General features: G+C 58.8%; 57 protein-coding genes, 5 tRNA genes, 1 pseudogene and 1 other annotated feature (2 of these 64 only partly in view). Of the genes and pseudogenes, 19 read left to right on the top strand and 44 right to left on the bottom strand.

Translation table 11 applies throughout. From position 1 onward, the window contains the following. From clpB to rluD, 3 genes are all read right to left on the bottom strand, one after another. Positions 1–578, bottom strand: the beginning of a protein-coding gene (clpB, locus tag WFM45_RS20785) for an ATP-dependent chaperone ClpB (protein WP_004932446.1). The gene continues 1,996 nt to the left of window position 1, outside the view; 578 of the gene's 2,574 nt are visible here — the first part of the coding sequence; it begins with the start codon at positions 576–578; its stop codon lies off the left edge, out of view. A 130-nt stretch (positions 579–708) separates the two neighbouring features. Then, positions 709–1,440, bottom strand: coding sequence for a purine nucleoside phosphorylase YfiH (gene yfiH, locus WFM45_RS20780; RefSeq protein ID WP_336957107.1), 732 nt, complete (start codon positions 1,438–1,440; stop codon positions 709–711). Then, positions 1,440–2,417 (bottom strand): 23S rRNA pseudouridine(1911/1915/1917) synthase RluD, encoded by a 978-nt coding sequence (gene rluD / locus WFM45_RS20775; protein ID WP_004932452.1) that lies wholly within the window; start codon positions 2,415–2,417, stop codon positions 1,440–1,442. The genes yfiH and rluD overlap by 1 nt, the downstream gene beginning before the upstream one ends. A gap of 131 nt (positions 2,418–2,548) precedes the next feature. Between rluD and bamD the strand changes: the two genes are divergently transcribed. The 4 genes from bamD to pheA all read left to right on the top strand — a co-directional run bounded on the left by bamD (position 2,549) and on the right by pheA (position 5,383). Continuing rightward, positions 2,549–3,280, top strand: coding sequence for an outer membrane protein assembly factor BamD (bamD, locus tag WFM45_RS20770; protein ID WP_004932456.1), 732 nt, complete (start codon positions 2,549–2,551; stop codon positions 3,278–3,280). A 312-nt stretch (positions 3,281–3,592) separates the two neighbouring features. After that, complete coding sequence (gene raiA / locus WFM45_RS20765; RefSeq protein WP_004932457.1) at positions 3,593–3,934, top strand: ribosome-associated translation inhibitor RaiA; 342 nt, start codon at positions 3,593–3,595, stop codon at positions 3,932–3,934. Between the two features lie 122 nt (positions 3,935–4,056). Further along, positions 4,057–4,183, top strand: a sequence feature (Phe leader region). After that, positions 4,058–4,105: a hypothetical protein gene (locus WFM45_RS20760; protein ID WP_101428074.1), complete on the top strand. Its 48-nt coding sequence runs from the start codon at positions 4,058–4,060 to the stop codon at positions 4,103–4,105. It overlaps the preceding feature by 48 nt. A gap of 42 nt (positions 4,184–4,225) precedes the next feature. Further along, positions 4,226–5,383 carry a bifunctional chorismate mutase/prephenate dehydratase gene (gene pheA, locus WFM45_RS20755; protein ID WP_048326247.1) on the top strand — a complete coding sequence of 386 codons (1,158 nt, stop codon included), beginning with the start codon at positions 4,226–4,228 and terminating at the stop codon, positions 5,381–5,383. Positions 5,384–5,437: 54 nt separating this feature from the next. Here pheA and tyrA read toward each other — a convergent pair whose 3' ends face one another. Continuing rightward, positions 5,438–6,559 carry a bifunctional chorismate mutase/prephenate dehydrogenase gene (gene tyrA, locus WFM45_RS20750; protein ID WP_048326245.1) on the bottom strand — a complete coding sequence of 374 codons (1,122 nt, stop codon included), beginning with the start codon at positions 6,557–6,559 and terminating at the stop codon, positions 5,438–5,440. A gap of 3 nt (positions 6,560–6,562) precedes the next feature. Beyond that, positions 6,563–7,639, bottom strand: coding sequence for a 3-deoxy-7-phosphoheptulonate synthase (locus tag WFM45_RS20745; RefSeq protein WP_016929016.1), 1,077 nt, complete (start codon positions 7,637–7,639; stop codon positions 6,563–6,565). Positions 7,640–8,134: 495 nt separating this feature from the next. Between WFM45_RS20745 and WFM45_RS20740 the strand changes: the two genes are divergently transcribed. From WFM45_RS20740 to WFM45_RS20725, 4 genes are all read left to right on the top strand, one after another. Continuing rightward, complete coding sequence (locus tag WFM45_RS20740) at positions 8,135–8,899, top strand: DUF481 domain-containing protein (protein ID WP_004932469.1); 765 nt, start codon at positions 8,135–8,137, stop codon at positions 8,897–8,899. A 246-nt stretch (positions 8,900–9,145) separates the two neighbouring features. Beyond that, complete coding sequence (locus WFM45_RS20735) at positions 9,146–9,367, top strand: HP1 family phage holin (RefSeq protein WP_004932472.1); 222 nt, start codon at positions 9,146–9,148, stop codon at positions 9,365–9,367. Then, positions 9,351–9,863 carry a lysozyme gene (locus WFM45_RS20730; protein WP_336957105.1) on the top strand — a complete coding sequence of 171 codons (513 nt, stop codon included), beginning with the start codon at positions 9,351–9,353 and terminating at the stop codon, positions 9,861–9,863. Before WFM45_RS20735 ends, WFM45_RS20730 begins: the two co-directional genes overlap by 17 nt. A 66-nt stretch (positions 9,864–9,929) precedes the next feature. Further along, positions 9,930–10,157: an ogr/Delta-like zinc finger family protein gene (locus WFM45_RS20725; protein WP_021505301.1), complete on the top strand. Its 228-nt coding sequence runs from the start codon at positions 9,930–9,932 to the stop codon at positions 10,155–10,157. Between the two features lie 144 nt (positions 10,158–10,301). Here WFM45_RS20725 and rplS read toward each other — a convergent pair whose 3' ends face one another. From rplS to ffh, 5 genes are all read right to left on the bottom strand, one after another. Further along, positions 10,302–10,658 (bottom strand): 50S ribosomal protein L19, encoded by a 357-nt coding sequence (gene rplS, locus WFM45_RS20720; protein ID WP_004932484.1) that lies wholly within the window; start codon positions 10,656–10,658, stop codon positions 10,302–10,304. Positions 10,659–10,706: 48 nt separating this feature from the next. After that, positions 10,707–11,474: a tRNA (guanosine(37)-N1)-methyltransferase TrmD gene (trmD, locus tag WFM45_RS20715; protein WP_004932485.1), complete on the bottom strand. Its 768-nt coding sequence runs from the start codon at positions 11,472–11,474 to the stop codon at positions 10,707–10,709. Between the two features lie 52 nt (positions 11,475–11,526). Continuing rightward, positions 11,527–12,075 carry a ribosome maturation factor RimM gene (rimM, locus tag WFM45_RS20710; RefSeq protein WP_336957104.1) on the bottom strand — a complete coding sequence of 183 codons (549 nt, stop codon included), beginning with the start codon at positions 12,073–12,075 and terminating at the stop codon, positions 11,527–11,529. Between the two features lie 18 nt (positions 12,076–12,093). Then, a complete protein-coding gene (gene rpsP, locus WFM45_RS20705; protein WP_004932501.1) occupies positions 12,094–12,342 on the bottom strand; it encodes a 30S ribosomal protein S16 in 249 nt (82 codons plus the stop codon). A 214-nt stretch (positions 12,343–12,556) separates the two neighbouring features. Next, positions 12,557–13,918, bottom strand: a complete 1,362-nt coding sequence (gene ffh / locus WFM45_RS20700) for a signal recognition particle protein (RefSeq protein ID WP_004932504.1) — start codon at positions 13,916–13,918, stop codon at positions 12,557–12,559. A gap of 169 nt (positions 13,919–14,087) precedes the next feature. Between ffh and WFM45_RS20695 the strand changes: the two genes are divergently transcribed. Further along, positions 14,088–14,879 (top strand): cytochrome C assembly family protein, encoded by a 792-nt coding sequence (locus WFM45_RS20695; RefSeq protein WP_004932506.1) that lies wholly within the window; start codon positions 14,088–14,090, stop codon positions 14,877–14,879. 42 nt (positions 14,880–14,921) lie between these two features. Next, the gene (locus WFM45_RS20690) at positions 14,922–16,211 is read left to right on the top strand and encodes an HlyC/CorC family transporter (RefSeq protein ID WP_015376704.1); all 1,290 of its coding nucleotides are present in this window, start codon (positions 14,922–14,924) and stop codon (positions 16,209–16,211) included. 65 nt (positions 16,212–16,276) lie between these two features. Here the strand turns inward: WFM45_RS20690 and luxS are convergent, their stop codons facing one another. The 14 genes and pseudogenes from luxS to pncC all read right to left on the bottom strand — a co-directional run bounded on the left by luxS (position 16,277) and on the right by pncC (position 26,241). After that, positions 16,277–16,792 carry an S-ribosylhomocysteine lyase gene (gene luxS, locus WFM45_RS20685; protein ID WP_004932513.1) on the bottom strand — a complete coding sequence of 172 codons (516 nt, stop codon included), beginning with the start codon at positions 16,790–16,792 and terminating at the stop codon, positions 16,277–16,279. Positions 16,793–16,958: 166 nt separating this feature from the next. Next, positions 16,959–18,521, bottom strand: a complete 1,563-nt coding sequence (gene gshA, locus WFM45_RS20680) for a glutamate--cysteine ligase (protein ID WP_015376703.1) — start codon at positions 18,519–18,521, stop codon at positions 16,959–16,961. A gap of 82 nt (positions 18,522–18,603) precedes the next feature. Then, the gene (locus WFM45_RS20675; RefSeq protein ID WP_025159656.1) at positions 18,604–19,032 is read right to left on the bottom strand and encodes a YqaA family protein; all 429 of its coding nucleotides are present in this window, start codon (positions 19,030–19,032) and stop codon (positions 18,604–18,606) included. After that, positions 19,029–19,596 (bottom strand): annotated as a pseudogene (yqaB, locus tag WFM45_RS20670) (fructose-1-phosphate/6-phosphogluconate phosphatase). Before yqaB ends, WFM45_RS20675 begins: the two are co-directional and overlap by 4 nt. A gap of 315 nt (positions 19,597–19,911) precedes the next feature. Then, positions 19,912–19,988: transfer RNA gene (locus WFM45_RS20665), tRNA-Arg, on the bottom strand. Between the two features lie 75 nt (positions 19,989–20,063). Then, positions 20,064–20,140: transfer RNA gene (locus tag WFM45_RS20660), tRNA-Arg, on the bottom strand. Between the two features lie 52 nt (positions 20,141–20,192). Further along, positions 20,193–20,269 (bottom strand) — tRNA-Arg (locus WFM45_RS20655). A 61-nt stretch (positions 20,270–20,330) separates the two neighbouring features. After that, positions 20,331–20,407: transfer RNA gene (locus WFM45_RS20650), tRNA-Arg, on the bottom strand. Between the two features lie 3 nt (positions 20,408–20,410). Continuing rightward, positions 20,411–20,503: transfer RNA gene (locus WFM45_RS20645), tRNA-Ser, on the bottom strand. Positions 20,504–20,813: 310 nt separating this feature from the next. Continuing rightward, positions 20,814–20,999 (bottom strand): carbon storage regulator CsrA, encoded by a 186-nt coding sequence (gene csrA, locus WFM45_RS20640; protein ID WP_004091602.1) that lies wholly within the window; start codon positions 20,997–20,999, stop codon positions 20,814–20,816. Between the two features lie 252 nt (positions 21,000–21,251). Beyond that, positions 21,252–23,879, bottom strand: a complete 2,628-nt coding sequence (gene alaS, locus WFM45_RS20635) for an alanine--tRNA ligase (RefSeq protein WP_261438469.1) — start codon at positions 23,877–23,879, stop codon at positions 21,252–21,254. Between the two features lie 133 nt (positions 23,880–24,012). After that, positions 24,013–24,516: a recombination regulator RecX gene (gene recX, locus WFM45_RS20630; protein WP_033631822.1), complete on the bottom strand. Its 504-nt coding sequence runs from the start codon at positions 24,514–24,516 to the stop codon at positions 24,013–24,015. A gap of 60 nt (positions 24,517–24,576) precedes the next feature. Beyond that, positions 24,577–25,641, bottom strand: a complete 1,065-nt coding sequence (gene recA / locus WFM45_RS20625; protein ID WP_004932541.1) for a recombinase RecA — start codon at positions 25,639–25,641, stop codon at positions 24,577–24,579. A gap of 111 nt (positions 25,642–25,752) precedes the next feature. Beyond that, on the bottom strand, positions 25,753–26,241 hold the full coding sequence (gene pncC, locus WFM45_RS20620) for a nicotinamide-nucleotide amidase (protein ID WP_004932543.1): 489 nt from the start codon (positions 26,239–26,241) through the stop codon (positions 25,753–25,755). A gap of 243 nt (positions 26,242–26,484) precedes the next feature. On the opposite strand from pncC, the gene WFM45_RS20615 reads away from it, so the two are divergent. After that, positions 26,485–27,864: an MFS transporter gene (locus tag WFM45_RS20615; protein ID WP_336957097.1), complete on the top strand. Its 1,380-nt coding sequence runs from the start codon at positions 26,485–26,487 to the stop codon at positions 27,862–27,864. A gap of 9 nt (positions 27,865–27,873) precedes the next feature. On the opposite strand, the gene chbG is transcribed toward WFM45_RS20615, so the two are convergent. The 6 genes from chbG to WFM45_RS20585 all read right to left on the bottom strand — a co-directional run bounded on the left by chbG (position 27,874) and on the right by WFM45_RS20585 (position 34,078). Beyond that, the gene (chbG, locus tag WFM45_RS20610) at positions 27,874–28,635 is read right to left on the bottom strand and encodes a chitin disaccharide deacetylase (RefSeq protein WP_085337434.1); all 762 of its coding nucleotides are present in this window, start codon (positions 28,633–28,635) and stop codon (positions 27,874–27,876) included. A 147-nt stretch (positions 28,636–28,782) separates the two neighbouring features. Then, positions 28,783–29,631, bottom strand: coding sequence for a transcriptional regulator ChbR (chbR, locus tag WFM45_RS20605; RefSeq protein ID WP_015376697.1), 849 nt, complete (start codon positions 29,629–29,631; stop codon positions 28,783–28,785). 15 nt (positions 29,632–29,646) lie between these two features. Next, a complete protein-coding gene (locus WFM45_RS20600; RefSeq protein ID WP_103085957.1) occupies positions 29,647–31,032 on the bottom strand; it encodes a glycoside hydrolase family 1 protein in 1,386 nt (461 codons plus the stop codon). 43 nt (positions 31,033–31,075) lie between these two features. After that, positions 31,076–32,437, bottom strand: coding sequence for a PTS N,N'-diacetylchitobiose transporter subunit IIC (gene chbC, locus WFM45_RS20595; protein WP_004932557.1), 1,362 nt, complete (start codon positions 32,435–32,437; stop codon positions 31,076–31,078). Positions 32,438–32,449: 12 nt separating this feature from the next. After that, a complete protein-coding gene (locus tag WFM45_RS20590) occupies positions 32,450–32,767 on the bottom strand; it encodes a PTS sugar transporter subunit IIB (RefSeq protein WP_004932561.1) in 318 nt (105 codons plus the stop codon). A gap of 417 nt (positions 32,768–33,184) precedes the next feature. Further along, positions 33,185–34,078, bottom strand: a complete 894-nt coding sequence (locus WFM45_RS20585; protein ID WP_082997266.1) for a LysR family transcriptional regulator — start codon at positions 34,076–34,078, stop codon at positions 33,185–33,187. 106 nt (positions 34,079–34,184) lie between these two features. On the opposite strand from WFM45_RS20585, the gene WFM45_RS20580 reads away from it, so the two are divergent. From WFM45_RS20580 to mutS, 4 genes are all read left to right on the top strand, one after another. After that, on the top strand, positions 34,185–34,985 hold the full coding sequence (locus tag WFM45_RS20580; protein WP_049277320.1) for an SDR family NAD(P)-dependent oxidoreductase: 801 nt from the start codon (positions 34,185–34,187) through the stop codon (positions 34,983–34,985). 12 nt (positions 34,986–34,997) lie between these two features. Continuing rightward, positions 34,998–35,969 (top strand): aldo/keto reductase, encoded by a 972-nt coding sequence (locus WFM45_RS20575; protein WP_336957090.1) that lies wholly within the window; start codon positions 34,998–35,000, stop codon positions 35,967–35,969. 28 nt (positions 35,970–35,997) lie between these two features. Next, complete coding sequence (locus WFM45_RS20570; RefSeq protein WP_250602079.1) at positions 35,998–36,990, top strand: hypothetical protein; 993 nt, start codon at positions 35,998–36,000, stop codon at positions 36,988–36,990. Positions 36,991–37,301: 311 nt separating this feature from the next. Then, positions 37,302–39,857 (top strand): DNA mismatch repair protein MutS, encoded by a 2,556-nt coding sequence (gene mutS / locus WFM45_RS20565; RefSeq protein ID WP_004932577.1) that lies wholly within the window; start codon positions 37,302–37,304, stop codon positions 39,855–39,857. Positions 39,858–39,936: 79 nt separating this feature from the next. Here the strand turns inward: mutS and rpoS are convergent, their stop codons facing one another. The 8 genes from rpoS to ftsB form a co-directional block, all read right to left on the bottom strand. After that, positions 39,937–40,935, bottom strand: a complete 999-nt coding sequence (gene rpoS, locus WFM45_RS20560; protein ID WP_004932578.1) for an RNA polymerase sigma factor RpoS — start codon at positions 40,933–40,935, stop codon at positions 39,937–39,939. 54 nt (positions 40,936–40,989) lie between these two features. Then, positions 40,990–41,988, bottom strand: coding sequence for a murein hydrolase activator NlpD (nlpD, locus tag WFM45_RS20555; RefSeq protein ID WP_015376692.1), 999 nt, complete (start codon positions 41,986–41,988; stop codon positions 40,990–40,992). A gap of 325 nt (positions 41,989–42,313) precedes the next feature. Then, positions 42,314–42,940 carry a protein-L-isoaspartate(D-aspartate) O-methyltransferase gene (locus WFM45_RS20550; protein ID WP_004932585.1) on the bottom strand — a complete coding sequence of 209 codons (627 nt, stop codon included), beginning with the start codon at positions 42,938–42,940 and terminating at the stop codon, positions 42,314–42,316. Continuing rightward, positions 42,934–43,695: a 5'/3'-nucleotidase SurE gene (gene surE, locus WFM45_RS20545; protein WP_336957087.1), complete on the bottom strand. Its 762-nt coding sequence runs from the start codon at positions 43,693–43,695 to the stop codon at positions 42,934–42,936. Before surE ends, WFM45_RS20550 begins: the two co-directional genes overlap by 7 nt. Beyond that, positions 43,676–44,722, bottom strand: a complete 1,047-nt coding sequence (gene truD / locus WFM45_RS20540; protein ID WP_004932592.1) for a tRNA pseudouridine(13) synthase TruD — start codon at positions 44,720–44,722, stop codon at positions 43,676–43,678. Before truD ends, surE begins: the two co-directional genes overlap by 20 nt. A 4-nt stretch (positions 44,723–44,726) precedes the next feature. Further along, positions 44,727–45,200, bottom strand: a complete 474-nt coding sequence (ispF, locus tag WFM45_RS20535; protein ID WP_004932594.1) for a 2-C-methyl-D-erythritol 2,4-cyclodiphosphate synthase — start codon at positions 45,198–45,200, stop codon at positions 44,727–44,729. Between the two features lie 10 nt (positions 45,201–45,210). Next, positions 45,211–45,918: a 2-C-methyl-D-erythritol 4-phosphate cytidylyltransferase gene (ispD, locus tag WFM45_RS20530; RefSeq protein WP_015376689.1), complete on the bottom strand. Its 708-nt coding sequence runs from the start codon at positions 45,916–45,918 to the stop codon at positions 45,211–45,213. A gap of 3 nt (positions 45,919–45,921) precedes the next feature. Beyond that, the gene (ftsB, locus tag WFM45_RS20525) at positions 45,922–46,242 is read right to left on the bottom strand and encodes a cell division protein FtsB (protein ID WP_016929043.1); all 321 of its coding nucleotides are present in this window, start codon (positions 46,240–46,242) and stop codon (positions 45,922–45,924) included. A gap of 403 nt (positions 46,243–46,645) precedes the next feature. Between ftsB and WFM45_RS20520 the strand changes: the two genes are divergently transcribed. The 3 genes from WFM45_RS20520 to WFM45_RS20510 all read left to right on the top strand — a co-directional run bounded on the left by WFM45_RS20520 (position 46,646) and on the right by WFM45_RS20510 (position 48,956). Then, positions 46,646–47,416: a basic amino acid ABC transporter substrate-binding protein gene (locus tag WFM45_RS20520; protein WP_033631812.1), complete on the top strand. Its 771-nt coding sequence runs from the start codon at positions 46,646–46,648 to the stop codon at positions 47,414–47,416. Positions 47,417–47,530: 114 nt separating this feature from the next. Further along, positions 47,531–48,250, top strand: coding sequence for an amino acid ABC transporter permease (locus WFM45_RS20515; protein WP_049188078.1), 720 nt, complete (start codon positions 47,531–47,533; stop codon positions 48,248–48,250). Then, positions 48,234–48,956: an amino acid ABC transporter ATP-binding protein gene (locus tag WFM45_RS20510; protein ID WP_336957082.1), complete on the top strand. Its 723-nt coding sequence runs from the start codon at positions 48,234–48,236 to the stop codon at positions 48,954–48,956. Before WFM45_RS20515 ends, WFM45_RS20510 begins: the two co-directional genes overlap by 17 nt. A gap of 52 nt (positions 48,957–49,008) precedes the next feature. Here WFM45_RS20510 and WFM45_RS20505 read toward each other — a convergent pair whose 3' ends face one another. From WFM45_RS20505 to cysG, 5 genes are all read right to left on the bottom strand, one after another. Continuing rightward, positions 49,009–49,335, bottom strand: a complete 327-nt coding sequence (locus WFM45_RS20505; RefSeq protein ID WP_004932611.1) for a DUF3561 family protein — start codon at positions 49,333–49,335, stop codon at positions 49,009–49,011. A gap of 85 nt (positions 49,336–49,420) precedes the next feature. Next, positions 49,421–50,110 (bottom strand): adenylyl-sulfate kinase, encoded by a 690-nt coding sequence (gene cysC, locus WFM45_RS20500; RefSeq protein ID WP_443005945.1) that lies wholly within the window; start codon positions 50,108–50,110, stop codon positions 49,421–49,423. Further along, entirely contained in the window at positions 50,049–51,476 is a 1,428-nt protein-coding gene (gene cysN, locus WFM45_RS20495; protein ID WP_033631809.1) for a sulfate adenylyltransferase subunit CysN, read from the bottom strand. The genes cysC and cysN overlap by 62 nt, the downstream gene beginning before the upstream one ends. Before the next feature lie 11 nt (positions 51,477–51,487). Beyond that, positions 51,488–52,396 carry a sulfate adenylyltransferase subunit CysD gene (gene cysD / locus WFM45_RS20490; protein ID WP_004932620.1) on the bottom strand — a complete coding sequence of 303 codons (909 nt, stop codon included), beginning with the start codon at positions 52,394–52,396 and terminating at the stop codon, positions 51,488–51,490. 22 nt (positions 52,397–52,418) lie between these two features. Continuing rightward, positions 52,419–53,849 carry a siroheme synthase CysG gene (gene cysG, locus WFM45_RS20485; RefSeq protein WP_166730589.1) on the bottom strand — a complete coding sequence of 477 codons (1,431 nt, stop codon included), beginning with the start codon at positions 53,847–53,849 and terminating at the stop codon, positions 52,419–52,421. 261 nt (positions 53,850–54,110) lie between these two features. Between cysG and WFM45_RS20480 the strand changes: the two genes are divergently transcribed. After that, on the top strand, positions 54,111–55,181 hold the full coding sequence (locus WFM45_RS20480) for an aminopeptidase (RefSeq protein ID WP_033633554.1): 1,071 nt from the start codon (positions 54,111–54,113) through the stop codon (positions 55,179–55,181). A 55-nt stretch (positions 55,182–55,236) separates the two neighbouring features. Here WFM45_RS20480 and WFM45_RS20475 read toward each other — a convergent pair whose 3' ends face one another. Beyond that, positions 55,237–55,830, bottom strand: partial view of a phosphoadenylyl-sulfate reductase gene (locus WFM45_RS20475; protein WP_016929052.1) — the 3' portion only. It continues 141 nt past the right edge of the window; only the last 594 of its 735 coding nucleotides appear in the window; its start codon lies beyond the right edge, outside the window; the stop codon is at positions 55,237–55,239.

Below are 55,830 nucleotides of genomic sequence, written 5' to 3'. Positions count from 1 at the left end.
ACCTGAATGGTGCGGCGGATCTCTTCGTCACGGCCAATCACCGGGTCAAGTTTGCCCTGCTCGGCACGTTCGGTCAGATCGATGGTGTATTTCTTCAATGCTTGCCGTTGGTCTTCGGCGCCTTGGTCTTCCACGCTGTCACCGCCTCTCATTTGTTCAATGGCTTTGCTGATTTTGTCGGCCGTTGCGCCGGCCGCTTTCAACAAGTCGGTCAACGAGCCGCGGTCTTCCAGCACCGCAAGCACAAACAGCTCGGAAGAAATGAATTTGTCCGCGCGCTTCTGCGCCAGCTTGTCGCACAGGTTCAGGACGCGCACCAGCTCGTGGGACGGTTGAACGTCGCCACCGGTGCCTTCTACCTGCGGTAAACGGGACAGCGCCTGTTCGATTTCGGTGCGCACGCGCCCGGCATCGATACCTGCGGAAGTTAATAGTGGACGAACCGTGCCCCCTTCCTGATTGAGCAGGGCGCTCATCAGATGTAGCGGTTCAATAAACTGGTTGTCGTGCCCAAGGGCTAGTGACTGGGCATCGGCGAGGGCAAGCTGGAATTTGTTGGTAAGACGATCCAGACGCATAACACCTCCAAGATGGGTCGAAATTGCTACTGGAGATTAAATGAGGTCATCCCTCAAATTTTCAAGGTTATCTCGACGCTAAATTTTCGGTACAACGCCATGCGTCGTTGGATCGTCCTAATTCAATAGGTTATATCAGCCAGATTAAACTTGCCATACGTCCGGTTATTCCATCGCGCCGATAGGAGAAAAAATGACTCGTTTCGTTAACCGTACAGCGGTCGCCGCCATAGATGGCCTGCACGCCCGCACGCAACAAGCGTTGGCGAGCCAGCAAATAGATATTAGCCAAAAACTTATCGCCGTGCGGCGTAAATGCCGCCGCGGCTTCGGCGTCTTCCGCCATGAAAGCGGCGCGCACTTCCGACCCGACCTCAAACTGCTGTGGGCCGATCGCCGGCCCCAACCAGGCGCTGATCTGACCCGGCGCGGCGCTGAACGCCGCCACGGTTTGCTCCAGCACGCCGTGGCATAACCCGCGCCAGCCGGCGTGGGCGGCAGCCACTTCGTCACCGTGCTGCGAGCAGAATAGCACCGGCAGACAATCCGCCGTCATCACGGCGCACACCTGCCCCGGCACATTGCTGTACACCGCATCCGCCCGCAGATCGGCGGGCGCTTTCCCCGTCAACGTCACCACGCGAGTGCCGTGCACCTGCTCGAGCCACACCGGCATCTGCGGCAAACCGGCGGCGGTAACCAAACGTTCCCGATTGCGTGTCACCGCTTGCGCCTCATCACCGACGTGGGTGCCGAGGTTCAGCGAGTCATAAGGCGGCAGGCTAACGCCGCCGCCACGCGTGGTGCTGCAGGCCTTAACCCCGGTAGGCAACGGCCAGTCAGGCAGAATGAGCGAGCTCATTACCAGTCCATCTGATCTTTGAATTCTTCGGTGTCCGCCTTCAGCGCGTTGATCAGATCGACCATGTCCTGCGGCAGCGGCGCATGCCACTCCATCTGGATGCCGCTGATCGGATGATACAAACGCAGCATGGTGGCGTGCAGCGCCTGGCGGTCAAAGCCGCGCAGCGTGTTGATGAAGGCTTCCGAAGCGCCCTTTGGTGGACGCGGACGGCCGCCGTACAGCGGATCGCCCACCAGCGGATGGCTGATGTAAGCCATGTGCACGCGGATCTGGTGAGTACGGCCGGTTTCCAGGCGCAGGCGCAGGCGGGTGTGCGCGCGGAAGTGTTCCATGATGCGGTAGTGCGTTACCGCCGGTTTACCCATCGGGTGCACCGCCATATGGGTACGCTTGGTGGAATGACGCGCGATAGGCTCTTCTACCGTGCCGCCGGCGGTCATGGTGCCGATCGCCACCGCTTCATATTCACGGGTGATCTCACGCGCCTGCAGCGCTTCCACCAGCCGGGTTTGCGCCGGCACGGTTTTCGCCACCACCATCAGGCCGGTGGTGTCTTTGTCCAGACGGTGCACGATGCCGGCACGCGGCACGTCGGCGATTTCCGGGTAGTGATGCAGCAGCGCATTGAGCACCGTGCCGTCCGGGTTACCGGCGCCAGGGTGCACCACCAAATCGCGCGGTTTGTTGATCACCAGGATGTCGCTGTCTTCATAGACGATATCCAGCGCGATATCCTGTGGCTCCCAACGCGCCTCTTCTTCAATCTGTGCATCGATGGCGACGGTCTCTCCGCCCAGCACCTTCTCTTTCGGTTTGTTTGACGTTTTGCCATTGACCTTCACCCGATCGCCCAGGATCCACTCTTTTATGCGAGATCGTGAATAATCAGGGAACAATTCGGCCAAAGCCTGATCTAAACGTTGTCCGAGTTGAGATTCGGCCACCGTTGCGGTGAGTTGTACTTGTTGTGCCATATGCAGCTTCTTCGTTAACGTTGGGTTTTCACGGCGATGCCGTTTAATATAATGTGCTATTGTACCTGGTCTTTGTCGGGAGCTTAACGGACAGTCTCCCGGAATAACACCCTGAGGATAATCAAAACGTCATGACGCGTATGAAATATCTGGTGGCGGCAGCCACGTTGAGCCTGGCGCTGGCAGGTTGCTCCACATCCAAGGATGCGGTTCCCGACAACCCACCTTCGGAAATCTATGCTACCGCGCAGCAAAAACTGCAGGACGGTAACTTCAAGGGCGCGATTACGCAACTCGAAGCGTTAGATAACCGCTATCCTTTCGGGCCGTATTCCCAGCAGGTCCAGCTGGATTTGATTTACGCCTACTATAAGGCCGCCGACTTGCCGATGGCTCAGGCATCCATCGATCGCTTCATGCGTCTGAACCCGACGCACCCGAACATCGATTACGTGATGTACATGCGCGGCCTGACCGACATGGCGCTCGATGACAGCGCGCTGCAGGGCTTCTTCGGGGTTGACCGTTCGGACCGCGATCCTCAGCACGCTCGCGCTGCGTTCCGCGACTTCAGCCAGTTGATTCAGCAATACCCGAACAGCCAATACGCGACCGACGCCAACAAGCGTTTGGTGTATCTGAAAGACCGTTTGGCCAAGTATGAGCTTTCGGTGGCGGAATACTACACTAAACGCGGTGCTTACGTCGCGGTCGTTAATCGCGCCGAGCAGATGTTGCGAGAATTCCCGGATACCAAAGCGACGCACGACGTGTTGCCGCTGATGGAAAATGCCTACAAGCAGCTGCAGCTGAACGGCCAGGCTGACAAAGTGGCCAAAGTGATCGCCGCAAACCCGCAATAAGCGCGCGTCGGCAACGGCAGAAAAACCAAACGGCAGCCAAGGCTGCCGTTTTCATTGGCGTCGACCTGGTTTTTACTGGAAAAATACACAAGTAAAAACACGGTGTTAGCTAGTACTCCTCACCGGTCAACTCATCGATAATGCGCCATCTGGCGGCAACTCTCAAGCATTAGATAACCAATTCAAATGCTGAATCACAGATTGAACTAACTTTGCAAAAAGTGACAAAAAATCGTGATTTACATCACGCATTTAAACAAAAAGCGGGGTATGCTGGATTCACCAAGACGGAAAGACAGAGAGGTAAGTTATATGACATTGAACATTACCAGCAAACAAATGGATATCACTCCCGCAATCCGCAATCACGTCGAAGACCGTCTCACCAAACTGGAAAAATGGCAGACCCAGCTGATTAACCCGCATATCGTCTTATCCAAAGAACCGCAAGGGTTTGTCGCCGATGCTACCATTACCACGCCTAACGGCCCGCTGGTCGCCAGCGCCAAACATGATGACATGTATACCGCCGTTAATGAGCTTATCGCCAAGCTGGAGCGCCAGCTGAACAAGGTGCAGCACAAAGGCGAAGCGCGCCGCTGCAACGCCAGCGTGAAAGACATCGTGCCGGAAGTCACGCAAGAGCAGGAATAACCGTCCGACTGCGGTTGCCGCATCAAACGCGCCCGAGGGCGCGTTTTTTGTCGGGTATTTTTGTTGACGGGGTAAAAACCAACGGTTACTTTAAAACCTGTTCGCATTAACCTTAGGTAGACCATGCCACGCACACCGTTTTTCTTCGCATTCTTTTTTACCTTCCCCTGACTGGGAGGCGTTTCGTCGTGTGAGAAAGAATGCGAAGACGAACAATAAGGCCTCCTGGAGACAGGGGGCTTTTTTTATGGCTGTTTTACAACGAATAAGAACTGAAGGCGGAAGCTGATTATGACTGACAACCCGTTATTGGTGCTGCGCGAGCGCATCAGCGCACTGGACTTGAAACTGTTGGCCCTGCTGGCGGAACGCCGTGAGCTGGCGATCGAAGTCGGCAAGACCAAACTGCACTCTCATCGTCCGATCCGCGACAAAGAGCGCGAACGCGATCTGCTGGATGCGCTGATCGCCGCCGCCAAACCTTACGACCTGGACGGCTTCTACGTCACCCGCCTGTTCCAACTGATTATCGAAGATTCCGTCCTGACCCAGCAGGCGCTGCTGCAGCACCAGCTCAACCCCGTCAGCCAACACTCCGCCCGCATCGCCTTTCTCGGCCCGAAAGGTTCTTACTCACATCTGGCGGCACGCCAATACGCCGCCCGCCATTTCGATCGGCTGATCGAATGCGGTTGCCAAAAGTTTCAGGATATCTTCACCCAGGTGGAAACCGGCCAGGCGGACTACGCAATTTTGCCGATCGAGAATACCAGTTCCGGTTCGATTAACGAGGTGTACGATCTGCTGCAACACACCAGCCTGTCGATCGTCGGCGAACTGACCAACCCGATCGACCACTGTGTTCTGGTGGCCGGCGACAGCGATCTTAGCCAGATTGAAACCGTCTACAGCCACCCGCAGCCGTTCCAACAGTGCAGCCAGTTCCTTAACCGCTTCCCGCACTGGAAAATCGAGTACACCGAAAGCACCGCCGCGGCGATGGAGAAAGTCGCCAAGCTGAATTCGCCGAAGGTGGCGGCGCTGGGCAGTGAGGCCGGCGGCGCGTTGTACGGGCTGCAGGTGCTGGAACACAACCTCGCCAACCAGCAGCAGAACATCACTCGCTTCATCGTCCTGGCGCGCAAAGCGATCGACGTATCTGAACAGGTGCCGGCCAAAACCACGCTGATCATGGCGACCGGCCAACAATCCGGTGCGTTGGTCGAAGCGCTGCTGGTTCTGCGCGACAACGGCATCATCATGACCAAACTGGAATCACGCCCGATCAACGGCAATCCGTGGGAAGAGATGTTTTATATCGATGTGCAGGCCAACCTGCGTGCCGACGCGATGCAAAAAGCGCTGCGCGATCTGGCGCCAATCACCCGCTCGCTGAAGGTCCTGGGCTGCTACCCGAGCGACACCGTGGTGCCGGTCAACCCATCCTGAAACCATAAAAAAAGGTTCGGCCAAGCCGAACCTTTTACGTTTACCGCCCGCGTTTTACTGTCGGCTGTCGTTAGCCTGTCGCAACAGCGTGCGGCTCTCCACCAGGAAGCGTTGGGCGTAATCGCCAAACCAGTGCTCCACCTTGCGGAAACTGTCGATAAACGCCTGTTTGTCGCCATGCTCCAACAGCGTTATCGCCTCGCCGAAGCGCTGGTAGTAACGCTTAATCAGCGCCACGTTTTCTTCCGACGACATAATGATATCGGCGTACAGCTGCGGATCCTGCGCAAACAGGCGGCCAACCATCGCCAGCTCCAGCCGGTAGATCGGCGAGGAGAGCGCCAGCAACTGCTCCAGTTGCACGTTCTCTTCCGCCAGATGCAACCCGTAGGCGAAGGTGGCGAAGTGCCGCAGCGCCTGAATAAACGCCATGTTCTGATCGTGTTCAACCGCGCTGATGCGATGCAGCCGCGCGCCCCACACCTGCAGCTGTTCAAGCAGCCATTGGTAAGCCTCCGGCTGGCGGCCGTCGCAGTAAACCACCACCTGCTTCGCCACGCTGCCCACGTCCGGGCCGAACATCGGGTGCAGCCCGACCACTGGGCCGCTGTGCGCCGCCAACATCGCGTGCAGCGGGCGGTTCTTCACCGACGCCAAATCCACCAGAATACAGTCGGCAGGCAGCGTCGGCAGGCGGCTTATCACCTGCTCGGTCACGTGGATCGGCACGCTGACGATCACCATGCCGGCGTCTGCCAGCAGCTGTTCCGCCTGCGGCCAATCTTCCTGATCCAGTACCCTGACCTGATAACCCGACAGCGTCAGCAAACGGTTGAACAGCCGTCCCATCTGGCCGTTGCCGCCGATGATGACGATCGGCCGCAGCTGCGGACACAAAGTTTTAAAGCCTTTATCGTTCTCGCTGACGTAGGATTCGCGCATCACGCGGCGCAAAACGTCCTCGATCAAATCCGGCGGCACCCCGAGGTTTTCCGCCTCCTGGCGACGCGAGGCCAGCATCGCGGCTTCGCGCTCCGGTACGTAAACCGGCAGGCCATGACGGCTTTTCACTTCGCCCACTTCCGCTACCAGATGCAGGCGTTTCGCCAGCAGATCCAGCAGCGCTTTATCCACCTCATCGATTTGATCGCGCAGCGCGGTCAGTTCTGCCACCATAACTTACTTTTCTCCCGTACGGGCCGTCAGCGCAGCGCCGAGTTCCTGATGCATATGGCGCAACAGGGTTTCCGTGCTCTCCCAGTTGATGCAGGCGTCGGTGACGGACACACCGTAACGCATGTCTGCACGCGGCTGTTCGGAAGACTGATTGCCCTCATGCAGATGGCTCTCCAGCATAATGCCGGTGATTGAGCGGTTACCCGCCTTGATCTGCTCCACCACGGACTCGGCCACCGCCGGCTGACGGCGATAGTCTTTATTCGAGTTGCCATGGCTGCAATCTATCATCAAGGACGGGTGGAGTCCCGCCTCAAGCATCTGTTTTTCACAGGCCGCAACGTGCTCAGCGCTGTAGTTCGGAGTTTTGCCGCCGCGCAGGATCACGTGCCCATCCGGGTTGCCCTGCGTCTGCAGCAGGCAAACCTGGCCTGCCTGGTTGATGCCGACGAAGCGGTGCGGCATAGCAGCGGCGCGCATGGCGTTGATGGCGGTACCCAAACTGCCGTCGGTGCCGTTTTTGAACCCGACCGGCATCGACAGGCCGGAGGCCATTTCGCGGTGGGTCTGCGATTCTGTGGTGCGCGCACCGATCGCCGACCAGCTGAACAAATCCCCCAGGTACTGCGGGCTGTTCGGATCCAACGCTTCGGTAGCCAACGGCAAGCCCATGCCCACCAGATCCAGCAACAGGCGACGCGCGATATGCAAGCCTGCTTCAACGTCAAACGAACCGTCCATGTATGGATCGTTGATCAAACCTTTCCAGCCGACAGTGGTTCTGGGTTTTTCAAAGTAGACGCGCATAACGATATACAGCTGATCGCTCAAGTCAGCCGCCAGGGTTTTCAAACGACGGGCATAGTCCAGCGCCGCGTCCGGATCGTGGATCGAACAAGGCCCGCACACCACCAACAGGCGATGATCGCGCCCCTGCAAAATGTTGGCGATAGTGTTGCGCGCAGTGGCGATCTCATTTTCGTCGTCGGCGCTGAGCGGGAACTGGTTCTTCAGCTCCTCCGGCGTGATGAGAACCTGTTCTGCACTGATGTGTACGTTATTGAGCGCGTCTTTTTGCATGATGCTATTCCTGTCGTTTGGCGTTATGCGTTGAAATGGAACATTGAGCGTTTCAGGGCTCTACCCTATCACGATATGTAAAGTTTTCAATCCATTTTCCGTAAATAAAAAATTACCATAATCATCCTGATTAAATCACCGTTGAAAAAGGCTTGTAAAAACCAGTTAAAACACAATAAATACATGGGACTAACGAATAACAAAGCCAGTCACCCCACATTAGCCACCCGGTCTAAGAAAAATGAGCATTCGTAAATAAATGTGTACACTTAGTTTTACAGCGAAAATACGCCGCCGATCTCGGCACCGACGCCTGTGCAAAGCAGGATCAGCACGAAATGCCGCCAAAAGCGATGATTTTAAGTAGAAGAAAAGCGAATAAATGAGGGATAAAAATTAAAAACTTAAGCTAATGGCGGCTATTTTTGTCGCCGAAATGAACCGATATAATGTGACCGTCATCAACAATAACTCCCCTTAACAACTGGATCCAAGATGCTCTCTTCTCGCGCTCGTCGCGCTTTTCCGCTGTATATTTGCTGCTTAACGACTTTCACCAGTGTTTCAGCCCTTGCCGACAATACGCTTTTCACCGCGATGGACGATCCGGCCACCGCCAAGAAACCGTTCGAAGGCAACGTGCAGGCGGGCTACAACGCCCAGTCAGGCAACTCGCAGAGCTCCACCCTGTTGGCCAACACCAACATGACCTGGTTCAACAGCGACGCGGCGTACAGCCTGTGGGGGGCGGCCAACAACACCACCTCCTCCAACGTGCGCTCGTCCGAAAAATACCAGGCCGGTGGCCGTACGCGCTATAACCTGACAGATCGCAACTACCTGTTCGGTCAGGCCAGCTGGCTGAGTGACCGTTTCAACGGTTACGACTCACGCTCCACGCTGACCGGCGGCTACGGCCGTCAACTCCTTAACGGGCCGCTCAGTGACCTGCGGGTGGAATTCGGTCCCGGCGTGCGCCATGATGAATACCATGGCGGCGGCCGCTCGACCAAGGGGCTGGCCTATGGTGCGGCCAACTATTCCTATCAGTTGACCGACAACACCAAGTTCATTCAGGGCGTTTCCGCGCTGGCGAACGAAGAAACCACGCTGAACTCGGAAAGCGCGTTGAACGTGGCGATCAACGATCGCTTCTCATTGCGCGTGGCTTACACCGTGACCTACAACAGCAAACCGCCGGCCTCAGCGCCGAAGAACACAGATACCACCACCTCGGTCACGCTGGTCTACGGCCTGTAATCTCCCCCATTATTTCTCGAAGCCCATCATCGATGGGCTTTTTTTATGCCTCCCCCCCTCCCTCTTTTGCACAATCTGCTAAAAATATTCACCTCACCCATTGACGACTTTAGCAAATAGCTTAATACTGTATGCATATACAGTAATTATCATACAGGCCAGGAGCATGATGGATATCGATAGCAAGCTGTCTCGCATTGATGCCTCCGGCTCTCGAGATTCTGTAAACGAAGCGAGCATAAGGCTATGGAGAAAATAACCTCATTCATCACCTACGCCATGGCGTTGTTTCTCGCCTGGCTCGGCAAGCTGTCTCCGCAGGACATTGCCTTTTTAGTCGGTGCGGCGGTAGGCATCGGCACGTTTCTGGTGAACTGGTACTACCGACGTAAAAGCCTGCAGATCTTGAAGGCCATTGAGCGCAATGCGACATCGCGGAGGAAAATTTACGATGAGTGCAACCGTTAAGCGCTGCAGCGTCGCCGCCGTTTTGGCCATCGCCGTGCTGTTGCCGTCATTTGGCGAGCTGCAAACCTCAGAAGCCGGCCTCAGGCTGATCGCCGATCTCGAAGGTTGCCGCCTGTCGCCTTACCAGTGCAGCGCCGGGGTGTGGACGCAGGGCATTGGGCACACCGCTGGCGTCATCCCTGGTAAAGCGACCGATGAACACAAAGCCGCGATGGATTTGGTCGACGATGTTCGCCGCACCGAGCGCGGCATGGCCGCCTGCCTGCCGGATACGCTCTCGCAACAAACCTATGATGCGGCGATCGCCTTCGCCTTCAATGTGGGCGTCAGCGCAGCCTGCCACTCTACGCTGGTCGCGCTGCTGCAACAGCGCCAGTGGCGGCAGGCCTGCGATCAGCTGCCACGCTGGGTTTACGTAAACGGAAAGAAAAACAAAGGGCTGGAACAGCGACGCGCCATGGAACGCGCACTGTGCTTGCAGGGCATTGCCTCATGATGACGAGTTCACTCGCCAAAGGATGATGCCACACCAATTTCACTTAATTTGTTCAAGGGGGTTCTTATGATGCACTGTCCACTATGCGGTCACGTGGCCCACACTCGCTCCAGCCGCTATCTGAGCGAGTCGACTAAAGAGCGTTACCATCAATGCCGCAACATCAATTGCAGCTGCACGTTCGCCACGCACGAATCCGTCGCGCGGGTGATCGTCAAACCTGGCGATGACATTATCCCGGCTCAGCCTCACCCGCCGGAGAGTCAGCAGAAACACAGCGCCGCAGCGCTGTAATGCAAAAAGCCTGCTTATGGAGGCTTTTTAATGTCGCGGCCAGGCAGCTAAGGCCTCGCAAATGCAACGTGATAGATTTTTCAGATAAAAAAAGGGGTTGGCATAATGCCAACCCCTGATAACTATTAACTTTTGGATGCAGCGTTAGCCAACGCGGTTCAGACGCTCTTTGATACGAGCAGCCTTACCAGTACGCTCACGCAGGTAGTACAGTTTAGCTTTACGAACGGCACCACGACGTTTAACAGTAATGCTGTCGATTACTGGGGAGTGAGTCTGGAATACACGCTCAACACCTTCGCCGTTGGAAATCTTACGAACAGTGAATGCAGAGTGCAGACCGCGGTTACGGATAGCGATAACCACGCCCTCGAATGCCTGCAGACGTTTTTTGCTACCTTCAACGACCCATACCTTCACTTCCACGGAATCACCCGGACGGAATGCAGGTACGTCTTGTTTCATCTGCTCTTGTTCAAGTTGCTTAATAATGTTGCTCATAATATGTCTCTTACCCTAGGTAAACTGATATATCGGTCCCGTCTGATGTCAGACGTTTCCTTCATAGTCCTGTTGCCTGGCCTGATGTTCCCGTTGGAACTCAGCCAGCAACACCGCTTGCTCGTCAGTCAGAGCTAGGCTTTCTAGAAGTTCAGGTCTTCTAAGCCAGGTTCGGCCCAGCGACTGCTTTAAGCGCCAGCGACGTATCTCGGCATGGTTGCCCGACAGCAGAACCGGCGGTACCTCCATCCCTTCCAACACCTCGGGGCGGGTATAGTGCGGGCAGTCCAGCAATCCGTCGGCGAAGGAGTCTTCCTCCGCTGAGGCCTGATGGCCCAGTACACCCGGTATGAAACGGGCGACTGAATCAATCAGGGTCATCGCCGGCAGTTCCCCGCCGCTGAGAACGTAATCGCCGATTGACCATTCTTCGTCAATTTCGGTTTGGATTACGCGCTCGTCTATCCCTTCGTAACGGCCGCACACCAGAATCATCTTCTGATTGGCCGCCAGTTCGCACACGCCGGTTTGATCCAGCTTGCGCCCCTGAGGTGACAGATAAATCACCTTTGCTCCCTCGCCTGCCGCTGCTTTCGCCGCATGAATGGCTTCCCGTAAAGGTTGCACCATCATCAGCATTCCCGGGCCGCCGCCGTAAGGGCGATCGTCCACGGTGCGATGCCGGTCGTAGGTGAAGTCGCGAGGACTCCAACACTGCACGCTCAGCAGGCCATTTTTTACTGCCCGGCCAGTCACCCCGTAATCGGTGATAGCGCGGAACATCTCAGGAAACAGGCTTACAATACCGATGAACACAAGCCAATCCCCTTACCGTTATTCCACTTGCTTCGACCGTTTGATCCGGGGGTCAAAAACCAGGATCCCAATCTGCCTCAATCACGCGAGCAGTGAGATCGACTTTCTTGATAACCTGCCCATGAAGAAACGGAATCAACCGCTCCTTCATGCCGAACGCATCTTTCAGGTTCGCTTTCACAACCATCACATCGTTCGAGCCGGTTTCCATCATATCGATGACTTTACCCAGCTCGTAGCCGGCGGAGGTGACTACCTTGCAGCCCATCAGGTCTTTCCAGTAGTAATCATCACCCTCCAACGGAGGAAGTTGATCGGAATCCACCATAATCTCGCGATTAGTCAGCAGATTCGCCGCGTCCCGATCGTCAATGCCTTTGACTTTGATGATCAGATCCTGACTGTGGCGCTTCCAGTCTTCCAACTCGATATGCTGCCACTGACCCGCCTGCTGGATAAACCACGGCTGATAGTCAAAAATGCTTTCGGCGTTCTCGGTGGATGAAAACACTCTGAGCCAACCACGAATGCCGTAAGCGGAACCCATTTTACCGAGTACAATCGGCGCGATCGGCGCTACCGGTTTGAGTTGCTTGCTCATTGCCACCACCGCGACAGATTAAGCTGCTTTCTTAGCGTCTTTGATCAGCGCGTGAACGCGATCAGAAACGGTTGCACCCAGACCAACCCAGTGCTCGATGCGGTCCAGGTCCAGACGCAGTGCTTCAGCCTGACCGGAAGCGATCGGGTTGAAGAAGCCTACGCGCTCGATGAAACGACCATCACGAGCGTTGCGGCTGTCGGTCACTACTACTTGATAGAACGGACGCTTTTTAGCGCCGCCACGTGCCAAACGAATTGTTACCATAACATCCTCTTTAGTTAATAAAACAGCCGGGCCCCATTGAGGGACGGGGCCCGGTTGCAATATAAAAAGCCCGAAAATTTTACTCATTTTGGCGCAAAAAGCAATCTAAAGCGTCGATCGCAGGGGACAACTTTTGCAGCCTGTCAAATTTCGGACGGTTTTCACCGCGAACGGCGAATGCTGAAAGCGCCCGCACTCGGCGTGCGGAAGCCCGTCAGCGGCCAGGGAAGCCCGGCGGCATCATACCTTTCATGCCGCGCATCATCTTCGCCATACCGCCTTTTTTCATCTTCTTCATCATACGCTGCATTTCGTCGAACTGCTTCAGCAAGCGGTTGACGTCTTGCACCTGCATGCCGGCCCCCATCGCGATGCGGCGCTTGCGCGAGCCCTTGATGATTTCCGGTTTGGCGCGCTCTTTCAGCGTCATCGAGTTGATGATCGCCTCCATGCGCACCAGCACTTTGTCGTCCATCTGCGACTTGACGTTGTCCGGCAGTTGGCCGGCGCCCGGCAGCTTGCTCAGCATATTGGCCATGCCGCCCATGTTGCGCATCTGCTTGAGCTGCTCCAGGAAGTCGGTCAGATCGAAACCGTCGCCCTTCTTCAGCTTGTTGGCCAGCTTCTCTGCCTGCTCGCGGTCGACCTTGCTTTCGATATCTTCGATCAGCGACAGCACGTCGCCCATGCCCAGGATGCGCGATGCCACGCGATCCGGGTAAAACGGCTCCAGCGCTTCGGTCTTCTCGCCGACGCCGAGGAACTTGATCGGCTTGCCGGTGATATGGCGGATGGACAACGCGGCACCGCCGCGCGCATCGCCGTCGACCTTGGTCAGCACCACGCCGGTCAGCGGCAGCGCTTCGTTAAACGCCTTGGCGGTATTGGCGGCGTCCTGGCCGGTCATGGCGTCGACCACGAACAGGGTTTCCACCGGCTTGATCGCCGCGTGCACCTGTTTGATCTCGTCCATCATCGCTTCGTCAACGTGCAAGCGGCCGGCGGTATCGACAATAAGGACATCGTAGAACTTCAGCTTGGCCTGTTGCAGCGCGCGATTGACGATGTCGATCGGTTTTTCTTTGACGTCAGACGGGAAGAAGTCGATGCCGACGCCTTCCGCCAACGTTTCCAGCTGTTTGATCGCCGCCGGGCGATAAACGTCCGCGGAAACCACCAACACTTTCTTCTTCTGTTTTTCTTTCAGGAATTTGCCGAGCTTACCGACGCTGGTGGTTTTACCGGCCCCCTGCAGGCCCGCCATCAGCACCACCGCCGGCGGCTGGGCCGCCAGATTCAGCTCGGTGTTGACTTCGCCCATCGCGGCGATCAGCTCGCCCTTGACGATCTTGACGAACTCCTGCCCCGGCGTCAGGCTTTTGTTGACTTCATGGCCAACCGCGCTCTCTTTGACGCGGTTGATGAAGTCGCGCACCACCGGCAGCGCAACGTCCGCCTCCAGCAATGCCATGCGCACTTCACGCAGGGTTTCCTTGATATTCTCTTCGGTCAGCCGCCCGCGGCCGCTGATATTGCGCAACGTGCGCGACAATCGATCGGTTAAATTTTCAAACATCGTCTCATGCTCAACGTGTAATGACAGGCCGCTCCGGCGACACAATTGCGCCGATGATAACACGAAGCGCGCAGGATCTCTGCCTCAGCGTTGGAGATAGGTTGGAGTGAAACGCGCGCAACGCTATACTGACACTCCAATTAACCACGCCGAAGCAAAATTAAACGTTATGCCAGTTTTCTCCATTGTGGCTTTGATGGCCTACCTGCTCAGCCTTGGACTGATCATTCCCAGCTTGTTGCGGAAGAACAGCGCATACCGTCGGCTCGCCCTCGTCTCGGCGGTGGTGGCGTTGATTTGCCACGCCATCGCGCTTCAGCAGCGCATCTTTGACGTCAGCGCCGGGCAGAATCTCAGCCTGCTGAACATTGGTTCTATCGTCAGCCTGATCATCTGTTCGGTGATGACCTTCGTCGCTTCACGCGATCGCGGCTGGTTCCTGCTGCCGATCGTCTACAGCTTCGCGATGATCAATCTGGCCTTCGCCAGCTTCATGCCCGGCGAGTTCATCACTCACCTGGAAGCCAGCCCGGAATTGATGGTGCATATCGGCCTGGCGCTGTTCTCTTACGCCACCCTTATCATCGCCGCGCTCTACGCCTTACAGCTCGCCTGGCTCGACTACCTGTTGAAAAACAAAAAGCTGACCTTCAGCGCCGACATGCCGCCGCTGATGAGCATCGAGCGCAAGATGTTCCATATCACCCAGATCGGCGTGGTGCTGCTGACGCTCACCCTGTGCACCGGCCTGCTGTACATGGATAATCTGTTCAGCAAAGAAAACGTGCATAAAGCCGTGTTGTCGATCATGGCCTGGTTCGTGTATATCGTGTTGCTGTGGGGCCATTACCATGAAGGCTGGCGCGGCCGCCGCGTCGTCTGGTTCAGCTTCGCCGGCGCCTTCCTGCTGACGCTCGCCTACTTCGGCAGCCGTCTGATTCAACAGGTGATGGTGCGCTGAGCCAGCCCGGTTCAACTTTCCCTCTCTATAAGGAATACTGCATTGGAGCATGTGTCGACGGGGACCCTCATCATTATCCTGGTGATCATGATCGTGGTCTCCGCTTACTTCTCCGCCTCCGAAACCGGCATGATGACGCTCAACCGTTATCGCCTGCGCCACCTGTCCAAGCAGGGTAACCGTTCGGCGCGCCGGGTGGAGAAGCTGCTGCAAAAACCGGATCGGCTGATCGGCCTGGTGCTGATCGGCAACAACCTGGTCAACATCCTCGCCTCGGCGCTGGCGACCATCGTCGGCATGCGGCTGTATGGCGATCTCGGCGTGGCGATTGCGACCGGCGTTCTGACCTTCGCCGTGCTGTTGTTCGCCGAAGTGCTGCCGAAAACCTTCGCCGCGCTCTATCCGGAACGCATCGCCTTCCCCAGCAGCGTCCTGCTGGCCCCGTTGCAAAAGGTGATGTTCCCGCTGGTCTGGTTGCTCAACGGCATCACCAGCCTGACCTTGCGCCTGTTCGGCATTCGCACCAACGTGCGCATCAGCGACGCCGTCAGCAAGGATGAGCTGCGCACCATCGTGCGTGAATCCCAGTCGCAGATCTCCCGCCGCAATCAGGACATGCTGATCTCGGTGCTGGACCTGGAAAAGGTGACGGTCAACGACATCATGGTGCCTCGCACCGAGATCGTCGGCATCGACGTCAACGACGACTGGAAGTCGATCATGCGCCAGCTGACCCACTCGCCGCACGGCCGCATCGTGCTGTATCGCAGCTCGCTGGACGACGCGATCGGCATGCTGCGCGTGCGCGAAGCCTACCGTCTGATGACCGAGAAAAAAGAGTTTAACAAAGAGAACCTGCTGCGCGCCGCCGATGAGATCTACTTCGTACCGGAAGGCACGCCGCTCAACGTGCAGCTGGTGAAATTCCAGCGCAACAAAGAGAAGGTCGGCATCGTGGTCGACGAGTACGGCGACATTCAGGGCCTGGTTACGGTGGAAGACATCCTCGAGGAGATCGTCGGCGACTTCACCACCTCGATGTCGCCGACGCTGGCGGAAGAAGTCACGCCGCAGAGCGACGGCTCGGTCTTGATCGACGGCACCGCCAACGTGCGGGAGCTGAACAAGGCCTTTAACTGGACTTTACCCGCCAACGAGGCTCGCACCGTCAACGGCATGCTGCTGGAAGAACTGGAAGAGATCCCCGAAATCGGCACCCGGGTGCGTATCGGCCATTACGATATCGACATTCTCGACGTGCAGGGCAATATGATCAAACAGGTGCGGGTCACGCCGATCACCTCGCTGCAGTCCAGCATCGGCCATCACTAACCCTCCGCCAGAACGTAAAAAAGACGCGAAATCGCGTCTTTTTTGTCTCTGCGGGAAACGTACGGTTAGATATGCAGCTCCTGCAGCTTCTCTTTCGGCAGCGCCAGTTCGTCGTTGTGGTTCACCACCACGCCGTTATCCAGAATGTGCTTGGCGATCTCCTGCGCTTCTTCCAGCGAGTGCATGTGGTAGGTACCACACTGGTACTCGTTCAGCTCAGGGATCTTGCGCTGGTCGGTCACTTTCAGCACGTCTGCCATCGCCGCTTTCCAGGCATCGGCAACGCGCTGCTCTTCCGGCACGCCGATCAGGCTCATGTAGAAACCGGTGCGACAGCCCATTGGGGAGATGTCGATAATCTCCACGCCCTGGCCGTTCAGGTGGTCGCGCATAAAGCCGGCGAACAGGTGTTCCAGCGTGTGAATGCCGCGTTCGGGCATCACTTCCAGGTTCGGGCGGCAAAAGCGCAGATCAAATACCGTGATGGTATCGCCATGAGGCGTTTTCATGGTTTTCGCAACGCGGACAGCCGGGGCTGCCATACGGGTATGATCGACGGTAAAGCTATCCAGCAATGGCATTTCGCTACCTCCTCGTAAAAGAGCATTTATTTCGAAACTTTTTTTCCTAACCGGGAAACCTTTTCCAACCCTGCGAGTCTGAGTATGTGAAAGACGCGCATTTGTTATCATCATCCCTGTCATCAGAGATGCATATTTGGCCACATTGATGTGGCCTTTTTCTTTTTCAGCTTCCGCCGTTTTGCTTCAGGAACGCTTCAAAGCTTAGCGTATCATTGGCTTCTATGTCGCGTTGACGCTGCCAAGAGGCTTCCCGCTCTTTATCCAGCTCGGCTTCGTTCAGGATTTCCAACGGTTCTTCCAGCAATGTCTGGCGATACTGCTCCGCCAGCTGCAGACCGACGCGTCCGGTGCCTTCCGCCTTCATCGCCTTCAGAATGCGCGCGGAGAAGGTCAGCTCAGGATCGTCAAACGCGGCGACCAGCTCATCGCACACCTGCTGGTATTGACGGTTGCCGGCTTCGCCGTCCAACACTTCCGCGACCCGACGCAGATCGGCGAACAGCGCCTTGCCCACTTTTTCCAACGGTTCATGGCTGGCGCCACAGCCGATGCCGATGGTCTGGCCCGGCTTGCGCCCTTCCAGAATCACCCGGTTCCAGTTCTTGCGCGTGCACAGCAGTTCATCGCTGCTCATCTCCGGCGCATCGGCCAGCGCGCACCACACCAGGAACAGATCCAGGAAACGCGCCTGCACCGCATCCACGCCGATCGGCGAGAACGGGTTGATATCCAGCGAACGCACTTCGATGTATTCGATACCGCCGCGCAGCAGCGCGTCTGACGGCGTCTCGCCGCTTTTGGTCACGCGCTTCGGCCGGATCGGCGCATACAGCTCGTTCTCGATTTGCAGCACGTTGCTGTTCAACTGCAGGTAGCGATCACCCTCTTTCACGCCCAGCTTGGCGAACTCTTCGGAAGGCGTAACGATCGCCCGCTTCAAACCGGCCACATAGCTGTGCAGATCGTTGAAGGTGATGCCCAGATTACTTTGCGACTTGTTGGTATAACCCAGGTCGCTCAGACGCAGCGAGGTGGCGTACGGCAGGTAGCACATCCCCTGCTCGGTGCGTTCGAACGGCAGAGTGGTCTCGCGCCCTTTGAGGAACGAAGAACAAATGGCCGGCGATGCGCCGAACAGATACGGGATCACCCAACCGAAACGGTAGTAGTTGCGGATCAGGCGGAAATACCCCGCCGAGATCTGCTCTTTACCACTTTCTGCGTCCTGCACGCCAGCCCAGGCCTGCCAAAACTCCAGCGGCAGCGAGAAGTTGTAGTGCACGCCGGAAATGGTCTGCATCAGCGCGCCATAGCGATTCTTCAACCCTTCGCGGTACAGCGTCTTCATGCGGCCGATGTTCGAAGAACCGAACTGCGCCAGCTCAATATCCTGCTCGGCTTCGATAAAGCACGGCATGCTGAGCGGCCACATGCGCTCATCGCCAATGTTGCGCGCCACGTAGCGATGAATATCGCGCAGGAACGTCAGCAGGTGATCGATATTGTCATCAACCGGCGTAATGAACTCTAACAGCGCCTCGGCGAAATCCGTGGTGATCCAGTGATGCGTCAATGCCGCCCCCAGCTTTTCCGGATGCCCGGTAGTCGCCAAGGTGCCGTTCGGCGTGACTCGCAGCGTTTCACGCTCGATGCCGCGACGAATGCCTTTTAATGCCTGAGGATGGGCTTCCAACCAAGAAAGCGCCTGTGATACGTCCGGGATCAAATTGACCTCCCGCTTCTAAAAACAATAACTCGTAAGCATACTGAATCCGCACCCGAGAGAATATTGAGTTATATTCACTTGGTTACTGCCACCAGGCGATGCCCTGTACCGTTATCATAGTCAAAACGATGTAACGCAGCGCCTTTCCGATACACAGAAACAGCGCGACAGAGCCCCAGGGCATGCGCAGCCAACCTGCCAACACGCACAACAAATCGCCCACCACCGGCACCCAGCTGAGCAACAGCGCAGCCGGGCCGAAGCGTTGCAGCCACCCGAGCGCCGTTGCCAGCCCCCGCTGTGGTTTCAACGCCGGTAACAGGCGCCCGATAATGACATTGGTCAAGCCGCCCAGCGTGTTGCCCAGGGTCGCGGCCAGCACCAGCAATTCCGGCGAGACGCGACTCTGGGTCAGCAAAGCGACCAGAACGATTTCTGAATTTCCCGGCAGCAGCGTCGCACTGAGGAAGCTGCTGCCAAATAACGATATTACGGCTAGCGTACTACTCACAGCGTGCGAACGTCTACCACGTCCATACCGGCGCTTTTTGCCGCCTGAATGCCGAACTCGGCGTCTTCAAACACCACGCACTTTTCCGGCGGCACGCCGATAAGTTCGGCGCAGCGCAGGAAGGTGTCCGGCTCCGGTTTATGGCGCTGTACGTCGTCCGCACCGACAATCGCGTCGAAGCAGTTGAACAGGCCGAGATGACGCAGCAGCATTTCCGCCATGCGGTGCTCGCTGCCGGTACCGACCGCCATCGGACGGCGACCGTGATAGGATTTTACCACCTCGATCAGCGGCAACGGGCGTACGCTGTCCAACAGCATCGCCTCCACCGCGGGGGGTTTTCTCCGCCGCCAGATGATGGGGATCGAGATCGGCCTGGTGGCTGGCGATAATCGCCTGAGCGATGCGCCAGGTCGGTGAACCGCTCAGCGCCACCATAGCCGCTTCATCAAACGTCATGCCATAACGCGACAGCACTTTACTCCACGCTTTGCGGTGCGTTGGCTCGGTGTCCAGAATCGTGCCGTCCATGTCGAAAATAAGACCCTGATAGCGGTCGTACATCGTTACTCCATGATCGTTGAGGAAAGAAAACTACTTTAGCGTAAAGCCGTTGGGTTGTCGCTGACTGCGTCATAGCGGAATGTGCTGTGATCGATCGGGTACAAAGCAGGAAAGGGGTGAAGAGAGAATGGCTAAATGCTGAAAAGCGAAAAACCCGCCAGGGCGGGTTTCTCTTAGATGGTGCATCCGGGAGGATGATTCGGCGCCAACGCCTCACCCTGCGGGCCGTTGCTAAAGCAACGTTATCCTCCCCAAGGACACTTTCTTTTTACCACCCGCATGACGATTTCTCTTCGCGATACGGGAGGTTAAACATGGTGCATCCGGGAGGATTCGAACCTCCGACCGCTCGGTTCGTAGCCGAGTACTCTATCCAGCTGAGCTACGGATGCATGACTGTTTTTGCCGCTTGTCTGTTTCACGAATAACAGAAAAGCAAAAACCCGCTAAGGCGGGCTTCTCTTAGATGGTGCATCCGGGAGGATTCGAACCTCCGACCGCTCGGTTCGTAGCCGAGTACTCTATCCAGCTGAGCTACGGATGCATTACTATTTTTACCGCGTGCCGGCTTTGCTAATAAAGCCAGGCTTTAAGAATGGTGCATCCGGGAGGATTCGAACCTCCGACCGCTCGGTTCGTAGCCGAGTACTCTATCCAGCTGAGCTACGGATGCACAGGAATTCTTTTTTGATACCGTATGGTACGTTGTTACTACCCCACCATACTGCAAAATATGGTGCATCCGGGAGGATTCGAACCTCCGACCGCTCGGTTCGTAGCCGAGTACTCTATCCAGCTGAGCTACGGATGCAAATGGCGGTGAGGCGGGGATTCGAACCCCGGATGCAGCTTTTGACCGCATACTCCCTTAGCAGGGGAGCGCCTTCAGCCTCTCGGCCACCTCACCATACGCTTCTTTCGAATTGTGCCTGACTTGCTTTAGAGAAGCTCATCGGCACTGCGTGGCGCACATATTACTTTCTCCGACTTTTAAGTCAAACAATTTTTCCCAACTCATGCGCGTTTGCACAATTCACACCCAACATGGGCGATTTCACGGCAAAAAGGGCGTTTTATCAACAGGCAACCGCAACGTCTGCAGCAATAAAGCAGGAAACTCACCGGGAAAATAATCACGAAAAAGAGAGGGGAGAACGAAAGAAGTGGGTAAAACGATGCAGTAGCGTCTCGTCTGGCAACGAGACGCTGCTTCGGAATCAGTAAGTCGTCTGCTGAGACTTCTCTGCCTGAATGCGCTGATAGATTTCTTCACGGTGAACTGAAACCTCTTTGGGGGCGTTCACACCAATACGCACCTGGTTGCCTTTTACCCCTAGCACAGTGACCGTAACCTCATCGCCAATCATGAGGGTTTCACCAACTCGACGAGTCAGAATTAACATTCTTTGCTCCTTGAAAGATTAAAAGAGTCGGGTCTCTCAGTTTCCCCGTCATTATCCATCATATGTGGTGAAAACGTAAGCCGCGCAATCCACAATAAGTGTAAGCAGACTTGGTCCCACCTCAGATAATGGTAAGTTTAGCCGACCAGAAAAACTTTGTTCCCGCAATTGTAACTAAATTGTGTTAGCACAGTATGAAAACGCCATAATCAACAAAGTATTATGGCGTTTGTCCGTGCTATTTATTTATGTTCACAGCTTTGAGGCCACCCAGGCTTCTACGCTGTTTAACGCCGCTGGCAGAGCGTTGATATCCGTCCCCCCCGCCATCGCCATATCCGGGCGACCACCGCCCTTGCCGCCGACCTGCTGCGCCACGTTGCCGATCAACTCGCCGGCTTTCACGCGGTCAGTCAGATCCTTGGTCACGCCCGCGACCAGGCTGACTTTGTCATCAGCCGTCGTCGCCAACACGATAATGGCCGAACCCAATTGATTTTTCAGGTCATCCACCATGGTGCGCAGCATTTTGGCTTCGACATTGTCCAACTGGCTGACCAACAGCTTCACGCCGTTAACCAGTTTCGCCTGGCTGGACAGCGACGCGCTTTCCTGCGCCGCCTGCTGATCTTTCAGTTGCTGCAGTTCTTTTTCCAGCGCGCGCGTGCGATCGAGCACCGAGCGCACTTTATCGGTCAGGTTGTTGCTGTCGCCCTTCACCAACTGCGCAACGTCTTGCAACAAATCGCTTTGCTGGTGCAGCGTGGCGATAGCGCCTGCGCCGGTCACCGCTTCAATACGACGGATGCCCGCCGCGGTGCCCGACTCGCTCAGAATGCGGAACAGGCCGATATCGCCGGTGCGGCTGGCGTGGGTACCGCCGCACAGCTCGGTGGAGAAGTCGCCCATGGTCAGCACGCGCACGTTGTCGTCGTACTTCTCACCGAACAGCGCCATTGCGCCCTTCTCTTTGGCGTCTTCCAACGCCATCAGCTCGGTCTGCACCGGCAGGTTACGACGCACCTGCTGGTTCACCAGATCTTCCACCACGCGGATTTGTTCCGGCTTCATCGCTTCGAAGTGCGAGAAGTCGAAACGCAGGTATTTGTCGTTAACCAGCGAGCCTTTCTGCGCAACGTGATCGCCCAGCGTTTGGCGCAGCGCGGCGTGCAGCAGGTGAGTCGCGGAGTGGTTCAGGCGGATGCTGTTGCGGCGCTCGGCGTCGATCTGCGCATCCACGCGATCGTTCAGCTTCAGCGAGCCCTGCGCCAGTTTGCCTTGGTGGCCGATAGCCTGACCGTATTTCTGGGTGTCATTGACCACAAACTCGGCGCCGGCGGCTTTCAGCACGCCTTTATCGCCGACCTGCCCGCCGGATTCACCGTAGAACGGCGTCTCGTCCAGCACCACCACCGCCTCTTCGCCGGCGTTGATCTGCTCGACCGGCTGGCCGTCACGGAACAGCGCGATCACCGTCGCCTGCTGCTCGTCGTGATCGTAGCCGCTGAACTGGCTGCTGCCATCCACGCGGATCAGGCTGTTGTAGTCGGCGCCGAAGCCGCTGGACTCACGCGCGCGGCGGCGCTGGGCTTCCATCGCCTCTTCAAAGCCCGCTTCGTCGACTTTCAGACCGCGCTCGCGGCAGACGTCAGCGGTCAGATCGACCGGGAAACCGTAGGTATCGTACAGACGGAAAGCGGTTTCGCCGTCCAGGGTATCGCCCTGCAGCTTGGCCAGCTCTTCGTCCAACAGCGCTAGCCCACGCTCCAGCGTGCGGGCAAACTGCTCCTCTTCGGTTTTCAGCACCTGCTCCACCAGCGATTGCTGGCGTTTCAGCTCGTCGGCCGCCGGGCCCATCACTTCGATCAGTGGCGCTACCAGCTTGTAGAAGAAGGTATCTTTCGCGCCCAGCATGTTGCCATGACGGATCGCGCGGCGAATGATGCGGCGCAGCACGTAGCCGCGGTTTTCGTTAGACGGGATCACGCCGTCAGACACCAGGAAGGCGCAGGAACGGATGTGGTCGGCGATAACGCGCAGGGATTTGTTATCCAGATCGGTCGCGCCGGTGACTTTCGCTACGGCGGCGATCAGGGTGCGGAACAGGTCGATCTCATAGTTGGAGTTCACATGCTGCAACACCGCCGCGATGCGCTCCAGACCCATGCCGGTATCCACTGAAGGTTTCGGCAGCGGCAGCATGGTGCCGTCGGACTGACGGTTGAACTGCATGAAAACGATGTTCCAGATCTCGATGTAGCGGTCGCCGTCTTCTTCCGGGCTGCCCGGAGGGCCGCCCCAGATGTGATCGCCGTGATCGTAGAAAATCTCGGTGCACGGGCCGCATGGGCCGGTGTCGCCCATCTGCCAGAAGTTATCGGAAGCGAAAGGCGCGCCCTTGTTGTCGCCGATGCGGATAATGCGCTCGGCCGGTACGCCGATTTGCTTCTGCCAAATGTCGAACGCTTCATCATCGGTTTCATACACGGTGACCCACAGTCTCTCTTTCGGCAGGTTGAACCAGTTTTCACCGGTCAGCAGTTCCCACGCGTAGCTGATCGCGTCGTGCTTGAAGTAATCGCCGAAGCTGAAGTTACCCAGCATTTCAAAGAAGGTGTGGTGACGAGCGGTATAACCGACGTTTTCCAGGTCGTTATGCTTGCCGCCTGCGCGCACGCAGCGCTGCGAGGTGGTGGCGCGGGAATAGGCGCGTTTGTCGAGCCCCAGGAAAACATCCTTAAATTGGTTCATGCCGGCATTGGTAAACAGCAATGTCGGATCATTGTTAGGCACCAGGGAGCTGCTTGCTACAACCTGATGGCCCTTACTATGAAAGAAATCGAGAAACGCTTGACGGATCTCAGCGGTGCTCTTGCTCATAATTTTCCTGGAAAGGCTAGAATAACGACACGTGAGCCGGTGGCGCGTCATCCCGACGATGACAACCAGCTCACGAACAAAAAGTGGGGATAAGATAAATTTTCTTCAGAGGGAAGTAAAACCCCGTGTGCGCTCATTGCGCAAAATCACGGTAAATTGACTGAATTTCTTCCTGGAAGAAGCCGCGATAGAGCAGATAACGCTGCACTTTGGCTTTCTCTTTCCAGTCGGTTGGCAACGCATCGCCAAATTTTCGCTGCGCCACCTGTTTCGCCTGTTCGCACCAGTCGATATCGCATTCCGCCAACGCGTCCTGTACCAGCGCTTTATCCACGCCCTTTTGCATCAATTCGCTGCGGATGCGCTGCGCGCCATAACCCTTGCGGCTGCGGCTGCCGATGTAGCTGTGTGCGAAACGCTGATCGTCCAGCCAGTTGTGCTGGTAACAGTAGGCGATAACCTGATCGATTAGCGCAGGATCCACCGGCTCTTCGGCCACCGTCGGCGCATGCGGCCCCTTACCGCCAAACCGGGCTTTCGCCACAAACGGCTGCGCCGCAAGTTTGCGGCGCAGTTCAGCTTCACTATGATCGCGTTGCGACAGCAGGCGCATGGCGCGGCTTAGCAAGTCATTCATCATTCAAGCCTGAATTCAGAGAATATGCGCCACATAAACGGCGGCGCACATCTTCAGCGATTAGAACTGCTCGCTGGTTTCCGCTTCATCGTCTTCGAAGTCGTCACCGGAAGCGGCTACCAGTTCACCGCCGCTGTGCAGCAGCAGGTCGCGCAGCTTCTTATCCAGCTCGGCGGCAATAGCCGGGTTTTCTTTCAGGAAGTTACAGGCATTCGCCTTGCCCTGACCAATCTTCTCGCCGTTATAGCTGTACCAGGCGCCGGCTTTTTCGATCATCTTGTGCTTCACGCCCAGATCGACCAGTTCGCCGCGGCTGTTGATGCCTTCGCCGTACATGATTTGGAACTCAGCCTGTTTGAACGGCGCAGCGATTTTGTTCTTCACCACTTTCACGCGGGTTTCGCTGCCCACCACTTCGTCGCCCTCTTTGATGGCGCCGATACGACGGATATCCAGACGCACCGAAGCATAGAACTTCAGGGCGTTACCGCCGGTCGTGGTTTCCGGGTTGCCGAACATCACACCAATTTTCATACGGATCTGGTTGATGAAGATCAGCAGGGTATTGGCGTTTTTCAGGTTGCCGGCCAGTTTACGCATCGCCTGGCTCATCATGCGCGCCGCCAGGCCCATGTGCGAATCGCCGATTTCACCTTCGATTTCCGCCTTCGGCGTCAGCGCCGCCACGGAGTCGACGATGATGACATCAACCGCGCCGGAGCGGGTCAGCGCATCACAGATTTCCAGCGCCTGCTCGCCGGTATCCGGCTGGGAGCACAGCAGGTTGTCGATATCGACGCCCAGCTTTTTCGCATAGATAGGATCCAGCGCGTGTTCGGCGTCGATGAACGCACAGGTTTTGCCTTCGCGCTGCGCAGCGGCGATCACCTGCAGCGTCAAAGTGGTTTTACCGGACGATTCCGGGCCGTAGATTTCTACGATGCGGCCCATCGGCAGGCCGCCGGCGCCCAGGGCGATATCGAGTGACAGTGAGCCGGTGGAGATCGTTTCCACGTCCATGGAGCGGTCTTCACCCAGACGCATGATGGAGCCTTTGCCGAACTGTTTCTCAATCTGGCCCAGTGCCGCAGCTAACGCCTTTTGCTTGTTCTCATCAATAGCCATTTTTGCTCCTTCGTTTCGCAATGCCGGTGTTACCCCACACTGCCACTGAATGTATGTTGTGCAGGAAATGTCACTAATTATACTGTATGGTCATACAGTATCAAGCCTAATTTACAAAAATTCGTCGATGGCGGTTTGCAGCGCGAAAATCGTCGCCTGCAGCCGCACCGCATCGCGGTCGCCCTCGAATTGCATCTTGCGCGACAGCCCCCGGCCATCGCTGCTGGCAAAGCCGAACCACACGGTGCCGACCGGCTTTTCCACGCTGCCGCCGTCCGGGCCGGCGATGCCGCTCACCGACAGCGCCAGATCGGCCTGCGCCGCCCGCAGCGCCCCTATCGCCATCTCGCGCACCACCTCTTCGCTGACCGCGCCGTGCGCCGCCAACGTCGCTTCGCTCACCCCCAGCAGATCATGTTTCGCCGCATTACTGTAGGTGACGAAACCGCGATCGAAATAGGCGGAGCTGCCGGCGATATCGGTAATGGCCTTGGCTATGCCGCCGCCGGTGCAGGATTCCGCGCAGGTGATCCAGCGGCCCTGAGCCTTCAGTTTTTCCCCCGCCAGCACGCTGAGCCGGCGCAGTTGGTTTTCACTCATAACCCCTCCCTCGCGAATTCAGGTATATGCGCCCGATAGTAGCATTTATCAAGGCGACACGGCGGCTGGCGCGCAGAAATGCGCAGCGCCTCGCAGGAGGTGCGGTTTTAAGCGCCCGGCCAAGCTGCTAGTATCAAAAGAAGCGCCCCATTGAGCGGCGGCGCACCAGCACAAGGAACATCACGGAGGCGGCGCGCTGCGGCGGCGGCCTCAGGGCGCACCAGAAGAGATTAGGATGATAGCGTGAAAAAAACGTTGGGCGTATTCTTGCCGTTGTACACCACCACCCTGCTGCTGCTGTTGGGCTCGGGTCTGCTCACCACCTATGTCTCGCTGCGGCTGACCTCCATCCACGTCAGCAGCGCGCTGATCGGCGCCATCATCGCCGCCAACTACATCGGGTTGGTGATCGGCGGCAAGGTCGGCCACTTTCTCATCGCCCGCGTCGGGCATATCCGCGCCTACGTGGCCTGCGCCGGCATCATCACCGCTGCGGTGCTGGGGCACGGTCTGACGGCATTCATTCCCGCTTGGGTCGCGCTGCGTCTGGTGATCGGGCTGTGCATGATGTGCCAGTATATGGTGCTGGAAAGCTGGCTGAACGACCAGGCGGAATCCAACCAGCGCGGCATGGTGTTCGGCTTCTATATGGCGGCGACCTATCTCGGCATGTCGCTGGGCCAGATAGTGCTGATGCTGCAAAGCAACCTGGGCATCACCACGCTGCTGGTGATCGCGTTGTGCTTCGCGCTTTGTCTGGTGCCCATCGCGCTCACCACCCGCACCAATGCGCGCCACATGTCGCCGGCCCCGATGGAGTTGCGTTACTTTGTCGGCGCCATTCCCAAGGTGCTGGCTACCACGCTGGTGATCGGCATAGTGGTGGGCTCGTTTTACGGCCTGGCGCCGGTCTACGCCAGCCTGCAATCCTTAACCACTCAGCAAACCGGCCTGTTCATGGCGCTGGCCATCTTCGCCGGGCTGGTGGCGCAGTTCCCGCTCAGTTGGCTGTCGGATCGCTATAATCGCCCGTTGCTGATGCGCCTCAACGCCATTTTTCTGATCGTGGCGGCGCTGCCGCTGGCGCTGCTGCCGCACATCGATTTCCCGCTGCTGCTAGCGGTCGGGTTCGTCGTCAGCATGTTGCAATTTACGCTCTACCCGTTGGCGGTGGCGCTGGCCAACGATCTGATCGAGCCGGAACGCCGCGTCTCGCTGGCCGCCTGTCTGCTGATGGCGTTCGGCGTCGGCGCCAGCATCGGGCCATTGGCGGTCGGCGCGCTGATCGAGCCGCTGGGCGGCAATATCCTGTACGCCTTTTTCGCCCTGTGCGGCGTGCTGCTGGCGGCTCTCAGCCGCACGGCGAAAGCGGAGGAACCGCATTTGGCGCAGGACGCGCCGGTGCCGCACATTCCGCTGCCGGACAGCCTCACCAGCTCGCCGCTGTCGCCGGCGCTTAATCCGACCTTCGATGAACAGATCATTCACGACACCATGCCGCCGCCGGAAGCGGCGCCCGAGGTCGACGAGCCGCAGCCCGAAGCACAAGAAGCGGAACCCTTGCCTCAGGGCGCCGATCCGGAAGAAGACACCGGCCTGAAAAAGGCGCACGCCATGCTGTAAACGGCGGCGTTACAGATCCTGGAAGGAGCCCAACAGAAAACCGCGTTCGGCGATCGCCGCTTTCAGCGTCGGCGCGGTCAACACATCCAGCTCGACGAGGCGCGGATGGCAGTATTGGCTCTGCAGGATCGTCGCGTCGAGGAACGCCGGGTGGCACATCATTTCCAATGATTCTGCGCCCTGCTCGTCGGCGCGCGCCAACCTTTGCAGGAACAACGTTTCGGAAATCGTCTCACCGTAGAATCCCGCGTCGAAAACGTCAGTGCTATAGGGGGCATGCAGCGTGATGCCACGCCGTTTCGCCTCTTCGCGATCGAGACGCAGCGGCAGCCCCTGCGCTTGCGCGAACGCCTCCACCAGCGGATAAATTTGCGGCTGCATATGCACATGGTGGTGGCTGTCGATATGCGTCGGCGGCCGGCCGAACAGCGTCACGAAGCGCGTGAACTGGCGCTGCAGCTCCTCGTGAATTTCGTCCAGCTGCAGCTCGCCGGCCTCGGCGCGGCGCCACAGCCATTTGCCCAGTTCGCCATGTTCGTTGACCAGCGAAGGCATGGCGCCCAGCGGCTTGCCATGGGTCAAAACGAAATGCAGCCCAATCGGCAACCCCGGATATTGCCGGCTGAGCGCCGCCGCGTGCTGCGCGCCGCCGCCGTTCACCATCGCCGTGGTGGAGGAAACGACGCCATGCTGATACGCCTCGATGACGCCATAGTTCTGCCCTTTGCTCAGGCCGAAATCATCGGCATTCACGATCAGTAGTTTTTCCATAGAGGCTCCCGCGGGATGGATTTTTGGCAAGGGAAGGCCGACCGCTCGGCGCGGCATTCCCCCTCGTTAAGGTAAAATCAAATGATTAACCGACCGGCGCCCTGAAGCTCATCGGCATATCGGCGTTGATACTGATCGGGAGCGGCCCTAAAGAGGGCCGTAACACTTTTTTCGGTAGTTGCCTGGGGTCACGTCGGTGAGCCGCTTGAAGTTTTTAATGAACAAGCTGACGTCGCCATAGCCGGAATCGAAAGCGATGTCAGAGACCGAATAGTTGGTGACCTCCAGCTGCGTCTTGGCGAAGTTGATGCGGATCTCATTGATCACCTGCATCGGCGTCTTCTGGTAGTAGCGCCGCATCGCCCGGGTCAGGTACTCCTGGGTTTTCCCCGACAGCGCCACCATGTTCGCCAACGCCTTTTCACCGAACATCGCCTTGTCATGCATGCCGGCCAGGGTGTTCTTCAGCCACTGCGGGATATCATCACCGCCGTCGTTTTCTTCTTTATGGTGACGAATGCGGCTGATCACATAGAAGGTCAGCGTTTCGAGAAACTCGGCGAAGTCATCCTCGCGAAACTGCGGCGAACTCACCACCGATTCGATATAGGCCAAAAACTCGCTTCTCAGGCTGTAGGCCTGCGAGGCGACAAAGCAACGCGGCAACTGCTGCAAATAGTGCTCTTCAAAGAACGCTTTGCTGACCGCCACGTTGAAGATTTTCGTCGCGCCGAACTCGTAAAAGCTCTGGTGGTAGGAACCGATAGGGATAAAGACGAAATCCCCGCGTTCCAGCAGCACCCGCTTGCCGTTGATCTCCTGATAGCATTTGCCGCTCAGCACAATAGTGAACTCGTAATAGTCGTGCTGGTGCAGCCCGGTGGCGCTTTCCACCTTGTTGTAGATGAACAGGTGAAAGTCTTTGCAGTTAAAGAAATCCTGCTCGCGAATCAGCTTCACGTCGTTGGCACTCAGCGAAATTCGGTTATCGGACACGGCGCCGGCCTCCCGTTAGTCAAATCCGTTGCGTCTGGCCGCCTCGGCAAACCAGTAACCGCTTTTTTTGATGGTGCGCCGCTGATCCGCCCGATCCAGCCGCACCAGCCCATAACGATTCTTGTAGGCATTCAGCCAGGACCAGCAATCGATAAAGGTCCACAGATGATAACCCTTGCACTGCGAGCCTTCCGCCAGCGCGCGGTGCAGCCACTTCAAGTGCTCGCGAATAAAGTCGATGCGGTAATCGTCCTCCACCCGCCCATCGGCGCCGATAAACGCTTCTTCGCCCTCGACGCCCATGCCGTTTTCCGAAATATAACAGGGCAGATTGCCGTAGTTCTCTTTCAGATCCATCAGGATGTCGTACAGCCCCTTCTCGTAGATCTCCCAGCCGCGGTGCGGATTGATTTTGCGGCCCGGCATTGCATAGTAACTGAACAAATCCTCCGGCGATGCGATCGGCCCCTCGGCGCGCCGTCCCTCTTTCGCCTGCACCCTGCGCGGCTGGTAATAGTTGACGCCAAGGATATCCACCACGCCGCCTTCGATCAGCTGCGCGTCCTGCGGTTCGCAGTAGGGCGTCAGCCCATGCCGCTCCAGCAGGTGCAGCAATGCGGCCGGGTAACGCCCTTTGGCGACCGGATCGAGAAAGCTGCGGTTGAGCAGCAGATCGGCGTCGTGTGCCGCCTGCAGATCCTCCGGCGCGTCGGAGCGCGGATAGGTCGGGCTCAGATTCAGAATGATGCCGATGCTCCCCTGCAGCCTCCGCGCTCTGAAACGCTGCACCGCCATGGCGTGCGCCAGTACGCTGTGATACGCCACGGTGACCGCCCGTTTGAAGTCCACTACGCAAGGGTAGTGCAGGTCATTCAGGTAACCGGCTTCCACCGGCACGATCGGCTCGTTGAAGGTGAACCAGTGGGTGACCCGATCGCCAAATAGGCCGAAACAGGTATCGGCGTAACGCGCATAGGCTTCGACCACCGCCCGGCTTTCCCAACCGCCGCGCTGTTGCATGCACAGCGGCATATCGAAGTGATAGAGATTGATAAACGGGGTGATGCCCTGCGCCAGCAGCTCGTCGATCATCGCGTTATAGAACGCCGCCGCCTGCGGGTTCACTTCACCGTCGCCGTCCGGGATCAGCCGCGACCACGAGATCGACGTTCTAAAGGTATTGTGGCCCAGCGTTTTGAGCAGCCCGATATCGGTGCGGAAATGGTCGTAAAAGGTCGAGGCTTCGGTCGGACCCACCCGCTCGTGAAAGCGCTCGGGCGCGATCTCGTACCAATAGTCGAAGATGTTGCGGCTCTTGCCGTCCCGCGCGGCCGCCCCTTCAGACTGCGGCGCGGAGGTGGCGCTGCCCCACCAGAACCCGTCGGCAAATTGATATTCCATACTCGCGTCCCTCGCGGGGCGGCCACGCCGCCCCGTTCCACAGTTAGAATTTCAGCGCCTTGGCGATGTCTTCTTCGCTTTCCGTCGCCGCGTCGATCTGGCTCTGCGCCTTGTTGGAGATCGCCACAAACGGCAGATAGATCACGGTGGCGACCGCCAGGTTGAACAGGCTCAGCAACATGGCCATGATGCTGCCGTTGGTGTTGAAGAACGCCCCCAGGCCGACCGGCATGGTCCAGGGAGCGATGTTGGTGATCGGCGGGATCAGCCCGGAGTAGTAGGCCAGGGAGGTGATAATGGTCAGCACCGGCTGCACCAGGATGAACGGAATGAACATCACCGGGTTCATGATCACCGGCAGGCCGAACAGTATCGGTTCGTTGATCTGGAAGATGCCGGATGGCGTCGCCAGTTTGGCGACCTGGCGATAATCTTCGCGGCGCGAGGCGATGAAGATGGCGATGATCAAGCCCAGCGTCGAGCCGGTGCCGCCGAGGTAGATGTAGGAGTCGACGAACGGTTTCGCCCACATGTGGAACTCTTTTCCGGCGGCCACCGCCGCTTCAACCGAACCGTATTTGTTGTACAGCTCCACGTTTTCCAGCGCGAACGGCGTCATGATACCGCTGTCCAGGGCCGCCAGCGCCATGGAGCCGTGCACCCCAAAAAACCACAGCAGCGAGGAGAACAGCACGTACACCCAGCCCACCACGCTGCCCATCTTGGCCAGCGGCGCCGAAATGCCGTCCATGATGATCTGGTGGAAGTTGGTGCCCCAGTGCGCCAGCGCGAACGCCACCAGCCCCATGATGGAGAGGATGATGAAACCGGGGATCAGCGCCGAGAAGGAACGCGACACCGAAGCCGGCACGCTGTCCGGCAGGCTAATCACCCAGTTGCGCCGCACGATGAAGGCAAACATCTCGGCCACCACCAGCCCAATCACCATACCGGAAATGATGTTGGCGCCGCCCAACCAGTTGGCTCCCACCGCATAGGCCTCGCCGACATTGAACGGTGTGACGGTCATAAAGGCCGCCACCGCCAGCAGCGCCGAAGCGAGCGGATCGACCTTTCGCTCTTCCGCCAACGCCATGCTGATAAAGAACGGCGTCATCAGGGACATGATCCCCAGCGTGCCGTTGTAAACGCTGCCGCCGATGCTCTTCAGACTATTCAGCGTCTCGATGGTAGAGGCATCCAACCTTACGCCCAGCGAATAGAAGAACGATCCTTCGCCGAAGCTCAGGAACACATTGTTGATCAACACGAACATCGCCCCGGTCAAGGTCAGCGGCATCAGGCGGATAAAGCCATTCTTGATGGCGTTGACGTGGGGCTGCTTACCGATTTTTACGGCGAAAGGCAGGATAACCTTCTCGAGCGAGGCAATGAGGGTATTCACGGCGGCCTCCTTTTATTGATTGGCTTTCTTGATGGCGGCCACCGCGGCCTTCAGCACGCCCAGCCCATCGACCTTGCCGTACAGCAGCGGATCGATGACTTCCACAGGTTTGTTGGGCAGCTGTTTTTGCACTTCCGGCAAGGTGTAGGCGATCTGCGGCCCCAGCAGGATCAGATCCGCCTCAACGCCTTTCTCCGCAGCCAGCGCTTCCGGATAGGCGGCGATGATCACCGGCACTTCATATTTCTCGGCCTGCGCCTTCATTTTTGATACCAACAGGGAAGTGGACATACCGGCAGAACAAAACAGATAGATTTTTTTCTTTTCCATACCAAGCACCTCAGATAATCAAAAAAACCCGGTGTTATTTGTATGCCAGATGCAATCACGATTGCTTCACGCACATTCCTTATGAAAATTTCCGTCACGTTGCCCTGGTTACGGACAGTATACGGAGCATGAAAAACGGATCGGTAAGCCAGGAGTAGACATAACCGTCTCTCATTGACCTGACGGATTGACCCCCTTCACATTTCGCACAAAAAAATAGTGTGACCGGGCTCTCAAATAACCGATAAAAACTCGGAATATTCGCAATAAATATTCAAATAACAATTATAAACAACAAGTTACAAACTCACCGAGAATTTAAGAGTTTATTTGCGCCTGAACAAACGAAAAGGGAATAAAAATAGTTCAAGCTTGATTCACCTACGGCCATCCGAACGCGATAGCCGGTGAAGAGGATTAGGTGGGCAGACGCAGCAACTCGATCACCGTGCTCAGCGCCACGGAATGATTCCTGCGGTTAGGGTAATAGAGATAAAAACCGGTAAACGGCGCGCACCAGTCGGTCAACACCCGCCGCAGCCGCCCGCTCGCCAGGTGTTCTTCTACCTCTTGTTCGATGGCGAAAGCGATGCCGACGTGCGCCAGCGCCGCCTGCACCATCATCCTGCCGTCATCGAGTATCAACGGGCTGTTAACCGCCACGGAAAACCGCTGCTCACCCTGCTGAAATGCCCATTTGTAGCGCTCGCCCGAAGAGGCCTTGCGCCAACCGATGCAGCGGTGCTGCAGCAAATCCTGCGGATGCATCGGTTCGCCGTGCCGTTGAAAATAGTCCGGCGTGGCGACGATGGCGAAACGCAGATCCGGCGTCAGACGCACCGCGCGCATATCGTTGTGCAGATCCTCGCCGAGCCTAATACCGGCGTCAAAGCCCTGTTCGACAATGTTGGCAAACCCCTCGTCCGCCACCACTTCCAGCGTAATGCCGGGGTACTCGCAGGCCAACCGCTCCAGATGCGGCACGATGGCAAGATCGATGGCCGAACGCGGCGCGTTGATGCGCACCAGGCCGCGCGGCCCTTCGCGAAACACATTCAGGCTCTCCAGCGCGGCGTCGATGTCGGTAAAAGCGGGCACCAGCTGTGCCAGCAGATGCTCACCGGCCTCCGTCGGCGAGACGTTGCGGGTGGTGCGGTTTAGCAGGCGAATGCCCACCTGCGCTTCCAATTCGCGCAGGGTGTGGGTCAGCGTCGGCGGCGTCACGCCCAATCGGGCGGCGGCGCGGCGGAAGCTGCGTTCACTGGCGATAGCCACGAAGGCCGCCAGCCCAGACAGTTCAGGTTTTTTCATGCTATTGATATAAATTATCTAATAGTGAGATGAATTTTTAGCGGATAGTTATCCGTCACCTAACAACATAGCATTGCGATCGACCCCATTACCAGGTATCGATACGATGATTAATGCTACAGCTCCAACTCATGAAACGCCGCGCCGTCTGGCGGGCAAAGTCGTACTGGTGAGCGGCGGCGGCACCGGCATCGGCCGCGCCGCCGCGCTGGCCTATGCCCGCGAAGGCGCCAACGTCGCGCTGGCCGGCCGACGCGCGGCGGAAATCGAAGCCACGGCGCGCGACATCGCGCTGGCCGGCGGCGACGCCCTGCCCATCGTGGCCGACGTCTCCCAGGAAGACGATATCCGCCAACTGATCGCCACGGTGACCGCCCATTACGGCCGGCTCGACGTCGCCTTCAACAACGCCGGCATCATCGGCAACTTCGCCCCCATCGCCGAACAGAGCAGCGAGGATTTTGACCGGGTGATCGCCATTAACCTCAGAGGCGTCTGGCTGGCGATGAAATATGAGATTGAAACCTTCCTGGCTCAGCGCTCGGGCGGCGTGATCATCAACACCTCCTCCTGGCTGACCCACGGCGCACTGGCCGGCTCATCCAGCTACTCCGCCAGCAAGGGCGCGCTCGATGCGATGATCCGCGCGGTGGCGCTCGAGTACAGCGGCCAGGGCATCCGCGTCAACAACATCAACCCCGGCATCATCGACACGCCGATGGCACGCGGCAGCGTGGCTGACAGCGCGGCCTTCGCGCCCTTTATCGCCCATACGCCCGCCGGCCGCCTGGGTGAATCGGAAGACATCGGCGATGTGGCGCTGTGGCTGGCGACGGACGAAGCTCGCTTCATCACCGGCCAAAGCCTGCTGGTGGACGGCGGTTACACCATCGCCGGCATGCGTTGAGGAGACGAGGCCATGAACTACGTTCGGCTTGGCGACAGCGGCCTGAAGGTGTCCCGCCTCTGCCTGGGTTGCATGACCTACGGCGATCCGGCCTGGCGGCCCTGGGTGCTGAAGGAAGATGAAGCGCGCCCCTTTATCCGCGAGGCGCTGGAGGCGGGCATCAATTTTTTCGATACCGCCAACATTTACTCCGGCGGAGAAAGCGAGCGCATTCTCGGCCGCGCGCTGAGGGCGTTCGCCCGCCGTGAAGACGTGGTGATCGCCACCAAGGCCTACTTTCCAATAGACGCGCAGCCGAACAGCCGGGGGCTATCACGCAAGCACCTGCTGCACAGCGTCGACGCCTCCTTGCAGCGGCTGGGAATGGATTACCTCGATCTGTTCGTGCTGCACCGCTTCGACACCGAAACGCCGATCGAAGAAACCGCCGACACCCTCGATGGCCTGGTGCGGGCGGGCAAGATCCGCTATCTCGGCGCCTCCTCGCTGCACGCCTGGCGCCTGATGAAAATGCTGGCCTTTCAACGTCAGTACCGCCTGGCGCCGTTTATTTCGCTGCAAAGCCAATACAACCTGGTGACGCGTGAAGATGAAGAGGAACTGATCCCGCTGTGTCTGGAGGAGGGTCTTGGTCTGACGCCCTGGTCGCCGCTGGCCCGCGGCGTGCTGGCCGGCTCCGGCAGCGGCGGCACGCTGCGCGCCGCCACCGACGAACAGGCGCCCCGTTGGTACGGCGGCAGAAACGAGGTAGAACGCACCGTCGCGGCAGTCGCGGAGGTGGCGGCCGCGTGCGGCGTTCCACCAGCGCAGATCGCGCTGGCCTGGCTGTTGGCCAAACCCGGCGTGGTGTCGCCGCTGGTGGGCATGTCCAAGCCGCATCATCTGCAGGATGCGCTGGCAGCGCTCGACCTCAGGCTATCACCGGAAGACGTGGCCGCGCTGGAGGCGCCAATGGCGCACGCTGTCCGCCCTGAGCGCTGGTAGCCCCTTTTCCCCATTCCCGGAGAGAAACATGTCATACGCTGTTACCGTGCGAGCGGTGTTGCTCGCCCTCGCTGCCGCATTCCCCCTTAGCGTTCCGGTGCAGGCTGCCGTCAGCGCAGACTGCACAGAAAGCAGCATGACGCTGCCGCCTGGCGCGCTTTACCCCAACGGCATCGCCCGTGCGACGGACGGTACGCTGTATGTCGGCTTTGTCACCAGCGGCAACGTGCTGCGCAAGCGGCCGGGTCAAGCGTGGGAAACCTTTTTCCCCGGCGCTGACACGGTGTTCGCCTCAAACGCGCTGCGGCTGGACGAACGGCGCGGGTTGCTGTGGGGCAATTCGCCGGACTTTCTCTCCGGCGGCAAAACGCGCGCCAACCGCATCTACGCGCTGAACGTCGCGGATGGCACGCTCGACCGCAGCCTGGCGCTGCCGGTGGGAGAAATGGGCAACGATATCGTGCTCGGCGCAGACGGTACGGTGTATGTGACGGAAACCCGCGGCGGCGGCATCCTGCGCCTGCGGCCGGGCGAGACGGCATTCCGGACGCTGTTTCAGGATCCGCAGTTAGCGGCCCCCAGCGGGCTGGGCGCCGCCGGGATCGTGCTGCTCGACGATCGGCTGATGGCTGTCGCCAATTTCGGTACCGGTAAGCTCTACACCCTCAGTTATAACGCTCCAAAGCCGCAGCTGACGGAAATGCAGCTGCCGCGCCTCATCGAAAACCCGGACGGAATGGGATTGGCGCCGGACGGCGCGCTGATCGTGCTGGAAAACGGGATCCAAAGCGGCCAGGGGCGGATCCTGCGGATCCCCTCACCCAAGGCGGCAGGAATGCACCAGCTTGAGGTCTTGCGCGAAGGCATGGAATCGCCGGTCAACCTGACTATTACCCCGCAAGGCTGCGCCTTCGTCAGCGAATCGCGCATCCGCCACCGCCTGCTGCCCGGCCATGAAACCGAAGTGCCCGACAGTTTCCTCCTCTATCAACTGCCCTTGCCTCTCACCGCCGCGCAATAAACTCTCCACCACTACTGCGGGCGGCGACACTTGCGTTGTCGCCCGCAGGCGAACGACAATCTCGCTTCGTTGCAAACCGGCCTTGCGCAGCGCTTCCCATTTTTACCTGTGACAGCCGATTGCCCGCTGGGCTAGTATAAGCGTCTGTGCAAACCTCGGGTTTGAGCGCGCCGTTTGGCGTATTGATAATTTGATTTGCGCCGCCCGCCAAGCGCTGAATGGGGCGACGCCTGCTGAAACAATGTGATAGCGAATGACGACAATGAAAATCACAGTGACCTTTACATTCAATGGATTGGAAAAATAATCGCATGAATAGCACCGATAAACTCGATTCGCACACGCCAATGATGCAGCAGTACCTGCGCCTCAAGGCCCAGCATCCTGAAATCCTGCTGTTCTACCGCATGGGCGACTTCTACGAGCTATTTTACGACGACGCCAAGCGCGCTTCCCAACTGCTGGATATCTCGCTGACCAAACGCGGCGCCTCGGCGGGCGAACCGATCCCGATGGCCGGCGTGCCGCACCACGCGGTGGAGAACTACCTGGCCAAGCTGGTGCAGCTCGGCGAGTCCGTCGCCATCTGCGAGCAGATCGGCGATCCGGCCACCAGCAAAGGGCCGGTCGAACGCAAAGTGGTGCGTATCGTCACCCCCGGCACCATCACCGACGAAGCGCTGCTGCAAGAGCGTCAGGACAACCTGCTGGCGGCGATCTGGCAGGACGCGCGCGGCTTCGGCTACGCCACGCTGGACGTCAGCTCCGGCCGCTTCCGCGTCGCCGAGCCGCAGGATCTGGAAACCATGGCCGCCGAGCTGCAGCGCACCAATCCGGCCGAGCTGCTCTATCCGGAAACCTTCGAGCACATGGCGCTGATCGAACAGCGCCACGGCCTGCGCCGCCGTCCGCTGTGGGAATTCGAGCTTGAGACCGCGCGTCAGCAGCTCAACCTGCAGTTCGGCACCCGCGACTTGACCGGCTTCGGCGTCGAGCAGGCGCACCAGGCGCTGCGCGCCGCCGGCTGTCTGCTGCAGTACGTCAAAGATACCCAACGCACTTCGCTGCCGCACATTCGCGGCATCACCATGGAACGCCAGCAGGACGGCATCATCATGGATGCCGCCACCCGCCGCAACCTGGAGCTGACGCAGAGCCTGTCCGGCGGCAGCGACAACACGCTGGCGGCGATCCTTGACCGTACGGTCACGCCGATGGGCAGCCGCATGCTGAAACGCTGGCTGCACATGCCGACCCGCGACATCAAGGTCCTGACTGCCCGCCAGCAGGCGATCGGCGCATTGCAGGAACTGTTCGCGGATCTGCAGCCTTCGCTGCGTCAGGTAGGCGATCAGGAACGTATTTTGGCGCGTTTGGCGCTGCGCACCGCCCGGCCGCGCGATCTGGCACGCATGCGCCATGCTTTCCAGCAACTGCCGGACATCCGCGCGCTGCTGCAGGATGTGAAAACGCCGCACGTGCAGCAGCTGCTGTCGCAGGTGGGCCAGTTTGACGAACTGCGCGAACTGCTGGAACGTGCGGTCATTGAATCACCGCCGGTGCTGGTGCGCGACGGCGGCGTGATCGCCCCCGGCTACAACAGCGAACTGGACGAGTGGCGCGCGTTGGCCGACGGCGCCAGCGACTATCTCGACCGGCTGGAGATCCGCGAGCGTGAAAAGCTGGGTCTGGATACGCTTAAGGTCGGCTTCAACGGCGTACACGGCTATTACATTCAGGTCAGCCGCGGTCAAAGCCACCTGGTGCCGATCCACTATGTACGCCGTCAGACGCTGAAAAATGCCGAGCGCTACATCATCCCGGAACTGAAAGAGTACGAAGACAAAGTGCTCACCTCCAAGGGTAAGGCGCTGGCGATCGAGAAAAGCCTGTACGACGAGCTGTTCGATCTGCTGCTGCCGCACCTGGCGGAACTGCAACAAAGCGCCGCCGCGCTGGCAGAGCTGGACGTGCTGGCCAACCTGGCCGAGCGTGCCGATACCCTGAACTACGCTTGCCCGACCATGAGCGAGCAGCCGGGGATCCGCATTACCGAAGGCCGCCATCCGGTGGTGGAGCAGGTGCTGAGCGAGCCGTTTATCTCCAACCCGCTCACCCTGTCGCCGCAGCGCCGCATGCTGATCATAACCGGTCCGAATATGGGCGGTAAAAGCACCTATATGCGGCAAACGGCGCTGATCGTGCTGATGGCGCACATCGGCAGCTACGTGCCGGCCACCAAGGCCACCATCGGCCCGGTGGATCGCATCTTCACCCGCGTCGGCGCGGCGGACGATCTGGCTTCCGGCCGCTCCACCTTCATGGTGGAGATGACCGAAACCGCCAACATTCTGCACAACGCCACCGAGCACAGCCTGGTGTTGATGGATGAAATCGGCCGCGGCACCTCCACCTACGACGGCCTGTCGCTGGCCTGGGCCTGCGCCGAGAACCTGGCCAACCGCATCAAGGCGATGACGCTGTTCGCCACCCACTACTTCGAGCTGACGACCCTGCCGGAGAAGATGGAAGGCGTGGTCAACGTGCATCTGGATGCGCTTGAACACGGCGACACCATCGCCTTCATGCACAGCGTGCAAGACGGTGCCGCCAGCAAAAGCTATGGCCTGGCGGTCGCCGCACTGGCCGGCGTGCCGCGCGACGTCATCAAACGCGCCCGTCAGAAACTGCGCGAGCTGGAATCCATCTCCAGCCACACCGCATCGGGCAGCGTCGATGCCACTCAGATGACGCTGCTGCAGGAAGAGACCTCGCCGGCGGTAGAAGCCCTGGAGGCGCTTGATCCGGATTCCTTGTCGCCACGACAGGCGCTGGAATGGATCTACCGGCTGAAAAATATGGTGTAGTCTGGCGCCAAACGCGGGCATAAAAAAACGGTGAGCATCATGCTCACCGTTTTTATTTGATGCGGTTCAACAACCGGCGTTATTCGCGGAACAGCGCCTCAATGCTCAGGCCCTGCATCTGCAAAATCTCACGCAGACGGCGCAGACCTTCTACCTGAATCTGACGGACGCGCTCGCGCGTCAGGCCAATCTCCCGGCCTACGTCTTCCAGCGTCGCCGCTTCATAGCCCAGCAGGCCGAAACGACGCGCCAACACTTCACGCTGTTTGGCGTTCAGTTCGAACAGCCATTTGACGATGCTTTGCTTCATATCGTCATCTTGCGTGGTGTCTTCAGGCCCGTTGTCCTTCTCGTCGGCCAGAATGTCCAGCAGCGCTTTCTCCGAATCCCCGCCCAGCGGCGTATCCACCGAGGTGATGCGCTCATTCAGGCGCAGCATGCGGCTGACGTCATCCACCGGCTTGTCGAGTTGCTCGGCAATTTCTTCAGCGCTCGGTTCATGATCCAGCTTGTGGGAAAGCTCGCGCGCGGTGCGCAGATAGACATTCAGTTCTTTGACGATATGGATAGGCAAACGAATGGTACGGGTTTGGTTCATGATCGCCCGTTCAATCGTCTGACGGATCCACCAGGTTGCATAAGTGGAGAAGCGGAAGCCGCGTTCCGGGTCGAATTTTTCCACTGCGCGAATCAGACCGAGGTTACCCTCTTCGATCAGATCCAGCAGCGCCAGACCGCGGTTGCTGTAGCGGCGGGCGATTTTCACCACCAGCCGCAGGTTGCTTTCAATCATGCGGCGGCGGGACGGCACGTCACCGCGCAGAGCACGCCGCGCAAAATAGACTTCTTCCTCTGCGGTCAGCAGAGGTGAATAACCGATCTCACCCAGATAGAGCTGCGTCGCATCCAATACGCGTTGCGTAACGCCTTGAGACAACAGCTCTTCTTCCGCTAAATCGTTCTCGCTGGTCTCTTCTTCTACCAGCGCTTTTTCATCAAACGACTCGGCCTCAGCTCCATTCTCGTCGAAATCCGCATCATCATGTAACTCGTTAACTTTCAGCGTATTTTGGCTCATATGCTGCTCCTACCCGTGATACCGCGAGCAGAATCTCAGCGTATTCTGCCCAATCTATCGCTGCGGAAGATAACGCAGCGGGTTTACGGATTTCCCCTTGTAACGAATTTCAAAATGCAAACGTACTGAACTGGTACCGGTGCTACCCATGGTGGCTATTTTTTGACCCGCCTTCACTTCTTGTTGTTCCCGGACCAGCATTGTGTCGTTATGAGCGTAGGCGCTCAGGTAATCATCATTATGTTTGATGATGATTAGATTACCGTAACCCCGTAAAGCGTTGCCTGCATACACTACGCGGCCATCGGCGGTAGCGAAGATAGGCTGCCCACGGGAACCGGCGATATCGACACCCTTATTCCCACCTTCTGATGAGGAAAAGTTATCAATAACCTTACCGTCAGTCGGCCATCTCCAGGTACTGACCGGAGCGCTGTTGCTGACGGTGCTGCTCACAGGCGGAGCGGCTTCCGGCGCGGTAACAGGCGCAGTCGCGGTCCCAACCGCTGCGGCACCTGCTGCAGGTAACATCTTACCTACATTCTGTTTACCCGAGTTTTCAGAATACGCGTTAGTTGATTGAGAATCAACCGTTGCCGTCTGGATCTGGGAGCTGGAAGGTGGCTTCGGAACACCGCCTTTGGTCGCATCTGTCGTCGCCAACATGCCGCCGCCGCCGTTGGCGGAACCATTACCAAGCTGAATGGTTTGGCCAACATTCAGGCTGTATGGCTCGGGAATATTGTTGCGCTGCGCCAGGTCGCGGAAATCATTGCCGGTGATCCAGGCGATATAAAACAGCGTATCGCCGCGCTTGACCGTATAAGTTTCGCCGCCGCTGTAGCTCCCTTTAGGGATGGCGTTATAACTGCGGTTATAGACAATGCGGCCCTCTGGGCTGGCCTGCTGCACTCCGCCATTATTATTGCCGGATGGAGCGGCACCGCCGCCCCCCACGCTGCTGATAGGAGCCGACGTCGAGGCCGTATTCGTACAACCCGCCAACCACAAACTTACCATCGTACACACCGCTACCCGGCGTAACGTAATCATTGGGCTTCCCGTGCTCATGCTTCCCCCATGACAGCAATATCAGTGATATATCCAAAATACCCTTTACATCGTAGCCGAGCTTTTGCCACTTCCCAGTTTCTGCGATGTAAAGGCGCCGCCGGCCGATCCCTGAACGCCAGGTCATCTCGCGCCGGAGCATCAAAACGCGCGCCAATGCTAACCACATTGGCGTTGCCGCACCATAAGACAACTACGTAGAAAGGCCAATTCTAGTGAAAATTAGCCTGATTGGAACGAGAAAACCTTATCCGGCCATGATGAAAGTGCAACAGATTTTGCAGACGGTCGAAAATTCAGACAATCGCTAGGCCAATTCGCCTTTCACCAACGGCACAAAGCGCACCGCCTCTACCGCATCGACAACGAAATCGTTGCCATGACGCTGAATGCGTTTGAGGGTTTGGGCCTGCTCGCCCACCGGCAACACCAAAATGCCGCCGTCGTCCAGCTGCTCCACCAGTGCCTGCGGGATCTCCGGCGGCGCGGCAGTGACGATGATCGCATCGAACGGGCCGCGCGACGCCCAACCCTGCCAGCCGTCGCCATGGCGGGTGGAAACATTGTGAAGATCGAGCTGTTTCAGGCGGCGCTTGGCCTGCCACTGCAGCCCCTTGATGCGTTCGACGGAACAAACGTGTTGCACCAGATGCGCCAGGATAGCGGTTTGATAACCGGAACCAGTACCGATCTCCAGCACCCTTGAGGTAGGTTTCAGATTCAGCAGCTCGGTCATCCGCGCCACCATATAAGGCTGGGAAATGGTCTGACCGGAACCGATCGGCAATGCGGTGTTTTCGTAGGCCTTATGATCCAGCGCTTCATCGACAAAACGCTCGCGCGGCACCGCCTCGATCGCCCGCAGCAGCTTTTCGTCTCGGATCCCCTGCTGCCGCAGCTGCGTCAGCAATGTTTGCATGCGCTTATTCACCATTCCCCGCTAACCTCTGCCTTGGTTAACCATGTTTTCACGACTTCTTGCGCCGCGTAGGCGGTTAAATCCACCTGCAGCGGCGTTATCGCCACATAGCCTTGTTCCACCGCCGCAAAGTCGGTATCCGGCCCGGCATCAAATTTATCACCAGGCGGCCCGATCCAGTAGATATTTTGTCCGCGCGGATCCTGCTGGCAGAAGACCTTGTCGGCGGGATGGCGGCTGCCGCAGCGGGTAACGCGCAGGCCTTTGATCTCAGCCAGCGGCAGATCCGGCACGTTAATATTCAGAATTTTTCCGGTACGTAGCGGTTCGCGCTGCAGCGCGCGCAGGATGCGGCAGGTAATGGCGGCTGCGGTCGCGTAGTGCCGGTGGCCGTTCAGCGACACCGCCAAGGCAGGCAACCCCAGGTGCCGGCCCTCCATCGCCGCCGCGACGGTGCCGGAATAGATAACGTCGTCGCCCAAATTCGGCCCGGCGTTAATGCCGGATACCACGATATCGGGCGCCGGGCGCATCAATGCGTTGACGCCAAGGTAAACGCAGTCGGTCGGCGTCCCTTGCAACACCGCAATATCCCCGTTGGCCAGCGTCTGCGTGCGCAACGGCGACTCCAGCGTTAAAGCATTGGAAGAACCGCTGCGGTTACGATCCGGCGCCACGACCTGCACTTCGGCGAATTCCCGCAGCGCCGCCGCCAGCACCTGAATGCCCGGGGTGCTGACGCCGTCATCGTTACTCAGCAATATCCGCATCACTGTTATCCTGCTGCATGATCTCGCGAACCACGCTGGTAGCAAAGCTGCCTGCCGGCAGCCAGAAGCGCAGTTCCACGGTAACGTCATCCCACCAGTTCCACTGCAAATTTTGCGGCTGCAACAGCAGGGCCCGGCGAGCGGGTTCGACACGCTCGCGCTTTAAAAGCGTAAGCAATTCCGGTTGTTCCGCCAAGCATTGTTGTTCAAAAGCCAAGGCTTGGTCGGCGGTGCCTGGCTCACCATCGCCCGGCAAGGGAGCCGTGATCGCCAGCTCGCCGGCATCCAGCCGTTGCTGCAACGTCTCCAGCTCATCAGCTTTGGCGACGAACCAGCTGCCGCGCCCACTCAGCTGCAGGGCATCCCCTTCCAGCACGGTGCGCTGCAGCCCGTCAGCCAGGCGTTGGCTCGCGATCAGATTGAACAGCGCGCTACGGCTGGCGGACAGGTAGAAGCTGCGCTTACTGCGCTCTTTGACACGAATTTCGTCGTTCGCCCAGCGGCGCGCCATCACCAGGTTGTTGCCGCCACGGCCGAAACGCTGGCTGCCGAAGTAGTTTGGCACGCCCTGCGCGGCGATGGCCTGCAGGCGACGTTCCACGTCCTGCCGATCGGAAATCTGGCGCAGCACCAGCGTAAAGTGGTTGCCCTTCAGATTGCCGATGCGCATTTTGCGCAGGTGGCGGGCGAATGAGAGCACCTCGCAGCCTTCCAGCGTAAACCGGGAGAAATCCGGCGTGTCTTTGCCCGGCATATGCAGGCAGAACCACTGTTCGGTCACCGCGTGGCGATCCTTCAAACCGGCATAGCTGACAGAACGGGCGTGAATACCGGCGAAGCGCGCCAGGTAATCGGCCACGAACTGGGTATTGCAGCCGTTTTTACGGATATTTACCAGCACGTGCTCGCCTTCGCCGTCCGGTGCAAAACCCAGATCTTCGACCACCACGAAATCTTCCGGATTGGCTTTCAACACCCCGGAACTCTGCGGCCGGCCATGCAGCCAGGTCAGATTCGCCATATCCATGCGGTTATTCCTTGATCAGCAAGGCGACCGCTTCACACGCGATGCCCTCGCCGCGCCCGGTGAAACCGAGCTGTTCGGTGGTGGTGGCCTTCACGTTGACATCATCCATATGGCACTGCAGATCTTCCGCCAGGAAAACGCGCATCTGCGGGATGTGCGGCGCCATTTTCGGCGCCTGAGCGATGATGGTGATATCGAGGTTACCGAGGCGGTAACCTTTGGCGCGGATGCGTTTCCAGGCTTCGCGCAGCAGCTCGCGGCTGTCGGCGCCTTTGAAGGCCGGATCGGTATCGGGGAACAGTTTGCCGATATCGCCCAGCGCCGCCGCCCCCAACAGGGCGTCGGTGGCGGCATGCAGCGCGACGTCACCGTCGGAGTGGGCCAGCAAGCCTTTGTCGTAAGGGATGCGAACACCACCGATCACCAACGGGCCTTCGCCGCCGAATTTATGTACATCAAAACCGTGACCGATACGCATGATGCGCTCCTTAATTGTCTAACTGGGTCAAATAGAACGCCGCCAGCGCCAAATCCTCCGGCCGCGTTACTTTAATGTTGTCCGCCCGGCCGGCGATCAGCTGCGGATGATAGCCGCAATGCTCCAGCGCCGAGGCTTCGTCGGTGACGTTTGCGCCTTCATCCAGCGCGCGCTGCAGGCACTGCTTGAGCAGCGGCAGCGGAAACAGCTGCGGCGTCAGCGCATGCCACAGATCCTGCCGTTCAACGGTGTGGGCGATGGTGTCGCGGCCGGGTTCGGCGCGCTTCATGGTGTCGCGCACCGGCGCGGCGAGAATGCCGCCCACCTTGCTGTGTGCGGTGATCGCCAGCAGGCGCTCGAGATCGTCGGCGTGCAGGCAGGGGCGCGCGGCGTCGTGCACCAACACCCAGTCCGCATCACCCGCCAGTTTCAACCCGGCCATCACCGAATCGGCGCGCTGTTTGCCGCCCTCGGTGACGGTCACCCGCGGATCCTGAGCGATGGGTAGCCGTTCGAACTGACGATCTTCGGGGCCGATCGCCACGATCACCCGTTCAATGCGCGGGTGGCGCAACAGGGCGTGGATGGCGTGTTCGACGATGCTGTGCCGGCCGATGGTTAAATATTGCTTCGGGCATTCCGCCTGCATGCGGCTGCCGATACCGGCAGCGGGCAGGACGGCAATCACCGAGGGAAAGGTACCTGCGGAGTGATTCATGCGTTATTTTTGTGCGTTGTTTTGCGAAGAAGACGCCGCGTTGCGCCTGGATTGGTCAGGAACCAGACGATAGAAAGTCTCACCGGGCTTGATCATGCCCAGCTCATTACGCGCACGCTCTTCGATCGCTTCCTGTCCGCCGTTCAAATCATCGATTTCGGCAAACAGCTGATCGTTACGCGCTTTCAACTTGGCGTTGTTGCCCTGCTGGACCGCAACGTCTTCATTGACCCGCACGTAATCGTGAATACCATTTTTGCCCAGCCACAGTGAATACTGTAACCAACCGAGCAATGCCAGCAATAGCAGCGTAAGTTTTCCCATCTCCGCCCCCTGAAAAACCGACCAATCATCCCACAACTTCTCGTTGGACTCCACACTGAGAGCGGCATTTCAACGCCAAATTCAGAATACGGATGAAGGGTTCCCGTGTTTATCGCCTAATTCCGCTGCGAAAGCGGCAAAAAACGCCCCTTTGGCTCGGCGCACGCGCCGCGTTTTCCAATGAGACACACACTGCCCTACCTCCATTATGCAGCAAGAATCACTGCATCACCGCTTCCTGACACATCGCTTACGCCACAGCAAAGCAAAAAGTGAATATTTAACACCATAGAGAGAAGAATCGTCATGCAGCGGTTGCACTTTCATTCATTGAAGCTTATTTTTATGCACTCATAGTGCATAAATAATTCCAATATATAACCATTCATTATCGGGGATCGCGATGTTAAAACGTTTAGTTCTGATCGGCGCCTGCCTGGCCGCCACCTTCTCCATCGCCGCGTTGGCGGCTGAACCCACCTACGTCGTCGGCTCCGGCGGCACCTATCGGCCATTCGAATTTGAAAACAGCCAAAAGCAGCTGGAAGGCTTCGACATCGACATCATCAAGGCGGTGGCCAAGGCCGAAGGCTTCCAAATCAAACTGATCAATACGCCGTGGGAAGGGATCTTCGCCACGCTGAACTCCGGCGATCGCGATATCATCATTTCCGGCATCACCATCACCGATAAACGCAAGCAGATGGTTGATTTCTCTGCGCCTTACTTCCCGGCTGAGCAGGCTATCGTGGTGCCGCAAGACTCGAAGGTGGACTCCATCGCCGCGCTGAAAGCGCTGAAGGTCGGCGTAGTGAACTCCAGCACCGGCGACATCGTGGTGTCCGACGCGCTGGGCAAGAACAGCACCGCCATCAAGCGCTTCGACAATACCCCGCTGATGCTGCAGGAGCTGTATGAAGACGGCATCGGCGCGGCGGTCGGCGACGTCGGCGTGGCCAAGTTCTATATCAAGACCCACCCTGAGAAAGCCTTCAAGCTGGTGCCCGACGCCAAGTTCGAGCGCCAGTATTTCGGCATCGCCGTCGCCAAAGGCAACGATGAGCTGCGCAACAAGATCAACGCCGGCCTGAAGAAAATCGTCGCCGACGGCACCTACGCCAAGATCTACCAAACCTGGTTCGACAGCAACGTACCGACGCTGCCGGCGGAATAATCCCCAGTAGCCGGCGCCCGCAAGGGCGTCGGCGCACCACCGTTTCAGCCTACCAAGAAGGAATACCCCTTGAACTTCCGCTGGGAGATCATCCAGGAATACGCGCCGCTGTTTATGGAAGGCGCCTGGATGACCATCAAATGCACCATTATCTGCGTGCTGCTGGGCACCACCTGGGGCTTGCTCCTCGGGCTGGGCCGTTTGGCGCAGGCGCCGCACGGCATCTGGAAACCCATCCTGCATTACGGCGTTCAGTGGCCGGTGCGCATCTACATCAGCGCCTTTCGCGGCACGCCGCTGTTCGTGCAGATCATGGTGGTGCACTTCGCGCTGGTGCCGCTGTTCATCAACCCGCGTGACGGTCTGCTGGTCACCAGCGGCCTGATGAGCGTCGATTTCGCCCGTGCGCTGCGCGCCGACTACGGCGCCTTTCTCTCCTGCGTGGTGGCGATCACACTCAACGCCGGCGCCTATGTGTCGGAGATCTTCCGCGCCGGGATCCAGTCGATCGACCGCGGCCAGATGGAGGCATCGCGCTCGTTGGGCATGAGCTACGGCAAGACCATGCGCCAGGTGATCCTGCCGCAAGCCTTCCGGCGCATGCTGCCGCCGCTGGGCAACAACGCCATCGCCATCGTCAAGGATTCGTCGCTGGCCTCCGCCATCGGCCTGGCGGATCTGGCCTATGCCGCCCGTACCGTCTCCGGCGCCTACGCCACCTACTGGGAGCCCTACCTGACCATTTCGCTGGTCTATTGGGTCATCACCTTCCTGCTCTCGCTGCTGGTGCAGCACATGGAAAAGAGGTTCGGTAAAAGTGATTCGCGTACATAATCTGCAAAAACAGTTCGGCGAAAGCCACGTGCTGCGCGGCATTTCCTGCCGGATCGCCGCCAACGAAGTGGTGTGCGTCATCGGCCCTTCAGGCTCGGGGAAGAGCACCTTCCTGCGCTGCATCAATGCGCTGGAGACGCTCTCCGGCGGCGAGATCGAGGTCAACGGTTTCGCCGTCCACGATCAGAAAACCGACCTGAATAAGATGCGGGAAAGTGTGGGCATGGTGTTCCAGCGTTTCAATCTGTTCCCGCACATGACGGTGTTGGAAAATATCATCATGGCGCCGGTGAGCGTGAAGAAACAGCCGCGCGCCGAAGCCATCGCGCAAGCAGAACAGCTGCTGCTCAAGGTCGGCCTGCTCGACAAGATCGACGCCTATGCCAACAGCCTGTCCGGCGGCCAGCAGCAGCGGGTAGCGATCGCCCGCGCGCTGGCGATGGAGCCGAAGATCATGCTGTTCGATGAACCGACCTCCGCGCTCGATCCTGAGCTGGTGGGCGAAGTGTTGGCGGTGATGAAATCACTGGCCCACGAGGGCATGACCATGGTGGTGGTAACGCATGAGATGGGCTTTGCCCGCGAGGTGGCCGACCGGGTGCTGTTTATCGATCAGGGGATCATTCAGGAGGAGGGTGCGCCGCAGCAGATCTTCAGCCAGCCGGCCAATCCGCGCACTCAGGCGTTTCTGAGCAAAGTTTTGTAACCTTCGACACGGCTTTGCAATCCTTCGGGCGCCGGCATCGGCGCCCGCTCTCTCACCACCCGGTCAGGAAGCTGAACACCAGCCAGAACAGGCACAGCACGATCGCGCCGGTCAGCAGAAGCGTCAGGATCAGACGGCCGCGCAACAGCATGCTGAGGGTGATGCCGATCAGCACCGACAGCGGCATCAGCGCCAGGAAGAACGGCCAGGTATAGAGCAGGAAAAACAGCGTGTTGGAACCGTAAACCAGAAACGGCAACGCGAACGCCAGCCAGTAGAAAACAAAGCCGCTGACGCCGCCCAGGAAAGAATAAGAAGGCTCCTCTCTCTCCTGTTTTGACTGCTTGGAGTCGATCAAGATAGGCGTGACATTTTGCATAGTGATCCCTGGTTATTCGGCTCGCTCTGCGGCGGCTTAGAGTAAAAAGCGCATGGCGAAAAACGCCACACGCTTTTTTTTGAATTCAGGGTTTGATAATAGCCTGACCACGTAACACGTCTAACAATTGCGCAATCAAATTTGTTACCAATTGTTGGCCGTCGAGGTGGATTTCCGGCTGCTGCGGCGCCTCATAAACCGCGTCGATACCGGTGAAATTGCGCAGCTCGCCGGCGCGCGCTTTTTTATACAACCCTTTCGGATCGCGCGCCTCGCAGATCGCCAACGGCGTGTCGACGAACACCTCGATAAAGCGATCCTCGCCGAGCATCTCGCGCACCATTTGCCGCTCGGCGCAGTGCGGCGAAATGAATGCGGTCAGCACCACCAGCCCGGCATCCACCATCAGCTTGGCCACTTCCCCCACCCGGCGGATGTTCTCGCGCCGATCCTCGTCGGAAAAACCGAGATCGCGGCACAGGCCGTGGCGCACGTTATCGCCGTCCAGCAGATAGGTGCTGACGCCAAGCCCATGCAGCGCCTGCTCCAGCGCGCCGGCGACGGTGGATTTGCCCGAGCCGGACAGCCCGGTAAACCACAGTACCGCGCCGCGGTGGCCGTTGCGCGCTTCGCGATCCGCGCGCGTCACCGCGTGCGGATGCCAAACCACATTTTCGTCGTCCGGCCCGGTCGCCCTCAGTTCAGCGGCCATCTTATCGGCCACCGAGCAGATCGCGTGCGCCCCAATGCGGGAAGTGCTTGCGCACCAGCGCATTCAGCTCCAGCTCGAAGGCGCTGAATTCGCCGCGCGCCGCCGAGGCATCCTGCAGCGTTTCACGCACCAGACCGGCGCCAACCGTCACGTTGCTCATGCGATCGATGAAGATCAGCCCGCCGGTGTCGTGATTGCTCTGATAGCTGTCCAGCACCAGCGGTTCGTCGAAGGTCAGCTCCACCAACCCGATGCCGTTGAGCGGCAATGTGTCGGCCGGGTGTTGCGCCAGCGTGTTGATCTCCACCTGATGGCGAATGCTCTCCACGCGGGCGCGGGTCTTTTTGCCGGCGATCTTGATGTCGTAGCTCTGGCCCGGCACCAGCGGCTGCTCGGCCATCCATACCACGTCCACCCGCGCGCTCTGCGCCGCCTGCAGACTTTCTCCGGCGTCGACCAGCAAATCGCCGCGGCTGATGTCCACTTCATCTTTCAGCACCAGCGTAATCGCCTCGCCCGGCACCGCTTCTTGCAGATCGCCGTCGAAGGTCACGATGCGCGCCACGCTGGACTCCACGCCGGAAGGCAGCACTTTGACCCGTTGCCCCACCCGCACTACGCCGGCGGACAGCGTGCCGGCATAGCCGCGGAAATCGAGGTTCGGGCGGTTGACGTACTGCACCGGGAAGCGCAGCGGCTGGTTTTCTCGCTCGCTGATCACATCCACGCTCTCCAGCACTTCCAGCAGCGTCGGGCCGCTGTACCACGGCATATGGGCGCTTTCGCTCGCCACGTTGTCGCCGTCCAGCGCCGACAGCGGCACGAACTTGATGTCCAGATCGCCAGGCAGCTGCTGGGCGAAGGTCAGGTAATCCTGTTTGAACTGCTCGAACACCGCTTCCTGATAGTCCACCAGATCCATTTTGTTTACCGCAACCACCAGATGGCGAATGCCCAGCAGGGTCGCGATAAAGCTGTGGCGGCGAGTCTGATCCAACACCCCTTTGCGCGCGTCGATCAGCAGGATCGCCAGATCGCAGGTCGAGGCGCCGGTGGCCATGTTGCGGGTGTACTGCTCGTGCCCCGGGGTATCGGCGATGATAAATTTACGTTTTTCGGTCGAGAAATAGCGATAGGCCACGTCGATGGTGATGCCCTGCTCGCGCTCGGCCTGCAGGCCGTCCACCAGCAGCGCCAGATCGAGCTTTTCGCCCTGGGTGCCGATGCGTTTGCTGTCGCTGTGCAGCGTCGACAGCTGATCCTCGTAGATCTGGCGGGTATCGTGCAGCAGGCGGCCAATCAGGGTGCTTTTGCCGTCGTCGACGCTGCCGCAGGTCAGAAAGCGCAGCAGGCTCTTGTGCTGCTGCGCGTGCAGATAGGATTCGACGCCGCCCTGGTCAGCGATTTGTTGTGCAATTGCGTTGTTCATCCGGCGGCTCCTTAGAAATACCCTTGACGCTTTTTCAGCTCCATCGAGCCGGACTGATCGCGATCGATCATCCGCCCCTGGCGTTCACTGGTGGTGGAGACCAGCATCTCTTCGATGATCTCCGGCAGGGTTTGCGCCTGCGAATCCACCGCGCCGGTCAGCGGCCAGCACCCCAGAGTGCGGAAACGCACCATGCGCTGGCTGATCACTTCGCCCGGCTGCAGATCGATGCGATCGTCGTCCACCATCATCAACATGCCGTCGCGCTCCACCACCGGGCGCGGTTTCGCCAGGTACAGCGGCACGATGTCGATCTTTTCCAGGAAGATGTACTGCCAGATATCCAGCTCGGTCCAGTTCGACAGCGGGAAGACACGGATGCTCTCCCCTTTGTTGATCTGGCCGTTGTAGTTGTGCCACAGCTCCGGCCGCTGGTTTTTCGGATCCCAGCGGTGGAAGCGATCGCGGAACGAATAGATGCGCTCTTTGGCGCGCGATTTCTCCTCGTCGCGCCGCGCACCGCCGAAGGCGGCGTCGAAACCGTACTTGTTCAACGCCTGCTTCAGGCCCTCGGTCTTCATGATGTCAGTATGCTTGGCGCTGCCGTGCACGAACGGGTTGATGCCCATCGCCACCCCTTCCGGGTTTTTATGCACCAGCAGCTCGAAGCCGTACTCCTTCGCGGTGCGATCGCGGAATTCGTACATTTCGCGGAACTTCCAGCCGGTATCGACGTGCAGCAGCGGGAACGGCAGCGTGCCGGGGAAGAACGCCTTACGCGCCAAATGCAGCATCACGGAAGAGTCCTTGCCGATGGAATACAGCATTACCGGGTTGGCGAATTCAGCGGCGACTTCACGGATGATATGGATACTCTCCGCCTCCAATTGCCGCAAATGAGTGAGTCGTTTTTCGTCCATAACAGATCCTTAAAAGCCTTGCCTATGCCAAATTCACGACGGCCGGGCGCACGGCCCCTTCCGTCTGCGATTGATGCCCGAACCAGGCGATTTGATGGTGCAGTTCCACCACCTCGCCGATCACCAACAGCGCCGGCAACGGCGCCCGTTGGGCCAGGTGTTCCAATTGATCCAGCGTGCCGATCTGCACCTGCTGATCGGCGCGCGTGCCGCGGCTGATCACCGCCACCGGCGTCGCAGCGTCGCGGCCGTGGGCGATCAGGCGTTGGCTGATGTCCGCCGCCTTCATGGTGCCCATGTAGATAGCCAGCGTTTGCCGCGTCCGGGCCAGATCGGCCCAGTCCAGGCCATCGCCGTCCGGGCGGCAGTGGCCGGTGATAAAGGTCACGCTCTGCGCGTGATCGCGATGCGTCAGCGGAATGCCGGCGTAGGCAGTCGCCCCCGCGGCGGCCGTGACGCCCGGCACCACCTGGAACGGAATGCCGGCGGCGGCGGCCACCTGCAGCTCTTCGCCGCCGCGGCCGAAGATGAACGGATCGCCGCCCTTGAGGCGCACCACGCGTTTGCCCTGCTGCGCCAGCTCCACCAGCAGCCGGTTGGTCTCTTCCTGGATCACCGAGTGCGCGCCGGCGCGCTTGCCCACGCAGATGCGTTCGGCGTCGCGGCGCACCAGATCGAGGATCTCACCGCTGACCAAATGGTCATACAGCACCACGTCCGCCTGCTGCATCACCTGCAGCCCGCGCAGGGTCAACAGCCCCACGTCGCCCGGCCCGGCGCCCACCAGGGCGATCTCGCCCTGTGCGCCTTCATCGCCTGCGGCGAAGCGGTGTAAATCCTGCTCCAGCTGGCGTTCCGCCTGCGCCGTCTGGCCGTTGGCCACCAGCGTGGCGAAACGGCCGCCGAAGGTTTTCTCCCAGAAACGGCGACGTTCGCCGATCGAAGCCAACCGCTGTTTGACCTGGCCGCGCCAGCGGCCCGCGACCTGCGCCATCTGCCCCAAACTGGCGGGCAATAACGCCTCCAGCTTTTCGCGCAGCAGTCGCGCCAGCACCGGCGCCTGGCCGCTGGACGACACCGCCACCACCAGCGGCGAGCGATCGATGATCGACGGGAAGATGAACGAGCAGCGCGGCTGATCGTCCACCACGTTGGCTAACACCCGGCGTTTATCCGCCTCGGCGAACACCGCGGCGTTCAGCGCGTTGTCGTCCGTGGCGGCGATCGCCAGAAACACGTCGTCCAACTGCTGCGGATCAAAGGTTTTCCCCAGCCAGAGCACCCGCCCTTGCTGACGTTGTTGTTCCAGTTCCGGTGAGAGCGACTGCGCAACTATCCGTATTTCAGCCCCGGCGCGCTGAAGCAAGGAGACTTTACGCGCCGCCACGTCACCACCGCCAACGACCAGCACCGGGCGTTGTTTCAGGTCGGCGAATATTGGTAGATAGTCCACAACAGCCTTTTCATATAACAGAAAGATAGTGTGACTATACGGGCTGAGATTTAGCCTCTGAAATGACGAAAAGGAATGATTAGTTCCTTTATGGAATATAGGCCGCAACGCAGGAGGCAAACGGTAATACTCACGGCGGCGGTTTGCGCGTTCGCGCGAAAATTAAGAGACAGGGAAATTGTGTAATGCCGCCCGGCGTCTCATACTGGGTGCCGAAGAAAAATGATCGGCAGCGCCGATAGCAAAGAAGGATTTTTCGGTATGTTTTCCCGTTTTTACCTGAAGACCAGCCTGCTGGCCCTCGCACTCGGCGGCGTCTTCAGCGTTTGTGCCGCACAGCCCGTAAAAGACGCGCCAATGGGCCGTTTCGCCGCCGAACAGACCCGCCACATCGCCACTTACTTCCCCGGCCGCATGGCGGGCAGCCCGGCTGAATTGCTCACCGCCGACTATCTGAAGCAGCAATTCAGCAAGATGGGTTACCAAAGCGACATTCGCAGCGTCAATACGCGCTATCTCTACACCAGCAAAGACGGCAAGAAGAACTGGAACAACGTCACCGCCAGCTCGGTGATCGCCGCCCGCAACGGCGACAGCCCAAAACAGATCGTGGTCGTCGCCCACTTCGACACCTATACGCCGCAGAGCGACGAGGATCTGGATAACAACCTCGGCGGCTTGACGCTGCAGGGCGTCGACGACAACGCCTCCGGCATCGGTGTGATGCTGGAACTGGCGGAACGCCTGAAGAACATCCCCACCGCCTACGGCCTGCGCTTCGTCGCCACCAGCGCCGAAGAGATCGGTTCACTGGGGGCGCAGAACTACCTGCAACGCATGAGCGCGGAAGAGAAAAGCAACACCGTGCTGGTGATCAACCTCGACAGCCTGATCACCGGCGATCGTCTGTATTTCAACGCCGGGCGCAACACGCCGCCGCAAATGGCGAAGCGTTCCCGCGATCGCGCGCTGGATATCGCCCACCGCTACGGCATCGCCGCCGCCACCAACCCAGGCAACGCGCAGCATCCGCAAGGCACCGGCTGCTGTTCCGATCAAGAGGTGTTCGACGCCGCAGGCATCCCGGTATTGTCAGTGGAGGCCACCAACTGGTCGCTGGGCGACAAAGATGGCTACCAGCAGCGCGCCGTCAGCCCGCACTTCCCGCAGGGCATCACCTGGCATCGTCCGCAGTATGACAATCTGCAATATCTGGATCGCTACCTGCCGGGGCGGATCGACAAACGCAGCCGCGACAGCGTGCAGATCCTGCTGCCGCTGATCAAAGAGCTGGCGCAGGCGCACCCGCCGAAAGCACAGAAGAAAAAGTAGCCCGCAAAAAAACAGGGCCCAGCATTGCTGAGCCCTGTCATGTCAATCACGCCGTTTAGCCTTCGTGTAGGCCACACTCGCGCTTCAGGCCGAAGAAACGCGTCTCTTCCTCGCTCATGCCCGGCTCCCACTTCTGGGTGGTGTGTGTATCGCCTACCGACAGGTAGCCCTGCTCCCACAGCGGGTGATAACTCAGCCCGTGTTCGGTCAGATACTGGTAAATCTTGCGGTTGTCCCAGTCGATGATCGGCAGGATCTTGAACACCCCACGCTGCACCGCCAGTACCGGCAGATTGGCGCGGCTGCCGGACTGCTCGCGCCGCAGGCCGGCGAACCAGCTCTGCGCGCCCAGCGTCTCCAGCGCGCGGTTCATCGGCTCGACCTTGTTGATCTGGTTGTATTTTTCAATCCCTTCCACGCCCTGCTCCCACAGCTTGCCATAGCGCGCCTCCTGCCAGGCGGGAGACTGCTCCGCGCGGAACACCTGCAGATTCAGCTTCAGCTGGTCGGTCAGTTGATCGATAAAGCGATAGGTTTCCGGGAACAGATAACCGGTGTCGGTCAGGATCACCGGGATATCCGGCCGGATGCGCGTCACCAGGTGCAGGCATACCGCCGCCTGAATGCCGAAACTGGACGAGAGTACGAA

The sequence above is a fragment of the Serratia sp. KG1D genome, from assembly GCF_037150675.1.
GTDB classification, from domain to species: domain Bacteria; phylum Pseudomonadota; class Gammaproteobacteria; order Enterobacterales; family Enterobacteriaceae; genus Serratia; species Serratia nematodiphila.
Note: the sequence above shows the minus strand (reverse complement) of the source record. Positions and strands in the feature narration are given on the sequence as shown.

What these genes read in the sequence shown, in the direction of transcription:
- ftsB (WP_016929043.1), bottom strand. Translation starts at nt 46,242, where the DNA reads ATGGGAAAACTTACGCTGCTATTGCTGGCATTGCTCGGTTGGTTACAG.
- WFM45_RS20735 (WP_004932472.1), top strand. Translation starts at nt 9,146, where the DNA reads ATGGAGAAAATAACCTCATTCATCACCTACGCCATGGCGTTGTTTCTC.
- WFM45_RS20505 (WP_004932611.1), bottom strand. Translation starts at nt 49,335, where the DNA reads ATGCAAAATGTCACGCCTATCTTGATCGACTCCAAGCAGTCAAAACAG.
- WFM45_RS20480 (WP_033633554.1), top strand. Translation starts at nt 54,111, where the DNA reads ATGTTTTCCCGTTTTTACCTGAAGACCAGCCTGCTGGCCCTCGCACTC.
- rpoS (WP_004932578.1), bottom strand. Translation starts at nt 40,935, where the DNA reads ATGAGCCAAAATACGCTGAAAGTTAACGAGTTACATGATGATGCGGAT.
- WFM45_RS20520 (WP_033631812.1), top strand. Translation starts at nt 46,646, where the DNA reads ATGTTAAAACGTTTAGTTCTGATCGGCGCCTGCCTGGCCGCCACCTTC.
- WFM45_RS20740 (WP_004932469.1), top strand. Translation starts at nt 8,135, where the DNA reads ATGCTCTCTTCTCGCGCTCGTCGCGCTTTTCCGCTGTATATTTGCTGC.
- raiA (WP_004932457.1), top strand. Translation starts at nt 3,593, where the DNA reads ATGACATTGAACATTACCAGCAAACAAATGGATATCACTCCCGCAATC.
- cysD (WP_004932620.1), bottom strand. Translation starts at nt 52,396, where the DNA reads ATGGACGAAAAACGACTCACTCATTTGCGGCAATTGGAGGCGGAGAGT.
- pncC (WP_004932543.1), bottom strand. Translation starts at nt 26,241, where the DNA reads ATGAGTGAAAACCAACTGCGCCGGCTCAGCGTGCTGGCGGGGGAAAAA.
- chbG (WP_085337434.1), bottom strand. Translation starts at nt 28,635, where the DNA reads ATGGAAAAACTACTGATCGTGAATGCCGATGATTTCGGCCTGAGCAAA.
- rimM (WP_336957104.1), bottom strand. Translation starts at nt 12,075, where the DNA reads ATGAGCAAGCAACTCAAACCGGTAGCGCCGATCGCGCCGATTGTACTC.
- yfiH (WP_336957107.1), bottom strand. Translation starts at nt 1,440, where the DNA reads ATGAGCTCGCTCATTCTGCCTGACTGGCCGTTGCCTACCGGGGTTAAG.
- WFM45_RS20590 (WP_004932561.1), bottom strand. Translation starts at nt 32,767, where the DNA reads ATGGAAAAGAAAAAAATCTATCTGTTTTGTTCTGCCGGTATGTCCACT.
- truD (WP_004932592.1), bottom strand. Translation starts at nt 44,722, where the DNA reads ATGGATATGGCGAATCTGACCTGGCTGCATGGCCGGCCGCAGAGTTCC.
- WFM45_RS20570 (WP_250602079.1), top strand. Translation starts at nt 35,998, where the DNA reads ATGTCATACGCTGTTACCGTGCGAGCGGTGTTGCTCGCCCTCGCTGCC.
- rluD (WP_004932452.1), bottom strand. Translation starts at nt 2,417, where the DNA reads ATGGCACAACAAGTACAACTCACCGCAACGGTGGCCGAATCTCAACTC.
- luxS (WP_004932513.1), bottom strand. Translation starts at nt 16,792, where the DNA reads ATGCCATTGCTGGATAGCTTTACCGTCGATCATACCCGTATGGCAGCC.
- surE (WP_336957087.1), bottom strand. Translation starts at nt 43,695, where the DNA reads ATGCGGATATTGCTGAGTAACGATGACGGCGTCAGCACCCCGGGCATT.
- rplS (WP_004932484.1), bottom strand. Translation starts at nt 10,658, where the DNA reads ATGAGCAACATTATTAAGCAACTTGAACAAGAGCAGATGAAACAAGAC.
- cysN (WP_033631809.1), bottom strand. Translation starts at nt 51,476, where the DNA reads ATGAACAACGCAATTGCACAACAAATCGCTGACCAGGGCGGCGTCGAA.
- WFM45_RS20550 (WP_004932585.1), bottom strand. Translation starts at nt 42,940, where the DNA reads ATGGTGAATAAGCGCATGCAAACATTGCTGACGCAGCTGCGGCAGCAG.
- rpsP (WP_004932501.1), bottom strand. Translation starts at nt 12,342, where the DNA reads ATGGTAACAATTCGTTTGGCACGTGGCGGCGCTAAAAAGCGTCCGTTC.
- ffh (WP_004932504.1), bottom strand. Translation starts at nt 13,918, where the DNA reads ATGTTTGAAAATTTAACCGATCGATTGTCGCGCACGTTGCGCAATATC.
- WFM45_RS20745 (WP_016929016.1), bottom strand. Translation starts at nt 7,639, where the DNA reads ATGCAAAAAGACGCGCTCAATAACGTACACATCAGTGCAGAACAGGTT.
- bamD (WP_004932456.1), top strand. Translation starts at nt 2,549, where the DNA reads ATGACGCGTATGAAATATCTGGTGGCGGCAGCCACGTTGAGCCTGGCG.
- WFM45_RS20515 (WP_049188078.1), top strand. Translation starts at nt 47,531, where the DNA reads ATGGAAGGCGCCTGGATGACCATCAAATGCACCATTATCTGCGTGCTG.
- WFM45_RS20600 (WP_103085957.1), bottom strand. Translation starts at nt 31,032, where the DNA reads ATGGAATATCAATTTGCCGACGGGTTCTGGTGGGGCAGCGCCACCTCC.
- csrA (WP_004091602.1), bottom strand. Translation starts at nt 20,999, where the DNA reads ATGTTAATTCTGACTCGTCGAGTTGGTGAAACCCTCATGATTGGCGAT.
- pheA (WP_048326247.1), top strand. Translation starts at nt 4,226, where the DNA reads ATGACTGACAACCCGTTATTGGTGCTGCGCGAGCGCATCAGCGCACTG.
- nlpD (WP_015376692.1), bottom strand. Translation starts at nt 41,988, where the DNA reads ATGATTACGTTACGCCGGGTAGCGGTGTGTACGATGGTAAGTTTGTGG.
- alaS (WP_261438469.1), bottom strand. Translation starts at nt 23,879, where the DNA reads ATGAGCAAGAGCACCGCTGAGATCCGTCAAGCGTTTCTCGATTTCTTT.
- ispF (WP_004932594.1), bottom strand. Translation starts at nt 45,200, where the DNA reads ATGCGTATCGGTCACGGTTTTGATGTACATAAATTCGGCGGCGAAGGC.
- tyrA (WP_048326245.1), bottom strand. Translation starts at nt 6,559, where the DNA reads ATGGTGGCAGAACTGACCGCGCTGCGCGATCAAATCGATGAGGTGGAT.
- WFM45_RS20575 (WP_336957090.1), top strand. Translation starts at nt 34,998, where the DNA reads ATGAACTACGTTCGGCTTGGCGACAGCGGCCTGAAGGTGTCCCGCCTC.
- mutS (WP_004932577.1), top strand. Translation starts at nt 37,302, where the DNA reads ATGAATAGCACCGATAAACTCGATTCGCACACGCCAATGATGCAGCAG.
- WFM45_RS20725 (WP_021505301.1), top strand. Translation starts at nt 9,930, where the DNA reads ATGATGCACTGTCCACTATGCGGTCACGTGGCCCACACTCGCTCCAGC.
- cysC (WP_443005945.1), bottom strand. Translation starts at nt 50,110, where the DNA reads ATGCGCTGGTGCGCAAGCACTTCCCGCATTGGGGCGCACGCGATCTGC.
- recA (WP_004932541.1), bottom strand. Translation starts at nt 25,641, where the DNA reads ATGGCTATTGATGAGAACAAGCAAAAGGCGTTAGCTGCGGCACTGGGC.
- WFM45_RS20695 (WP_004932506.1), top strand. Translation starts at nt 14,088, where the DNA reads ATGCCAGTTTTCTCCATTGTGGCTTTGATGGCCTACCTGCTCAGCCTT.
- WFM45_RS20580 (WP_049277320.1), top strand. Translation starts at nt 34,185, where the DNA reads ATGATTAATGCTACAGCTCCAACTCATGAAACGCCGCGCCGTCTGGCG.
- recX (WP_033631822.1), bottom strand. Translation starts at nt 24,516, where the DNA reads ATGAATGACTTGCTAAGCCGCGCCATGCGCCTGCTGTCGCAACGCGAT.
- WFM45_RS20585 (WP_082997266.1), bottom strand. Translation starts at nt 34,078, where the DNA reads ATGAAAAAACCTGAACTGTCTGGGCTGGCGGCCTTCGTGGCTATCGCC.
- ispD (WP_015376689.1), bottom strand. Translation starts at nt 45,918, where the DNA reads ATGAATCACTCCGCAGGTACCTTTCCCTCGGTGATTGCCGTCCTGCCC.
- WFM45_RS20730 (WP_336957105.1), top strand. Translation starts at nt 9,351, where the DNA reads ATGAGTGCAACCGTTAAGCGCTGCAGCGTCGCCGCCGTTTTGGCCATC.